Source organism: Ktedonobacter sp. SOSP1-85 (assembly GCF_016587415.1).
GTDB lineage: Bacteria > Chloroflexota > Ktedonobacteria > Ktedonobacterales > Ktedonobacteraceae > Ktedonobacter.
Map to the genome: position 1 here is coordinate 1,614,090 of NZ_BNJI01000002.1, position 57,671 is coordinate 1,671,760.

Annotated in this window: 34 protein-coding genes and 1 pseudogene (1 of these 35 only partly in view); 9 read left to right on the forward strand and 26 right to left on the reverse strand. The window is 54.3% G+C overall.

Annotation, left to right across the window (positions count from 1 at the left end; genetic code table 11):
• The first annotated feature begins 157 nt into the window (after positions 1 to 157).
• The 5 genes and pseudogenes from KTE_RS35395 to KTE_RS35415 all read left to right on the forward strand — a co-directional run bounded on the left by KTE_RS35395 (position 158) and on the right by KTE_RS35415 (position 6,110).
• Positions 158 to 946: an alpha/beta fold hydrolase gene (locus KTE_RS35395; RefSeq protein WP_201390117.1), complete on the forward strand. Its 789-nt coding sequence runs from the start codon at positions 158 to 160 to the stop codon at positions 944 to 946.
• A gap of 111 nt (positions 947 to 1,057) precedes the next feature.
• Positions 1,058 to 2,314: a thioester reductase gene (locus KTE_RS35400; protein WP_201390118.1), complete on the forward strand. Its 1,257-nt coding sequence runs from the start codon at positions 1,058 to 1,060 to the stop codon at positions 2,312 to 2,314.
• A 204-nt stretch (positions 2,315 to 2,518) separates the two neighbouring features.
• Entirely contained in the window at positions 2,519 to 3,871 is a 1,353-nt protein-coding gene (locus KTE_RS35405) for an RNA-guided endonuclease TnpB family protein (RefSeq protein WP_201391087.1), read from the forward strand.
• Between the two features lie 62 nt (positions 3,872 to 3,933).
• Entirely contained in the window at positions 3,934 to 4,896 is a 963-nt protein-coding gene (locus tag KTE_RS35410; RefSeq protein ID WP_201390119.1) for a hypothetical protein, read from the forward strand.
• 245 nt (positions 4,897 to 5,141) lie between these two features.
• A pseudogene (locus tag KTE_RS35415) lies at positions 5,142 to 6,110 on the forward strand (Na/Pi cotransporter family protein).
• Positions 6,111 to 6,250: 140 nt separating this feature from the next.
• Here the strand turns inward: KTE_RS35415 and KTE_RS35420 are convergent.
• The 23 genes from KTE_RS35420 to KTE_RS35535 form a co-directional block, all read right to left on the reverse strand.
• The gene (locus tag KTE_RS35420; RefSeq protein ID WP_201390120.1) at positions 6,251 to 8,302 is read right to left on the reverse strand and encodes a serine/threonine-protein kinase; all 2,052 of its coding nucleotides are present in this window, start codon (positions 8,300 to 8,302) and stop codon (positions 6,251 to 6,253) included.
• 538 nt (positions 8,303 to 8,840) lie between these two features.
• The gene (locus KTE_RS35425; RefSeq protein WP_201390121.1) at positions 8,841 to 12,650 is read right to left on the reverse strand and encodes a protein kinase; all 3,810 of its coding nucleotides are present in this window, start codon (positions 12,648 to 12,650) and stop codon (positions 8,841 to 8,843) included.
• Positions 12,651 to 12,665: 15 nt separating this feature from the next.
• Positions 12,666 to 13,496 (reverse strand): tetratricopeptide repeat protein, encoded by an 831-nt coding sequence (locus KTE_RS35430; RefSeq protein ID WP_201390122.1) that lies wholly within the window; start codon positions 13,494 to 13,496, stop codon positions 12,666 to 12,668.
• A 240-nt stretch (positions 13,497 to 13,736) separates the two neighbouring features.
• The gene (locus tag KTE_RS35435; RefSeq protein WP_201390123.1) at positions 13,737 to 14,492 is read right to left on the reverse strand and encodes a WD40 repeat domain-containing protein; all 756 of its coding nucleotides are present in this window, start codon (positions 14,490 to 14,492) and stop codon (positions 13,737 to 13,739) included.
• 166 nt (positions 14,493 to 14,658) lie between these two features.
• On the reverse strand, positions 14,659 to 15,972 hold the full coding sequence (locus tag KTE_RS35440) for an RNA-guided endonuclease TnpB family protein (RefSeq protein ID WP_201390124.1): 1,314 nt from the start codon (positions 15,970 to 15,972) through the stop codon (positions 14,659 to 14,661).
• 329 nt (positions 15,973 to 16,301) lie between these two features.
• The gene (locus KTE_RS35445; protein ID WP_201390125.1) at positions 16,302 to 17,243 is read right to left on the reverse strand and encodes an ADP-ribosylglycohydrolase family protein; all 942 of its coding nucleotides are present in this window, start codon (positions 17,241 to 17,243) and stop codon (positions 16,302 to 16,304) included.
• Between the two features lie 370 nt (positions 17,244 to 17,613).
• On the reverse strand, positions 17,614 to 19,260 hold the full coding sequence (locus KTE_RS35450) for a tetratricopeptide repeat protein (protein WP_201390126.1): 1,647 nt from the start codon (positions 19,258 to 19,260) through the stop codon (positions 17,614 to 17,616).
• A gap of 156 nt (positions 19,261 to 19,416) precedes the next feature.
• Positions 19,417 to 20,226, reverse strand: a complete 810-nt coding sequence (locus KTE_RS35455) for a PP2C family serine/threonine-protein phosphatase (RefSeq protein ID WP_201390127.1) — start codon at positions 20,224 to 20,226, stop codon at positions 19,417 to 19,419.
• Between the two features lie 19 nt (positions 20,227 to 20,245).
• A complete protein-coding gene (locus tag KTE_RS35460) occupies positions 20,246 to 21,613 on the reverse strand; it encodes a protein kinase (protein ID WP_201390128.1) in 1,368 nt (455 codons plus the stop codon).
• Between the two features lie 60 nt (positions 21,614 to 21,673).
• Positions 21,674 to 25,699: an ATP-dependent Clp protease proteolytic subunit gene (locus tag KTE_RS35465; protein ID WP_201390129.1), complete on the reverse strand. Its 4,026-nt coding sequence runs from the start codon at positions 25,697 to 25,699 to the stop codon at positions 21,674 to 21,676.
• Between the two features lie 297 nt (positions 25,700 to 25,996).
• On the reverse strand, positions 25,997 to 30,502 hold the full coding sequence (locus KTE_RS35470; RefSeq protein WP_201390130.1) for an ATP-dependent Clp protease proteolytic subunit: 4,506 nt from the start codon (positions 30,500 to 30,502) through the stop codon (positions 25,997 to 25,999).
• Positions 30,499 to 31,233 carry a winged helix-turn-helix domain-containing protein gene (locus KTE_RS35475; RefSeq protein WP_201390131.1) on the reverse strand — a complete coding sequence of 245 codons (735 nt, stop codon included), beginning with the start codon at positions 31,231 to 31,233 and terminating at the stop codon, positions 30,499 to 30,501. The genes KTE_RS35470 and KTE_RS35475 overlap by 4 nt, the downstream gene beginning before the upstream one ends.
• 252 nt (positions 31,234 to 31,485) lie before the next feature.
• Positions 31,486 to 32,445, reverse strand: coding sequence for a DUF3102 domain-containing protein (locus KTE_RS35480; protein ID WP_201390132.1), 960 nt, complete (start codon positions 32,443 to 32,445; stop codon positions 31,486 to 31,488).
• A gap of 3 nt (positions 32,446 to 32,448) precedes the next feature.
• Entirely contained in the window at positions 32,449 to 33,216 is a 768-nt protein-coding gene (locus KTE_RS35485; protein WP_201390133.1) for a hypothetical protein, read from the reverse strand.
• Positions 33,217 to 33,288: 72 nt separating this feature from the next.
• Positions 33,289 to 36,198, reverse strand: coding sequence for a type IV secretory system conjugative DNA transfer family protein (locus KTE_RS35490; protein WP_201390134.1), 2,910 nt, complete (start codon positions 36,196 to 36,198; stop codon positions 33,289 to 33,291).
• Positions 36,195 to 38,921 (reverse strand): VirB4 family type IV secretion system protein, encoded by a 2,727-nt coding sequence (locus KTE_RS35495; protein WP_201390144.1) that lies wholly within the window; start codon positions 38,919 to 38,921, stop codon positions 36,195 to 36,197. Before KTE_RS35495 ends, KTE_RS35490 begins: the two co-directional genes overlap by 4 nt.
• Before the next feature lie 2 nt (positions 38,922 to 38,923).
• The gene (locus tag KTE_RS35500) at positions 38,924 to 39,367 is read right to left on the reverse strand and encodes a PrgI family protein (protein ID WP_201390146.1); all 444 of its coding nucleotides are present in this window, start codon (positions 39,365 to 39,367) and stop codon (positions 38,924 to 38,926) included.
• Positions 39,368 to 39,397: 30 nt separating this feature from the next.
• Positions 39,398 to 39,787: a hypothetical protein gene (locus KTE_RS35505; RefSeq protein WP_201390148.1), complete on the reverse strand. Its 390-nt coding sequence runs from the start codon at positions 39,785 to 39,787 to the stop codon at positions 39,398 to 39,400.
• Between the two features lie 24 nt (positions 39,788 to 39,811).
• A complete protein-coding gene (locus tag KTE_RS35510; RefSeq protein ID WP_201390150.1) occupies positions 39,812 to 40,510 on the reverse strand; it encodes a CHAP domain-containing protein in 699 nt (232 codons plus the stop codon).
• Positions 40,511 to 40,535: 25 nt separating this feature from the next.
• On the reverse strand, positions 40,536 to 41,744 hold the full coding sequence (locus KTE_RS35515; protein ID WP_236600827.1) for a type IV secretion system protein: 1,209 nt from the start codon (positions 41,742 to 41,744) through the stop codon (positions 40,536 to 40,538).
• Between the two features lie 412 nt (positions 41,745 to 42,156).
• Positions 42,157 to 43,404: an RNA-guided endonuclease TnpB family protein gene (locus tag KTE_RS35525; RefSeq protein ID WP_201390152.1), complete on the reverse strand. Its 1,248-nt coding sequence runs from the start codon at positions 43,402 to 43,404 to the stop codon at positions 42,157 to 42,159.
• Between the two features lie 603 nt (positions 43,405 to 44,007).
• Positions 44,008 to 44,199, reverse strand: coding sequence for a hypothetical protein (locus KTE_RS35530; protein WP_201390154.1), 192 nt, complete (start codon positions 44,197 to 44,199; stop codon positions 44,008 to 44,010).
• A 150-nt stretch (positions 44,200 to 44,349) separates the two neighbouring features.
• Positions 44,350 to 45,252, reverse strand: coding sequence for an aldo/keto reductase (locus KTE_RS35535; RefSeq protein WP_236600828.1), 903 nt, complete (start codon positions 45,250 to 45,252; stop codon positions 44,350 to 44,352).
• Between the two features lie 260 nt (positions 45,253 to 45,512).
• Here KTE_RS35535 and KTE_RS35540 point away from each other — a divergent pair, with 260 nt between their 5' ends.
• A complete protein-coding gene (locus KTE_RS35540; RefSeq protein ID WP_201390156.1) occupies positions 45,513 to 45,749 on the forward strand; it encodes a hypothetical protein in 237 nt (78 codons plus the stop codon).
• Positions 45,750 to 46,432: 683 nt separating this feature from the next.
• On the opposite strand, the gene KTE_RS35545 is transcribed toward KTE_RS35540, so the two are convergent.
• The 3 genes from KTE_RS35545 to KTE_RS35555 form a co-directional block, all read right to left on the reverse strand.
• Positions 46,433 to 47,572 (reverse strand): phage portal protein, encoded by a 1,140-nt coding sequence (locus tag KTE_RS35545; protein ID WP_201390158.1) that lies wholly within the window; start codon positions 47,570 to 47,572, stop codon positions 46,433 to 46,435.
• Positions 47,573 to 47,826: 254 nt separating this feature from the next.
• Positions 47,827 to 53,616, reverse strand: a complete 5,790-nt coding sequence (locus KTE_RS35550; protein ID WP_201390160.1) for a hypothetical protein — start codon at positions 53,614 to 53,616, stop codon at positions 47,827 to 47,829.
• 144 nt (positions 53,617 to 53,760) lie between these two features.
• Positions 53,761 to 54,639 (reverse strand): hypothetical protein, encoded by an 879-nt coding sequence (locus tag KTE_RS35555; RefSeq protein WP_201390162.1) that lies wholly within the window; start codon positions 54,637 to 54,639, stop codon positions 53,761 to 53,763.
• A 446-nt stretch (positions 54,640 to 55,085) separates the two neighbouring features.
• Here KTE_RS35555 and KTE_RS35560 point away from each other — a divergent pair, with 446 nt between their 5' ends.
• The 3 genes from KTE_RS35560 to KTE_RS35570 all read left to right on the forward strand — a co-directional run.
• On the forward strand, positions 55,086 to 55,394 hold the full coding sequence (locus tag KTE_RS35560) for a hypothetical protein (RefSeq protein ID WP_201390164.1): 309 nt from the start codon (positions 55,086 to 55,088) through the stop codon (positions 55,392 to 55,394).
• 643 nt (positions 55,395 to 56,037) lie between these two features.
• Entirely contained in the window at positions 56,038 to 56,466 is a 429-nt protein-coding gene (locus KTE_RS35565; RefSeq protein ID WP_201390166.1) for a hypothetical protein, read from the forward strand.
• On the forward strand, positions 56,463 to 57,671 hold the 5' portion of the coding sequence (locus KTE_RS35570; RefSeq protein WP_201390175.1) for a caspase family protein. Its footprint extends 5,040 nt past the window's final position; 1,209 of the gene's 6,249 nt are visible here — the first part of the coding sequence; it begins with the start codon at positions 56,463 to 56,465; its stop codon lies off the right edge, out of view. Before KTE_RS35565 ends, KTE_RS35570 begins: the two co-directional genes overlap by 4 nt.

Below are 57,671 nucleotides of genomic sequence, written 5' to 3' on the forward strand. Positions count from 1 at the left end.
CCTGGATCTACGCTGGTGACGGTGATAATGACTGTGCGCCAGGAATCTATCCAGGACTGCTTCTCCTGACAAAGGCCGAGCATTTGTAGGTATGTCCACAGTACAACAGTATGTCCAGGTAAATTACAAAATTTTGGTAAAATGGAGGACTTTCACGATGGCAACATCTATTTCCCTTTGCTCTGATCAACATATCTCCCTTCATCCAATTGGACGGAGGTTATGGTGTCGTCTTGCGGGTACCCCGGAAAAACCACCATTGCTCTTGCTTCACGGCGAGTGGCAAAGTAGCGCGGTGTTTACGCCGTACATGGCATCGCTTGCTCGCCACTACTACGTTGTGGCGCCGGATCTCCTTGGACACGGGTTTTCTTCCAAACCAGCGGAACAATCTGCTTACTCTATTCCCGCCTGGGTTGAAGACGTGGCGATCTTATGCGATACCACCCTTCACCTGGATAGCATACATGTGGTCGCACTCGGACGCTTTGGTATGTGCGTGCTCGATGCGCTACAGTGGCATGCGACGCTCGCAGAGCGCCTGCGCGCGTTCACCATCCTTCCCTTCCCACACATGTACCCGTTTGCCCTTCTGACGCGTTTGTCTTCACCTGACGTTGATGTCTCCTACAGTGCCGCTCACGAGCTCGCCTCGCTCCTGCTCCCCCTTTTTCCGCAGGACGGCATCACTCCTGAGCGTGCACACGGAGAACTGGTGTCGCAGATCCGGTTGGTGCACCCTCGGGCCAGCGCAGAGCTCTGCCACCTGGTGGAGTATATGGAAACGGAGTATACCCGCTGGGGAAAGCCGCTCATGATCCTTCAGACGCTCAAGGATCTCTCGGGCCTTGTAACGCAGAGCGACGCATCTCTTGCCGGAGGAACCGGCTCTCAGGAGCACGAATCGAGCGCATGTACGGCGCTTGTCTCCGAGACACCTCTCTAAAGCTGGTGTGCATCCGTACTATGAGCTCTTGTATTGGCCTCATTCACTCTATAATTCGTTCGTTTATGACAATACGTCATCACGTTGTCTATAAAGAGAAAGAACATCGTTATGACTCGTACTACGTTTTCTTCTCCTGTGCACGCGCAAGCATCGTCCTCACCCGTGCATGATGAGCAGCAGGGATTGCCATCCTCCCACATGCTCCTTGAGCAGGTGCTCACAAAAAGCGAGGCCCCGCTCGATGCCGCTGTGCTCACGTGTCTTCCTCCCCTTCAAAAGGAGGAAGCTTTGCTCCTGCAGACCTGGCATCAGGGACGCCCCATACTGACGCAGATCGTCACGACGCAGCTCGGACGGGTGGGAACCTTTCTTTTGCCCGTAGAGGATACCCATGGTGATGAACAGTGGCAGCAAAAGATGATTGAGTTGGCCTGCAAAGCCGTAGCCCTCGCTCAGGCCTGCGGCGCCAGAAGCGTCTCCCTTTCAGTGCCTCTCGCACGACAGACCAGAGGTGGGCAGATGATTCGGGAGCACCAGGTGTCGTGTGCCGGTCGTCGTCCATGCCTTACCACCGCGGACGCCACCACCAGTGCCGCGGTCCTCCTGAATCTCGAATGGATCCTCACACGCGTTGGTCGTGAGCTCTGCCGTGAGCGGCTTGTGGTGGCAGTAGGACCCGACGATTTCGCCAGTACGTTTCTTCGTCTCCTGCTCGCCACGCGACCGCATCCCGCATCTCTGATGCTGTGCACGCTTCCGGGGCAGGGGACGCATGGTGAGCATCTTGAGATGGAACTGTTAGTGTCTGGCTTTCGGGGAAACGTCGTGCGCAACGAGATGCGAGAAGGGGAGATGCTGCCAGATGGCGTGTATGAGGAGGCCACCCTGCTCCTTGGGACAGGCGATTTGCTCAGAGGACTCGATGTGCAACGCCTTCGCGCCGGGACGATTCTCCTTCGGCTTCCGTCGGCTCTCTCCCCAGAGGTGTCAGAGCCCCTCTCGGCTCGGATACGCGCACACCAGGATATCCTTGCTCCTCAGGGAGATGAACTGACCTCTCCAGCACCAATGCGAGAACTGCGAGTGTTTGCAAGTGGGTCACTGCTCGATTTGCTCATACAAACGGGGGAAGGGGGTGGGCTACGTAACCCATACCAGGTCAAGAGTTTCCTGCTTGCCGGGCTGGCGGTCGCGAAACTCGATGTCCTTCCAACCTCCGGATGGGTCGACACAAAAACGGCACAAAGCTACTACTTCGCGCTGAGACGGGCAGGGTTCCGAGGGACGGCACCTGATCTGGGTGTGCATGATTCCCCATCGCTCTACCTCACGCAGTTTCGCGCCCGTTTCCGTCACTGCCTTTGACCAGGGGATCTCTCCACCGAGAGCTGTGTTCATGATACAGGCGGCGCGGATACTCCTGCGTTTCAACCAGGGGAGGAAGCGCCGCCATCTCAGGGGCTTCACAAGGAGTAGAACATTTGTTATACTGATGGGTATGGATGTACAGCACATCACACATGTCACCTACAAGCTGGCTTCCCACTTTATCACGAGAAAGCGAACGACATCAAGCAGATCATCACCGCTAAACTGAAACTTCTGCCCACGCCAGAGCAGCAGCAACGCTTACGCCAGACGCAACTGGCGTACCGCGACGCGCTCAATGCGGTGAGTCACTATGCCTTCGCGCACGGCAAAACCAGTAGTGTGACCAAACTGCACAAAGGCATGTATGCCGAGCTACGCGCGCGCTTCGGTCTTCCCTCGCAACTGGCCTGTAGCGTGGAACGGCAGGTCTCGGCAACGTACAAAGGGCTGTGGACGAAACTGGTGAAGAATATCGAGCATCGCCGAGCTAAGATCACAAAAAAGCGCTTCAAGGGATTGGACCAGCCGCCACAGTATAGCTCCCCAACCGTGCAGTACACCTACGCGCGGGACTACACCTTTCAGTGCGAGAGCCGGGTAAGCATCGGCACCCTCACCGGACGCATCAGCATCCCCTATCAGGGCTACGACAAGCAGACGGCCCTCATCCAACACGGGGCGCGCATCGGAGATGCGAAACTCTGGTACGATCAGCCAAAGAAGCAATTCTATCTGCTGGTGTCCTTAGAGATTGAGATTTCTGATCCCACTCCTGCACAACTCACCGAAGTCGTTGGGGTGGATGTGGGTATCCGCTACCTGGCGGTCACTTCCATCTCGACCGGCAAAGCGAGCTTTCACTCAGGAAAGCGAGTGAGGCACCGAGCGAACCATTACGCACGATTACGCAAACGCTTGCAGCAGAAAGGCACTCGTAGCGCGAAACGTCGTCTTAGACGCATTGAGCAACGAGAGAGACGGTTGAAACTGCACGCCAACCACATAGTCGCCAAACAGATCATCGAGCAGCACCCACACGCCCTGATTGGGCTGGAACAACTCACCGATATCCGGGAGCGGACCAGACGCAGAAAGCGCAAGCGCACGACAAAGGGGAAGGGCATCGAGGCGGTGTCTGCGAAGGCTCGCAAAGCCAATCGCGTGCACTCGCAGTGGTCCTTTGCCGAACTTCAGGCGCTTGTGAGCTACAAGGCCACGCTTGCCGGGTCGCTCGCCGTCAAGGTGGATGCGAACTACACCTCGAAGGCGTGCCCGATGTGTGGGCACACGGCTGATCAGAATCGCCCGAACAAGGGGTTGCGCTTTGGGTGTCAGCAGTGTAGGTACACGCTCCACGCTGATCTGATTGGCGCGAGGAATGTGACCTTGAGGACGCTCTTGATCCGGCAAGACTGGATCAGGACGGGGTTTGTGTCAATGGCCCCTGATGCATCGGACGGTGAAGCCAAAGCGGCGCGCCTGCGAAGGTACGCCGAGGTGCGGTGGAGTCCAGGTGTAACGAACAAGCCTCCGGTCTCTGACCGGAGGTGATTGACATGCCTCACGAGCAAGAGGTGCTGGGAACGTGCTTTCTCAGACGAGGAAGACGAAAGATGACGCAATTGTACCCTCTCGTCGCACTTGTGACCTGTGCGGACGATTTTTATCGCGATCCCGATGATCTGGTCGTGCAGCAAGCGCTGAGCCGCCTGGGTGTCCATGTCGACCTGGTCTGCTGGAATGACCCCACCTATCAGTGGGAGCGCCCATCCCTGGTGGTCGTGCGCTCCGTTCGGGACTATAACCGGCAGCGTGGTGCATTTTTGCACTGGGCGCGTCGTGTCGCCCGGCAGGCGTTGTTGCTCAACCCGCTTCCACTCCTGGAGTGGAACACCCAGCGGTGGTATCTCCGTGATCTCGCGGCCCAGGGGATCCCGGTTGTCCCGACCCATTGGGTGAAGCCAACCACTGCCGCGCCTCCGTCACTGGCACACCTCCTCGCAGAGCGCGGCTGGCAAGAGGCGATAATCAAACCGGTTATTGCCACTGGTCCCACCGGTCTTCGCCTGGTGACACGTGCACAGGAAAGCCTGAACCAGGGACAGGCACATCTCGATGCTTCCCTGGCTCACGGCGCTGCCATGATGGTCCAGCCCTTCCTTCCCGAGGGGGAGCAGAGCGTGATGGCGATTTGTGGACAGATCACGCATGCCGTCCACGCGCCTTGCCAGCTCACAGAGGAGGAAGATGAAGTGAGGAACACTGTTGCGGTCCCGCTGCAGAGGGACTACGTGGCCTTTGCTCGTGACATCCTTTCCCGCCTTCCCCCGACCCTGTTCGCGCGTGTGGATCTCCTTCGCGATACAACCGGGCGCTTGCGGCTGAGTGAACTCCATCTAGTTGCGCCACGTCTCTGCTTTCAGTGCTCTTCTGCGGCCTGTGAACGCCTGGCGAGAGCCCTCTCTCGGCTCGCTCGCCAGCCATCTCTATGGCGCCAGGGATCTGGCCTCTCGGGGGTAGAAGGTGAATTGTTGGAGAGGCATTCATCTGTCGTGTCGCATGTCGTCGTTGGCTAAGGTGTGACAACGGTGACGGACGTGCTTTCCGAGGAGCTTTGCTTGCGTATGAAACAGGTTTTCGTTGTGGCAGCATGGTTTGGGTGCGCAAAGCAAGAGAGCAACCAGATATGGGTGTCATGTGCTCATAGTATCGTTTCCAGAAATTACTCTTATATTGAACGTGATAGCTCTGAAAGACCGGTGAAAATAGTATGTTGAACGCTACTCTCTTTTTAAGGATATTCTTTTCTGTCCTGGCAGGCATGGCGCTCGTACTGTATGGGGTCCGATCGATGACAGAGATCATTGGGCAATCGGACAATCGCTATCTGCGCCACTGTTTCTTGCACGTAGTGCGTTTCCCCGCCGTAGCCTATCTTATCAGTCTCGTTATGACAGCATGCATGCAAAGCTCGAGCGCGATGTCTTCGTTGTTGATTGATCTGGTGAGTACAGATCTTTTGCCCTTTTCAACTGCTATTGTGATGATGCTCGGAGCAAATGTTGGCTCGACGCTTGCGGTGCAGCTGATTTCCTTTCATATCACCGATTATGCGCTCACTATCGTCGGTCTCTTTGCCTTGCTTGCGCTCATGACAGCACGTACTCAATGGCGACGTGTTGGGTAAATCGTGTTTCCCTGTGGCCTTATGCTCCTGGGGCTCTCTACTCTCTCTCAGGCAAGTGAGCTTCTGGCAAATAGTGCGTGGGCGGAAGCGGCACTCCAGACAGTTGCAACGACCCCGCTCTTGCTCCTTCTTCTGGGAGCAGCGCTGGCTATGCTCCTCAATTCGAGTACTGCAACTATCGGGTTGGTGCTCGCTCTGGTATCACGTCACACGTTGTCCCTGGTACCAGCACTGGCAGCCATGCTGGGAGCAAATATTGGGACGACGCTCCCAGCACTGCTCGCGGCGGTGTCACACAATGCTGCTTTGGGGCAGCGCCTGGCACTCGTCCACACAGGGACGAAGTGTTTGGGCGCATGTCTTCTCTTCTTGTTGTTGCATCCTCTTGCCGCCTTGCTTGCTGTATGCTGGCCTAACCCTACCATGCAAGTTGGCATGGCGCACCTCGGATTTAATGTCCTGTTGACCTGTTGTTGTGTGCCTCTGGCGGGTCCACTTACCTGGTTGCTCACCGCTCCGGTACCCTCAGGAGAAAAAGTGTCAGTACTCCAGATCACAGAGCCTGCTAGCTATCCCTGGTCCTCACCAGTATCAGATGTATGAGCGGTAAAAAGCGTTTGTTCGTCTATTCCGTTCAGGTTTTCCACATTGTTCTCTTTTGATGTGGAGAATGTGTGGAAAACCTGAACAGAAAAAGAAATCCATGGAGATGTGAGTAAGAATCAGGTTTTCCCAACCGGGGTTCATGACTTTACCTCCCAGATCTGCACGGTCTTATCAGCACTGCCAGAAGCAATGCGCTTGCCATCTGGAGACCATGCGACTACATTGACACTGTCAGTATGCCCACGATAGGTAACGATCATGTTCCCATTGGCAGCATCCCAGACCTGCACGGTCTTATCAGCACTACCAGAAGCGATGTGCTTGCCATCCGGTGACCATGCGACTGCGTTGATACTTCCATTATGCCCACGATATGTAAAGACAGTGCCCCCAGTAACAGTATCCCAAACTTTTACCGTGCTGTCAGAGGAGCCCGAAGCGATGTACTTGCCATCTCGGGACCATGCGACTGCATTGACCTCGCCAGCATGCCCGCTATAGGTAAAGAGAATATTCCCATTCGTAGCATTCCAAACTTGTACCATGCTGTCAGAGGAGCCCGAAGCGATGTACTTGCCATCTTGGGACCATGCCAGCGCATTGAAACTCACAGCGCGTTCACTATTGGCATACGTATAGGTATTAGCACCATTGGCAGCATTCCAGACATGCACTGTGTTATCTTCATTACCAGAAGCGAAATACTTGCTGTCTGGAGACCATGCCACTGCCTTGACCCCCAAAGAATGCCCATCACAGGTAGCTATGATGTTCCCATTTGCAGCATTCCAGACATACACTTTCCCAAACACCCCACCACTCGAAGCGATGTGCTTGCCATCTGGAGACCACGCCACCGCGCTGACCTCGTCGTGTTCATTATAGATCAAGCCATGGCTCCCATTGGCGGCATCCCACACCTGCACTGTCCAATCTGCACTACCAGAAGCGATGCGTTTGCCATCTGGAGACCATACCACTGCCCTGACATTGTCAGTATGCCCACTATATATATAAAGGAGATTGCGAGGAAGGTCAGGGTGGGTAGCTGCACTTAGCCACCAGATCCCTCCCCCCACAGTTGCAACTCCTGCCGTGGCTAACCCGATGATTACTGCTCGCCGCGAAAGTGAACGCGCAGGCGTCGAGGTCTCCGTTGGGGTGTCTACGAGTGGAGATGCGGGAACAGCCTGGGACTGGGGAGTTGGGGAGACAAGCATGGCAACTGTTGGCGGCAAGGAGGGCTCTAACGTTGAATTTGTGTCTATCACTGTTTTGACAGCAGGAACTGTCAGACCTCCTGCTGCCAAAGGCGATGAGGAGTGAGGGGAGATCGTCTCTGCAACAGGGATAGGTGTTGCTTTTTGTGCCGTCCGACTGGCTTCTTCTAGCGCCTTCGCAAAGGCTTGCACGCGATGAAAACGCTGTTTCGGGTCTTTCTCCAGAGCTGTCAAGATTACCTGCTCCACCTCAACTGGGAGTGCTGGCACCTTCTGGTGTAAGGGGGGCGGTGGCGTCATCAGATGCTTGGCAAAGATCTCGGTGTAGGTGCCCTCAAAGGGACGCTCTCCGCAGAGCCATTCATAGGCCACGATAGCAAGGGCATACTGATCGCTGGCTGCACGTGCCTGAGCCTGGATCTGCTCTGGGGCCATGTAAGGGATGGTTCCGGCTGAGGCCTGGCTGGTCATTGAGGAGGTGCTATGGGCAATGGCTGCGATGCCAAAGTCGCTAAGGACAATCTCGTTGTGTCGCCCCACCAACATGTTTTCTGGTTTGATATCTCGGTGAATGAGCCTCTGGTCATGGGCATATTGCAGGGCATCGGCCACCTGCTTGATGTAGGAAACAACTGTAGGCAGCGGCACACATTCGCCTTTGTGATGGCGCTGACGCAATGTGCCATTGGGCAGATAGTCCATGACGAGAAAAGGAACGCCGTTGTGCACATCAAAGTCAAGGATACGTACAATGTGAGGATGATCGAGCGCTGCGATAATCTGAGCCTCCCGCTGGAAGTCTTCTCTCTCTCTTTGGGAAAGGGAGGCATGGAGCACTTTAATCGCCGCAGCCCTCTGAAGTCGAATGTGCTGTCCAAGGTAGACCTCCGCAAAGCCTCCACGTCCCAACAAGCGCTCTAGCCGATAATTGCCTAACTGCTGTCCTTCTCGGCTGTCTCGTTCGGTCATTTGACTTGCTCTCCTAAATATCTATTTCATGCGTAATGTACATACAAGGTTAAGGTAAGTCAAGGGCATCTGGGGCGTAGCACAGTGTCTAGTACTTCAAGGCACTTTAAGCGAAAACATTGGCTCGTAGGGGCAAAAATGGGAGGATGAGCCTGGCAGGTTGATCTATTTGGCCATAAGAAGCGCTCTGTCAAGCTCAGCTTACAGAAAACGGCCCCGAAAGCTCCGCTCTTTTAAGTGGGGGAGTGTCAATCTCACTGAGCAGGACGTCCAGAACTGGTTTTGCCACTGTGGCTATCTTCCCCTTGAAGGAGAAGTGTCGGGGCTCAATCCTTGGGTATATCGCTGTAAGCGCTGAAACACGGCGTGTTCCTCTTGAAAGCAAGCAGAGCACTGATCTGCGTAATCCCTGCTGGTCCTGCGAGCACGATTCCCCCATTCCGGAGAACCTGATCTCAGACTTGCGGTTTGCTTAGATGACCAAAAGCCGTTGGCTCAGAGTGTTTTCTTCTCCGATCGTTTTCTTTCATCGTCCGAATCAAAGTGATGGTGGCCCTTGCCATTCTTTCACCATTTGTTCAAGTTGGTTGCGTACCCCTTCTGGGCGAAGCCAGCCGTAACCGACGTGTTGCAGGTGGGCAAGAAGTTTCTGAAAGTCTTGCTCAGTCCAGGATGGCGTTCCCTGGCGTGTAAGTGCCAGTCGAAATTCATGTTCTTTGGGAGTGCGATCCTGTGGGAGTTCGCTCACGTAGGGAGCATGTAGCGAGAGGAATGTTTGCAAGAAAGGTAGAGCTCCATCATTCCAATCCTCTGGTTCACAAGACTCTAATTCCCAGTCAAAATGCCAGACGGCTACGCTCGTCTCCCCCTCAGTGAGAGCGAACTGGCCATCAGGACTCAAGCAAATATGGTGAAGAGGATATCGCGTCGGTGATTGGAATACATGTAAGCATCGACCAGTTATGGCATCCCATAGGCGGAGCGTCTTATCACGTCCAGACGAAAGGGCGACTCGCCCATCCGCGCTCAGTCCTGCGGCGAGCACATTGGTCGTCTGACCTCTATAGGTCACGGAGTTGGTATGTCCCTCGAAGAGTTGCAACTGCTGTCCTGTCACCGTATCTCGCAAGCGCAGATGGCCGTCGATCTCTATCGAGAGGGCGACCCGGCCATCTGCACTCAGACTTGCTGAAACCACCTGACTCCACTCCGGAAACGAACGAAGCGGCTCCCACGTTGCTATTTCGCAGCACGATACCTGGTAATAACCAGCGAGCATGAAGCGCCAATCGGGACTCAGAGAAAACGGTGTCTGTATATTTTCGCTTTTTATGTACAGGCTTCTCCCCGTTCTTGTCTCCCATAAGCGTGTGTCAGAAGCAACAGAGAGCGCAAATTTCCCATCGGGACTGAGACTTAACGCCGATAGAGGGTGATAACCATGGGATGGAATGGGGTGTCCTTGCAATATACCATGGCATTGTCCGGTTGGGATTTCCCAGACCTGAATATTGCGTTCTAGCCCTCCTGAAAGGAGGAAGCGTCCATCCATGCTTACACTGAGTAAAGGATTACCCAGTAACTTTTCTGTTGCCATCTGGAATGTTTGTACACGGTGTCCAGTGGCAATATCCCAGACGTGAATATGTTGGTTGTTGTCTATTGCAATGGCAAGGCGACCATCAGGACTCATGATAAGTGCCTCGATCCCCTGTATCTCTCCTTCCAATTGCCTACTGAGCCAGGCACCTTGGAAATGGGCTCGCCTTGTCCGTGACGCAAGTCTATTCCACAGCGAGAGGCTTCGGGGTGCGTATTTCCATCCCGGTAAGGCTCGTGTGTGTCGCGTGTGTACTAGCGCTTCCGCTATGCGTTCCTCCGTGAAAGCCAGCGCGGCTCTGTCGAGAAGCGCTGTCGCTCGTGTTTCTATCGCGGTGATCTCATCGAGTGACTGCTGCTGAGAGAGACGCAAGTGATAGAAGGTTTGCGCCTCGGGAAGTTCCCACCAGCGTATTGATCCGTCAGCACTGCTTGAAATGGCTGTCGTTTCATCAAAGCTCCATAGCACCGACGTGATGCCTCCCGTATGACCCTGAAACGTCCTCCGGCAGCATCCAGTCGTTGTGTCCCAGAGACAGACTGTTCCATCAGCGCTTCCCGATAGTGCAAATCGTCCATCAGCGCTAAAGTTTGCTGTATTGACACGGAAAGTATGTCCTCGCAAGGTCCTCAGGCAGCGCATACTGGGAATCTCCCAGAGATGCAGTGTACCGTTATTCGTTCCTGTAAGGGCAAGACGCCCATCTTGACTGAAGCACAATGCCTTCTCGGCGACCTCCGGGAGGCTAGCGAGACAACGCCCTGTCCTTATTTCCCAGAGTTGTAGAGCGCATTTACTAAGATCTTCCCCATCAAAAATCGCGAAACTGCCGGATAAGGCCAGATATCCATCGGGACTTACACAGATGGAGTTTTTCCTGATGGTCTGATCGTGAAATGAGCACAAGCAGGTTCCTGTGTCTATTTCCCAGAGTTGGATAGCTCCTGCTATACTCAAGGAAACAGCCAGGTTCCCGTCTCTACTGTAAACAACATCGTTCACCTGTCCTGGCAAGCTCATCTTTATGGTACGCAGGCATCGCCCAGTATCCACATCCCATAAGCATAGAGTCCCGTGAGGGCCATGTGAAATGGCCCTATTCCCTCGGAGATGCACTTCCTCAGTGATGGTGTTCACTGCATCACGAGATTTCAAGTCATATTGCGCCTTCTCTCCCTCTTTCGGCTCATTAAGGTCTAGGCTCATCAGGTAAACATTCTTCCCAGTGGTCATATCCCATAAGAATAGCTGCCCATAGCGATTGGCGGAGAGCATGTGTTTCCCATCTGGATACATATAGCCCGCGACTATCGCCTGCCGGGCGTGGTCTTCAAAGGTTCTGATGCAGCGCCCCCATCGATGCGTTCCTGCTTGCGCCTGTGCGAGTAGCGCCTGAATCGTTTTTTTCTGCGGTGTCGATCGGGCTGCTTCTTCAAGTAGTGAAAGAGCCACCTCCACATCTCCACGCTCTAAGTGGGCTTGTGCCAGGTACTCAGTTGTGCGCTCTTTCCCCAGCGTCGATTGTACCGCATCTAATCTCTGTATCAGCTCGCTATCGTTCCATCTCCCCTCTCGCCACTGGATCATTCCATAGTTGAAGGAGGCTTCGAGATGGTACGGATCAATCTGGTGAGCTTGCTCCCATGCCTGCCGAGCCTCCTCGAATTTGCTCAGATCATACAACGAGAGCGCTCGGTTATTGAGGCTATCTGCCAGCACTTCTATGGGCCGTGGTACATGGCGCGGATAGGATTCCCCGATCTCAGATGTGTAAATCTCCTGGAGCAGTGTCGCGACCTCGAGCATGGATGTGGGACGCTGCTCTGGCTGTTGCTCAAAGCAGCGTGCAAGTAGCTTCACCAGCGCGGCAGGCATCGGAGGTATAGCCGGGTCCTGGGCCTCATGACTTGCCAGCACGGCACGTGCCGCACTTCCGCTCCTCCATGTGATTTCTCCTACAAACATCTCCAAAATCGAGACGCCCCAACTCCACATATCCGTCTTGCGATTGAGCGCCTGTCCCGCGGCCTGCTCTGGGGAGCAGTAGGCAGGTGTCATGCCTCCCCAACTGACAAGCAAACTCTGCTGTCCACTTCCCGCTGCACTGCCTTGTTCACCAGCCATCGTACGTGCTTTGGCAAGGCCAAAGTCACCGACTTTTGCTATCCCATCTGGAGTCATCATCACGTTGGCGGGTTTTACATCCTGGTGAATGACCCCTTGCTCGTGGGCATATGCCAACCCCCAGGCAAACTGGATAGCCACATCGAGCATGCGTTTGAGTGCTTGTTTGTGCCCGCCCATGTAGAGCCTGCGTGTGTGTATCCATTCAGCAAGGCTCCCACCAGCTACGTATTCGGCGAAAATACGAGGAATATCCCCCATGGTGCGCACGTAGTAACAACTGACAATATGGGGATGTAATCCCAGATTGATCCAGGTTTCTGCCTCACGAATAAAGCTCGCTTTCCCATCTTCTTTTGCAAAGATGGCTATCCTTGGACTTTTCACAGCCAGATCCATCAACCATTCGCGGTGGTGAACTTTGTAGACTTTGCCCATACCTCCTTCGCCTAGTATGGCAGTCACATCGTAGAGGTTGAGGATACAATTCCCAACGCGCCATTCCTGCAGCCCGTCGACGAAGCTTCCTGTCCCTCCTGGTCGCTGCTGTGAGGCGCGGGGCAACGGAAACGCGCTGGGACCAGATTCTGCGCTATAGGTAGGCTGGTTGTCTTGTTCTTGCATCTTTCTTCTCTCTTCCTATTGTCTTGCTGCGCGCGCGAGTGCGTAACGCCTTCGTGTCTCCACCGTTATTGGGTGATCTGGTCCGAGCGCCTCTTCCTGAAGAGACAGAATGTCTTGATAGAGGGAGGCTGCCTCATAAAGCTTGTTTTGCGCTTCCTGACAGTCGGCTACATTGCAGAGGATAGTAAGTGTAACAGGGTCTTCCTTTCCCTTTACCTTCTCCATAATACGCGCAGCACGCAGGAAAATGGGCTCAGCTCTGGCATAGTCCCCCTGCTGAGCATAAAGATCGGCCAGGTTATTGAGCGCCCAGGCGAAAGAATTATGCTCAGGCCCCATTGTCCGCTCCGCTATATGTGCGAGACGCAGATATAGCGCTTCCGCCTTCGCATATTTCCATTGGTCAGTGTAGATCATAGCCAGAGCGGCGAGTGTAGAAATAAGATGAGAACTTTCTGGACCATATATCTGCTCAAGCAGCGGGATAGCGCGTTGTAAGAGGGGCCCGGCTTTTTCGTCTTGTTCCTGCTTGTGATACAGCATCGCGAGTTCGTAGAGCGGATAGGCGACATCTGGATGTTCTGGGCCTAGAGCTTTCTCTCGAATATGCAAAGCACGTAGGAGAAGTGGTACAGCAGCTTCAGAGTGATTCTGGTCTTTGTAGAGCAGCGCTAGTCCATAAAGAGGATCGCTCACGTCGAGATGGTCCCGCCCCTCAAGCCGTTCTCGCATCTGTATAGCCTCTTGGTAGTATTGCTCAGCCTCTTCATATTTTCTCTGCTCGTGGTAGAGCCTGGCCAATCCATAGAGAGGATAAACCACCGAAGTTTCTTTTTTTGAATCCATTGCTTGCTCTTTCTTGCAAAAGTGGCTAAGGAGGGTGCCACTTCCAGGGGAACAAATCCTCATAGGCCCTTTTTAAGAAAAAATGTTTTGCCCTGATCAATAAGTTGGCAATATTCACGAGTCTATCTGACGCCTTGAAAGGCGGTCCAAAGAAGTTGTGAGTGCGGTAGAGCAGCGAAAAGGCCTGTACTACTACCCGAAATACCATCTATATACTACTCAAACCTGCTACTTTGCACTTCATAGCAGCTTATGTAGCACTGGGCCTACTTCTGGTAAGCGGGCTCTTGCACTGGCTAACTCTATCAGTTTGCGCTGCACGCCTTCTGGCCGGAGCCAGCCGTAGTCGGCATATTGTAACTGGAGAAGAAGCTCCTGGAACGCTTCATCACTCCACATCGGGACGCTGTGGTGCTCTGATTGAGGAAGTGCGTACTCCTGAGCGGTTGTCTCTCTAGAGAGGGCTCGCAGGGAGAGAAATGTCTCCAGGTGGCTTGTTGCGCCCTCATCCCAGTCCATTGCATCATGGGCTTCCAGATCCCAGTCCAACTCCCAAATGTGAGTGTGGCCGATGCTCAGTGCATTCCTTTCACTCGTATTCACACTGTAAGCAACCACCCAGCGTTTATCAATACTCAGAGATACTGAAGGTACTTCAGCGCTTTCAGGTATCCGCAATGTATGCAGACAGCGACCAGTTGTTGCCTCCCAGAGTCGTATTGTTTTGTCATAACTTCCCGAAAGTGCCCAGCGTCCATCGGCGCTGAGATGTACCGACTGCACGTAATCCGTGTGCCCTTGAAATTGACGGAGGCATAGACCTGTTGCTGTTTCCATGAGCCATACCGTATAGTCTTTGCGCTTATCTCTATATTTTCGACGGTTGCCCGCAAAGAGGAGCTTGCTACCATCAGCACTCAAGTTCACTTGTTGAATCACCCCGGTTCCCTGTATCGTACGGCTATGACCAGTTGTCGTCTCGGAAAGATAGATCATACCCCCTGGTTTGGAACTCGCATAAGCGAGCAAGCGCCCATCGGCACTGAGACTTGCAGCCTCCACAGATTCGCATTGACTGCATTTGGGGAATGTGCGCACGCAACGCCCTGTTGCCGTCTCCCAAAGATTCAACGTGTCTTGTACTTTTGTCAGTACCCTACGGCTAAAGCCGAGGGCTTGGAGTTGTGTCTGAACTCCACCGCAATTCAGCATACCTTTTCAGGCGTGCTGCTTTGGCTTCATCGTCCGACACATCAGGGCGTACTGACAAGAGGCCCGTTCCTATCCAGTCTTGCCGGATAAGAAGCGTTCGCATCGCAATGTTTCTTGCACCAACCAGATCGGCATGGAGCGTGTACTGACAATTCTGACAGACAAAGAGCAAGCCCTTGTGAGGACGATTCTCTTTGCAGGTATGCCCACATTTGGGGCAGGCCTGCGAGGTGTAGTTGGCATCCACCTTGATCGCCATACTTCCATGCAAGAGCGCTTTATAAGCGATCATACTGTGCAACTCTGCAAAGGACCATTTGGAAAAGGCACGATTGGCTTTGCGCTGTTTTGCACTGGCTCGCTTGCCTTTCCGTCGTGTGGTCTGCTCGCGAATATCTGTCAGATGCTCCAGTCCAATCAAGCTTTGAGAATAGTGGGTAACAATCCGTTTACTCACGACATGATTGGCGTTTGCTTTCAACCGTCTCTCTCGTCCACTGATGGCAACGAGCCTTCTCGTTGCAGAACGAGTGCCTTTCTTTTGCAGACGCTTTCTCAGTCGTGCAGAGTGGTGTGATTTGGCAACCGTAGAGATGTCAGCATGGAAGGTGCAATCGCCTTGCATTGTCGCCGTGACGGCAAGGTATCGCATCCCCACATCCACGCCAACGACCTGCTTGTGTGTTTCTGGGGTAGGATCAGCCATCTCCACTTCCAGGGAGACAAGGAGGTAAAATTGCTTCTTGGCTTTGTCATACCAGAGTTTCGATGCACCAATCTCCGTACCACGCTGGATCAATGCCACATGCTTATTGTAGCCAGTATAGGGCACAACGATACGTCCATCGAGCGTGAGAAGACTCACGTGCTGCTCTTTCTTGAACGTGTAGTCTTTCTTATACTGGTAGGTCAACGTGGGAGAGATAAACGTAGGAGCCTGATCAAGCCCTTTATACCGTTTCTTGGTGCTACCTGCCTTACGATGAGCAGCATTGTTCTTCACCTTTGTCCAGAGGGCTTTATACGAGGCTCCAACCTGGCGAGGAACAGAACAGGCCATTTGCGAAGGCAGATGAAAACGGAGACGGATCTCTTCGTAAGTGGCATCTTGCAAACGAATAGCATTACTCAATTTGCCATTCGCAAAGGCGTACTGGCTCACATAGTTGAGAGCATCACGATATGCCAGTTGTGTAGAGCGTAAAGCCTTGAATTGCTCGGGCGTTGTATTCAATTTGAGTTTCGCTGTTAATACCGTTTTCATAGTCTGAATTATATCATAGTTTTCATCTGCCTGTCAATACTACATGAGCAGATGAAAGCATGTCTACGGCGTATTCCGCCCAAGCCACCTCCAAAGGAACGCCGCATTCCTCCCCATGCCTGAAAGGGCAGGGGCATCCTGCGGCGTTTTCACCGAAAACGCTATGGAAAAGCCTCAGAATGCTATGCGCAGCGGAAAGCGTGGGTCTGCCGCCAATTTAGTGAAGGATGGGTCTATTTCCCTGGCAATACCCACTCTTGAGCTTAAGCGTTTCGCTCGTTAAAGTTCGTTGATTGTATTTAGGAATACGCGAGTTCCCTCAAATTGTTCTATTCCCCCAACAGCCCGCTGCTCGCCAGATGGAAGAGCTGTTCAGCCAGGTCTTCTATCAGTTGGTGCTGCGCAAGGCGCGCCCGCCACTCTTGCGGAATTCCTCTCTCCCCATAGAAGGCGCCTGCGAGCTGTCCATAGACCGCACCCGTGGTGTCAGCATCATCTCCCAGGTTGACCGCGAGCAAGCACCCCTCGCGGAAGGTCTCGCTGTGAAAAAAAGCCCACAAAGCAGCCTCCAGGGATTTTTTGACATAACCCGAACCTTTGATCGCTGGCGGGTTACGCCACTTGAAAGAGCCAGCGGCTACTTCGGCTATTTCTGGGATCAGTGGAGCATCCTTCCAGGAAGTGGGAAGAGGACTATACAGAGGGGAGAGCAGTGTTTCTTTGCTCTCCCCTTGCAGGGCTCCCACCAGAAGACCGCCGAAATAGCGGCAGGCATCCAGAGCACTCTTCGCCTGGTGGGTAGTCCGAGAACTCTCCTCTGACTTTTCAAGAGCGAGACGAGGATGGAAAGCATAGAACAAAGAAACCGGAGCCAGTCGCATAATTGACCCATTGCCTGCGGAGAACTGTCCCGAAGGCCCAGCAAGAGGATCACCTGTTTTTTGAAACGTTCGTAGGGCCGCATCGACCGTTTCCCCAATGTCAAAGCATTGCCCGTTGCTCGCCATATAACCCTGATCGCGCCAGCGGAGATAGCGCTCGATCTGGTCGCGAGCATCGAAGCCTTTGGATTCGATCAGGCTGGCAGCCAGACAAAGGGCCATGGAGGTATCGTCTGTCCATTCACCAGGCTTGAGGCGAAAGGCTCCCCCTCCGATCATGTCATCAATTGGGGTAAATGATCCTGGTTGGAGGAATTCAAGGGAGGTGCCGAGCGCATCGCCAACTGCGAGCCCTACAAGACTGCCTCGATAGCGTTCAATCAGTTCCATAAGAGGTTGCCTTTCCTTCTCACTCAGAGGTGATCTGCGCTCAATCCGCCGGAGCAGCAGGGTATTCGCGGCGCAACAGTTCGCGTGTCTTCTTGCAGACAGTGCCCTCACATCCGTCGGTTGAGACCCTCATGGCAAGGATTGCAGAGATTTTACAGTGGTTTGTGTTTTTTTGATGATCGTGGCATAACCTATAGTCGCCGTCGGCTCCTGCTGATAGGATTTGTCTCTTCCATTGTAGCTAAAGCACTCACGACTGCAATGATGAACTTGCCGGATACCATCTACACTCCTCCAGTTCCGTTTACGTTGCTCAGCACGGTCCGCTACCCGATGCTCTTCTTGTTCTTGTGGGCAACGCCGGAACGTTTCAGCTTTGTGATCGAAGCGCTCGTGCTTTTCGGAAAGCCTGTTCCGCCTCCTCCAGCTGTCTAAGTTCTTGGTGTACATTCCCCTGGTTATAATAGGCATCGGCATCATTGGGATTCAAACGGATAGCGCGCTCATAGGCTGCCAGCGCCTCCTTGAACTGCCCAAGCGCTTGGAGTACGGTGCCTTGATTATAATGGTTATAATAGGCACGGGCATTGTTAGGGCCCAGACGGATGGCCTGCTCATAGGCTGCCAGTGCCTCCTCCAGCCGTCCAAGCTCTTGGAGTACGACACCTTGATCAAGGTAGACATCGGCATTGTTAGGGCCCAGACGGATGGCCTGCTCATAGGCTGCCAGTGCCTCCTCCAGCCGCCCTAGATCTTGAAGTATAAGGCCCTGGCCGTAATAGGCAAGAGCATAATTGGGATACAGACGAATGACTTGCTCGAAGGAAACCAGCGCCTCCTCTGGTCGCCCTAGATTTCTGAGGGCAAGACCTCGATAATAATAGGCACTGGAATGGTTGGGGTTGGGATCCAGATAAATGGCCTGCTCATAGGCTGCCAGCGCCTCCTCTGGCCTCCCCAGTTCGGCAAGGAAGAGCCCTCGGTTCACCAAGATGGCCACATCTTGCTCAGCAGTTTCGGGCATTTCACGGGAATACGGGCGTCCAACCGCACGCGTATAGATCGCTTGCAACTCCGTTGCCACTTCCAGCATCGTAGCAGGGCGTCTCTCTGGTTGCATTTGGAAACACCTGGTGAGCAAATCCACGAGGTCAGCGGGCATCATGGGAATGGCTGGATCTTGTCCCTTATACTCTGCTAGTGCTTCTCGCGCTGCCGCACCAATCCTCCACGTCACCTCCCCCGTGAACATCTCGAGGACGGAGAGCCCCCAGCTCCAGATATCCGTCTTCCGGCTGAGTTTCTGCCCCGCCACCTGCTCTGGTGAGCAGTAGGCGGGAGTCATCCCGCGTGAACTGACGAGGATACTTTGATGCGCTTGTTTATCTTTTATCTCCTGCTTCCCAGTCATTGCCCTCGCTCTCGCCAATCCAAAATCGGTCACTTTCGCAATCCCCTGTGCAGTGAGCATTACATTGGCTGGTTTGACATCCTGATGGACCAGTCCCTGTTCATGGGCCGCATGCAATCCCCAGGCAAATTGGATCGCGATGTCCAGCATCTGTTCCAGGCCACCTTCGTACAATTTTCGCTGACGAATCCAATCCGCAAGGCTTCCCCCATCGATATATGCGGCAAAAATACGCGGAATGCCACCCAGGCGGCGTACAAAATAGCAACTGACCAGGTGAGGATGTGCTCGCAGCCCCATCCACGTCTCTGCTTCACGAATGAAGTTCTCTTTGCCGCCTTCTCCGGCAAAAATCTCTGGCCTGGGGCTCTTGACGATGAGATCGATGGAGAGCCAAGGGTGATAGTTGATTTTGTAGACGGTACCCATGCCGCCTTTACCTATAATGCCTGTCACATCGAACTCATTGAGGATACAGTCGCCAACCTTCCAGTCAGCAGGCACGCCATCCTCGGCAAGCACTGGTGGTGCAAGTGGCGGGGTATTGGCTTGCTTTGCGGGCTTGTGACCGAAAGGGGACTCTATCCAACTCGGCTTTTTCTCCATGATCCTGTTCTGATCCTTCCTTCGCTGATGGTACGAGGCGCAATTATCAATGGGTCGATTCTTATAATTGACGCCGATTTCCTACGTTTTAACAGCTTAAGCTTGTTAACGTGGTCCTCGACGAATCCGTTGTTTTGGGGAGGGTCAGTCCTGTCATCACGTTGCATCTCCTGGGGAGGGTCGTGAACCATGGTGATCCACGATACAATCGATGATAAGCACGGTAGTGTTGTCCTTCCCCCCTACCATATTTGCCGCATGCACCAATGCCTGGCAAGCGGCCTCGGCTTGCAGGGAGGTTCGCAAGATCTGAGCGATGTGCTGGTCGGGCACCAGAGCGGTGAGCCCATCGGTACATAGGAGGAGCCGATCTCCGGTGAGGAGCGGCAGCGTCTGGACAACTGGGGTAACCTCGCCTTCCATTCCCACATAACGGGTGAGTTGCCCACGGGCTGGATGGGTGCGTTCCTCTTCCGGGGTGATCTCTCCGCGTTGCCGCAAGAGTGTTACAACAGAGTGATCCTCTGTCAACGGCAGGAGACGATCAGCGCGGAAGAGATAGAGACGGCTATCGCCCAGGTGTGCCAGGGACACCTGCGCATCATGGAGCCAGGCCACGACGACGGTCGCGCCCAGACCGTGCAGCCCCACACGCCCGGTACTCTCCGCTTGCAGGTGCTGGCTCAGTTCTATGATGCTCTCACGCAGGACTCGTTCCCGTGCCTCTATCCCAGAGGCGTGAGCTCGTGCCAGACCGCGCTCCAGCAAGGCTGGCAGGACGGTGATCACGGCCTGTGCGGCGACGTCTCCAGCCTGGCGTCCCCCCATCCCATCGGAGACGATGAAGAGCTTGCGCTCAGGATCGAGCAGAGACCGATCTTGCTGCTGCTGCCGGCGACGGCCCACATCGCTCACACACGCTGCATGGACTGACCAGGACACGGACCCGGGTTCAGGAGATCCCATGGTTCACCTTCCTCTTGCGTTACTCACTTGCTTTTACCAGGGCTTCATACATCTCTCCGGCATGGCGGAAACGGTCTCCTTCTTTACTGGCGAGCGCCCGATCAATCACCTCGGCAAGACGAGCTGGGAGCTGAGGCGCACGCTGGTGTAGGGGCACAATCTCCCCGTGCAGGATCGCCAGCATCGGATCTTCTCCCCTTCGATGGGTCCGCGGAAAGGAGCCCGTGAGCATGGCATAGCAGGTCGCTCCCATCGCCCACACATCGCTGGTCGGCTGCACTCGTTTGAAGTTGATCACCTGCTCACGTGGCATGAAGGGGAAGGAACCAGCATAGCTGCCAGTAGCCGTCATGCCACTCAGGCCCGCCTGCTCAAAGTTCTTGGCTAGCCCCAGATCGGAAATCTTCGCCACCCACGCTCCTGCCTGACCTGCCAGGAGAAGGTTGTGGGGCTTGAGGTCTCGATGCACAAAGCCCTGCTCATGGAGGTAAGCCAGTCCTTGCAACGCCTGAAGCATGATCGGCCTGGCTTCGTCCAATGAGAGCCGACCGCCACGCCGTTTCATCAGATCGGCCACGCTGCCCCCGGCACAATACTCCAGCAGGAAATAGAAGAGGCTCCCCTCCGCGCCATGGCCGAGGAAGCGGACAATATGCGGATGGCGCAGGCTACGCGTTGTCTCGATTTCGCGCAGAAATTGCCTGCGCGCATCATCCGAGACGCGCACCCTGGCGAGCATGACTTTCACGGCGGCCTGTTCCTTCGTGCGTTTGTGCTGGGCGAGATAGACCGCTCCCATGCCACCCGCACCCAGCAGCCTGCCCATCTCGTAGTCTTCGATCTGAAGCTCTTGTTGGCCGCGTTCGCGTTGCGATGCGCGATCGAGGACGACCATCAGCAAGGCGAGGGGATCCTGCTCGACCTGCTCACGACAGCGCGCACAGACGTATTCTCCCTGCTGCGCGGCTCCTACTTCGGCGGAGACATCAGTGCCACAGCGCTGGCAACGCACTGGTTCTACCGACGTCGCTGCCGCTTCCAAACGGACGTGGAACACGGTCGCTCCCACTTTGACTTCATCGCCATTGTGCAGATCTACCTGGGGGTACTCGCGTTTCGCGCCTTCTTCGGGCGTTTCGTGCTTTTCTCGCCCCCCGTATTTCTGCCCGTTGATGTAGGTGCCATGCAGGCTACCCAGGTCGCGGATACGGGCATCGGGTGGGTTGACTTCCAGTAGAAAGTGATGGCGCGAGATCTGTCGGTCATCTGGCAGGCAGACGTGGCAGTCGCTCATGCGTCCACAGAGCAAGGTATCATGTTCATCGAAGGTAAACGCCTTGCCCTCCATCGGGCCAGCGCTGATCGTCAAGATAAGCTTCCCTGGCATACATGCCCTCTCTCTTCTACGTGTTCTCTCGGGTATATCCTTAGTTCACATGATGATCTTCTATGCATCGGAATTTGAAGGCTCTTCCAGTGAGTCAATAACCGCATCAATAAAGCCACAGGTGATCGCATCTTTTGCTGACAGCATAATCCCACGATCCATATCCTCGCGAAGCGTTGCATCGGCTTGTCCGGTCCGTTTGGCAAAGATGTCTACAAGGTGACGACGCAAGCGTAATATGTCTCGAGCGGAGATATTGATATCAACTGGACCGTAGTCGAGTCCAATTGTACTGTTTGTAATGGCAGCGCGCTTGCCTTTTGCCCCTGCAGTCAGAAGAAGCGTTGCCGAACCACTCACCTGGCTGATACAGTAGGTTGCAATTCTTGGCCCGAGAAATTGCATGGTTTCGTAGATTGCCAGTACAGAATAGATATCACCACCATGCGAATTGATATATAGGTGAATGTCTCTGGTAGCATCTTCGCTCTGAAGATAAAGCAACTGAGCAATAACGCTGTTGGCGACCCTATCCTCTATAGGCGTATTAATAAGGATGATACGATGTTTGAGTAAATGGGGGAAAAGGTATCTATTGCTGGTCTCGTGTTGATTTTTCAGGAGTGTCAGGACGTCATCATATTTCGGCATCCAATATGTGTTGTGAGGATTGTTCTCGAGTGTCCTTTTTTCTTTGGAGGGGCGATCATGCCCTACCATACACTCATCATTATTCTTTTCCTTTTCACCCAGCAATGGAGCCAGCCCCTGACGTTCGCGCTCCATGTGTTCAAGTTGTCTACGGATTCCTTCTGGTCGTAGCCAGCCATAGCCCACGTACTGTAAGTGGCGGATCAGCCCTTGAAATTCCTCCTCGGTCCATGTCGGAACCCACCGGCCCATGACCGTTCGTTTGAGTTCCTGTTTGGGAGACTCGCTGTCTTTCAAGAGCGTGCCTCCATCGAGGATCTGTTGGGTGAGAAAGATTTCCAGGTAAATGCGAGCACTTTCATCCCAATCAGCAGGATCACGAGCCTCCAGTTCCCACTCCAGTTCCCATAGATGTATGCTCTTGTCCTCGCTTCCCGAGACGAGCCAGCGTCCATCGGCACTCAGGCTCACGGAGGTTACATTGCCAGTGTGTCCCTTAAAGGTATATACACAACGCCCGCTGTTCACCTCCCATAATCGCACAGTTCGGTCATGGCTTCCTGAGACGAGCCAGTGCCCATCAGCACTCAGGCTCACGGAGGTTACACTGCCTGTATGCCCCTCAAAGCTACGTACACAGCGCCCGCTGCTCACCTCCCATAGCTGCACACTCCCATCAGCCTCTCCCGAGGCGAGCCAGTGCCCGTCGGCACTCAGGCTTTCCGAACCTACGCCTTGAAAAGTACGCATACTCCACCCACTATGCTCTTCCCACACTCGCAGGCTTCCCGTAGAGGCAAGCCAATGCCCTTCTGGACTCAGACGTACAGAAGTAGCCTTGCGATCAAGGCCCTCAAAAGTATGCACGCAGCGTCCACTGCTTACCTCCCATACCCGCACAGTTCGGTCATGGCTTCCTGAGACGAGCCAGCGTCCGTCCCCGCTCAAGCTCACGGAACTCACCTCATCCGCATGGCCTTGGAGAATCCCTTTTTGCCAGGAGGCAAGGAAGCTACCCCGTGCGCAATAGCGTGAAAGCCTCTCCCATGCCTTCCGACTCTTTGGGTGATGTTCCCAGCCTGGCAATGCTCGTAACTCTCGTAGCAGGTTGAGCGCTGTCGCAAAGCGTGTTTCTGCGCACATTTGTTTTGCCTGTTTTAGCAATTGTTCTGCGCGACTTTCTGTCTGAGCAACGGTGACAGAGGAGTGCGCGCGCGAGGGGTGCAATGAACCGTAAAGGCCCAGGCCTTCAATCCGCCATAATTGTACAGTTCCGTCGATCTGTCCTATGGCCAGCAAACGCCCATCTGAACTCAGACATGTTGCGCTGACGCCAGATGGAGCCCCCCGGAAGGTACATACACATCTCCCCGTTCTTACCTCCCACAATCGCGCAACGCGATCCCACCCATTCGAGACAAGCCAGCGTCCATCAGCACTCAAACTTACTGAGGTAACCACGCCAAAGAGCCCCCCAAAGACCCATAAACAGCGTCCACTGTTTACCTCCCACAGTCGAATTGTCGCATCTTTCAATGCGCTTCCCGAGACGAGCCAGCGCCCATCCCCACTTAAGCTCACTGACATTACGGAGTCGGTATGGCCCTCGAAGGCACGTATACAGCGCTCAGTGTCTATATCCCATACCCGGATAGTTCGATCATGACTCCCCGTTACGAGCCAATGGCCATCTCTGCTCAGACTCACTGAACCCACAGAGCTGGTATGACCCTCGAAAGTGTGTACACATTGCCCACTACTTACCTCCCACAGCCGCACCGTCGTATCATCCAATGTGCTTCCCCAGACGAGCCAGCGCCCATCGGTGCTCAAACTCACGGAGCGTACTCCATAAGTTTGGCCCTGGAAGATACGCGCACACCTTCCACTGCTCACCTCCCACAACCGCACCGTCGCATCGTTCCATCCACTTCCTGAAGCGAGCCAACGTCCATCGGCGCTCAAACTCACGGAGTGTACTCCATCGGTATGGCCCTGGAAGATACGCACACACCTTCCACTGCTCACTTCCCACAGTCGGATAGTTTGATCTTCGCTTCCTGAAGCGAGCCAGCGTCCATCGGCGCTCAAACTTAGTGAGAAAACTCCACCAGCATGGCCCTCGAGGGTGCGTATGCAGCGGTTAGTAGGCATACGACCACTTGTTATCTTTTCGAGATGCAGAGGTAACTCGCTCCCCGCTGGAGCCTGCATCGCGGCCTCCTTCAGCAGAGGGCGGGCTGTGTCTACATCTCCCCGCTCCAAATGGACCTGAGCCAGAAAATATGCAGCTTTCCAGCGCTGATCCTGCACACCCAGAAGCATTTCTAGTTGATGCACCAGATTCTCATCGGTCATTTGTCCTGCTCGCCAAAGGATCATTCCCTGATTGTAGGTGGCCTCAAGGTGATGAGGATCGGTCTGTAGTGCTTGCCTCCAGAGTTGCTTCGCATCTTCGATCTTGCCCAGGTCATATAGAGAGAGTGCCTGGTTATTGAGTGTATCGGCCAGAGCTTCTGCCAGTCGAGGTTCTTCCCGTGGATAAGCTTGCCCGATCTTATGAGCATAGATCTCCTGTAAGGTTGCAGCCACCTCCAGCATGGTCGCTGGCCGCTCCTCTGGCCGCGACGCAAAGCAGCGGGCAAGCAACGTCACTAGCTCAGCAGGGAGTGGCGGAATGGCCACATCCTGGGGTTCATAGCTTGAGAGCACCTCACGTGCCAGTACCCCGCTGCGCCAGGTCACTTCTCCCATAAACATCTCCAGGATCGAGACTCCCCAACTCCAGATGTCGGTTTTGCGGCTCAGCGCTTTGCCTGCTGCCTGTTCGGGGGAGCAGTAGGCCGGAGTCATACCACGAGAACTCACCAGAATACTTCGCCGACCATTGTCCTCTTCACTTCCTTGCTCACCCGCCATCGCCCGTGCCCTCGCCAGACCGAAATCGGTGACTTTGGTAACTCCCTCCGGCGTCATCATCACATTGGCAGGTTTGATGTCCTGGTGTACCAGACCCTGTTCATGGGCGGTGTGCAGACCCCAGGCAAACTGAATGGCAATGTCAAGCATCCGCTCCAGGGCTTGCTGATGTCCCCCCTCATAGAGGCGACGGCTGCCAATCCAGTCCCCCAGGCTCCCTCCTGCCACATATTCGGCAAAGATGCGCGGGATCTCATCGATGATGCGCACATAGTAGCAACTCACGATGTGGGGATACAGGGGCAGATTGACCCAGGTTTCCGCTTCACGGATGAAGTTCTCTTTACCGCCCGCTCTGGCAAAGATCTCGGGTTGAGGACTTTTGACAGCCAGATCAATGCTCCAGCCTCGATGGTGCACTTTGTAGACCGTGCCCATGCCCCCTTCTCCCAGGGTACCCAGCACCTCGTACTGCTCAAGCAGCACGTCCCCCTTCTGCCAATTTTGCTTGTTCATGTTCCCTCCTTTACTCTGAGTGATGAGCCGATAGCTCAACCTGCATACCGGATTGGCCATCCTTGGAGTATGTAATCAGCAGTAAGATACCAGCCGATGCAGATAAGGAACAGCAGTGTAACACCAAGACAGAAGAGAAAGGGGAAAGAAGTGGCTCATAGATCCCTCCATGAAGAAGCTGTAATAAACTCTAAAATGATTTTCTCTCGTATTCTTCTTGCTCTAGGCCTAAAATAGGCGTTAAAACTGTCTCTATCTCAAAGTATCAGGATCAGTTGTTCAAATGACGATCTGCTCTTAATCTGGCTTTGCAGGTTCTTCTAGTGAGTCAATAACCCTATCAACAAATCCATAGGTGATCGCATCTTTTGCCGATAGAGCGATCCCACGATCCATATCCTCACGAATCGTCGCGTCGTTTTGTCTGGTATGTTCGACAAAGAGATCTATCAGGAGGCGGCGCAAGCGTAATATCTCACGAGCCGTGATCTCGATATCAGCTGGATTGTCTCCAATAGAGACCTGGGTCAGACCAATTGTGCTCGTTGGCAGTGCGTATCGCTGACCCTTTTTCCCTGCAGCGAGCAGGAGTGCGGCGAAGCCACGCGCCTGACCGAGACAATAGGTGGCAACCGCTGGCTGGAGAGATTGTATGGCATCGTAGATCGCCAGTCCGGCATAGATATTGCCACCGGGTGAGTTGAGGTACAGGTGGATATCCCTGGTCGCATCTACATTTTGCAGGTAGAATAACTGAGTTATCACGCTCTGTGCCGTCGTCTCCTCGATGGGAGTGTCAATAGAGATAATGCGCTTATGCGCTAAATGAGGGGGAAGATGATTATTGTTGATCTTATAGGGATCTTCTAGCATCTGCTGGTTTTGACGTTTCAGGATCTTTTGTAATTCATCCGCTGTTGGTGTCCATTTCATATCAGGTAGCCTTTGTTCGTTTGTCTTGTTACTTTGCGAGAAAAGATCTTGCCCTACCATACGCTTATCGTTATCTCTCTTTCCTTTTTCGTTTAAAGGGTGTGATGGACTTTGCCGTTCACGTACCATAGATGTAAGCTGCTTGAGCACGCCTTCTGGTCGCAGCCAGCCATAGCCGACGTATTGCATTTGTCGGATCAACCTTTGAAAATCTTCTTCGTTCCAACTAGGTGTGCCCTGGCGGGTGAGTGCTTGCTGGATCTCCTGTTCCGTCGGCTCGCGTTCCTGTGGAAGTTCAGCTGCATAAGGCGTATGTTGAGTAAGAAAGGTCTCCAGATAGGGACGAGCGCCTTCATCCCAATCGGCGGATGCATGGGCTTCGAGTTCCCAGTCGAGTTCCCACAACTGTATGTTTTTTGCATTTCTAGAGACGAGCCAGCGCCCATCGGTACTCATGCTCATTGACAACACATGACCCTCGAAGGTGCGTACACAGCGCCCTGTGCTTACCTCCCAGAGCCTCATGGTCTTATCTATACTGCCAGAGACGAGCCAGCGCCCATCAGCACTCAGCCTTACGGTATAAATGAGACCGGTATGGCCCACAAACGTGCGTACACAGCGCCCTGTGCTTACCTCCCAGAGGTGTACAGCATGATCCCCACTGGCAGTGGCAAACCAACGACCATCGGTACTCAGACTCACAGAATCTACCAGTCCTGTCGGATCCTCAAAGGTACGTGGACAGCGTCCCGTGCTCATTTCCCAGAGGGACACAATCCCGCCCTTGCCACTCGAGATGAGCCAGCACCCATCAATACTCATGCTCACTTGAGTAAAATGTCCTTGAATGATACGCACACAGCGTCCTGTGCTTACCTCCCACAGCCGCATGGTCTTATCTCTGCTGCTCGAGACGAGCCAGCGCCCATCAGTATAGAGACTTGCGAAAATGACGTCGTCGTCGTGACCCATAAACATGCGTACACAGCGTCCGGTACTCACTTCCCACAAGCGTATCGTTTTATCAGCGCTTCCCGAGACGAGCCAGTGCCCATCGGCACTCAGACTCACAGTCTTTACTCTATCATCGTGGCCCACAAACGTGCGTACACAGCGCCCTGTACTCACTTCCCACAAGCGTATCGTTTTATCAGCGTTGCCTGCGGCGAACAGACAGGTATCCGCACTTAGATGTACAGAGTCTGTTTTCTCATTGAAGGTTCTGGTTAACCAACTTGCATGGAGGCTGCTGCGTAGGCAAACAGCTGAAAGTTTATTCCATGCTTCCTTGCTTTCAGGATGGCGTTCCCATCCAGGTAATGCTCGCAATTGACGCAAGAGGTGTAATGCTACAGAAAAATGCTTCTCTCTCAAAGCTTGCTCAGCTTGCTTTATCAGTTGGGATGCATGGTGTTCAGTCTGTGCAACATCTGTATAAGAACGTGCGAGCGATGGATAGAAAGTACAACTGAAATCAGAATCATTGAGCTTCCACAGATACACAACCTCCTGAGAGCCCGAGGCAAGCCAGTTCCCATCGGCACTCAGGCTCAGGGGGGGAAGCAAATCAGCTCTACTGGTATGCTCTTGCAAGGTACGCAGGCAACGCCCGGTGTGTACCTCCCACAAACGTACGGCACGACGATCTGTTGAGACGAGCCAGCGTCCATCGGCACTCAAACTTACTGACGTTACCGATCTTATATGGCCCTCGAAGGTGCGTATACAGCGCCCGGTGTGCACCTCCCACAAACGCACGGCACGACGATCTGCTGAGACGAGCCAGCGTCCATCGGCACTCAAACTTACTGATGTTACCTCGGTAGTATGGTCCTGAAAGACATACAAGCAGCGTCCGGTACTCACTTCCCACAAGCGTATCGTTTTATCAGTGCTCCCCGAGACGAGCCAGTGCCCATCGGCACTCAGGCTCACTGAAGTCACAGAGCCAGTATGGCCCACAACTGTGTGTACACAGCGTCCGGTACTCACTTCCCACAGACGTATCGTTTTATCAGTGCTCCCCGAGACGAGCCAGTGCCCATCGGCACTCAGACTTATGGTGTTTATTCTATCAGTGTGGCTTTGAAGGATATGTACGCAACGTCCCGTGTTCACTTCCCATAGACACACTGTTCCATGTTCACTCCCAGAGGCGAGCCAGCGTCCATCGGCGCTGAGACACGCGGTCTCTACTCTATCGCCGTAGCTCTGCAACGTATGCATGCAGCGACCTTTGCTTGCCTCCCACAAGCGCACAATGCCATTACCGCTACTAGTAGCCAGCCAGTGTCCATTGGCACTCAGGCTCAATGAAATGGCTACAAAATGAGTATCAACATGGAAAGTAAGCGGATAGGGGTAGTTGATTGCGTCTTCTATTTGTGCCTGAGCCAATGTAAAAAGCTTTTGGACTTCTTTCTCTGTAGGAGCTTGGTTTGAGGCCTCTCTGAGCAATGGAAGCGCTTTATCGACTGCTCCTTGTTCCAGGTGAACCTGGGCAAGCATCCTATCTGCTTGCCAGCGATGGCGACAGATTGCGCGTGCTGTTTCAAGCTGAAGGAGCAATCTATCGTCAGTCAATTCTCCTTGCCGCCAGAGTATGATCCCCCGATTATACGTTGTCTCCAGGTGCTGCGGGTCTATCTGCAATGCCTGCTCCCAGACCTGGAGCGCTGCTTCAACTTTCCCCAGATCATAGAGCGAGAGTGCCCGGTTATTGAGTGTATCTGCTTGCATCCTGGTTGCTTGCGGCGCTTTCCGTGGATAGGCCCGCCTAATCTCGCGAGCATAGATCTCCAGGAGTGTTGTTGCCATCTCCAACATGGTCGCTGGGCGGCTCTCTGGACGCGACTCAAAGCAGCGTGCGAGCAATGTCACTAGCCCGGCAGGTAGTGGGGGAATGGCTGCGTCCTGGGGTTTATAGCTTGCCAGTACTTCACGCGCCAGGATTCCGCTGCGCCATGTCACCTCTCCCACCCACATTTCTAACACCGAGACCCCCCAGCTCCACATGTCTGTCTTGCGGCTCAGCGCTTTGCCTGCTGCCTGTTCGGGGGAGCAGTAAGCCGGGGTCATACCACGAGAACTCACCAGGATGCTGGACTGACCATTGTCCTCTTCACTTCCTTGCTCACCCGCCATCGCTCGTGCCTTCGCCAGGCCGAAATCGGTTACTTTGACGACCCCATCCGGCGTCATCATCACATTGGCGGGTTTGATATCCTGATGCACCAATCCCTGTTCGTGGGCGGTATGCAGTCCCCAGGCAAACTGAATGGCGATGTCAAGCATCCGCTCCAGGGCTTGCTGATGTCCCCCCTCATAGAGGCGACGGCTGCCAATCCAGTCTGCCAGGTTCCCTCCTGCCACATATTCGGCAAAGATGCGTGGAACCTCATCGATGAGGCGCACGTAGTAGCAACTCACGATGTGAGGATGCAGGGGCAGATTGACCCAGGTTTCCGCTTCACGGATGAAGTTCTCTTTACCGCCCGCTCTGGCAAACAGAGCGGGCTGAGGACTTTTAACCGCCAAATCTATATTCCATCCCCGGTGATGGACCTTATAAACCATACCCATCCCACCTTCACCCAAAATGCCCATCACCTCGTATTGATTGAGCAGTTCCTCTCCGACATGCCAGGCCGCTCCCTGGGCGTCTTTTTGTACAGCAGGAGTGCCTGGTGGCGGCACGTGGTACTCTTGCGCAGCCCGCTGTTCACTGACGCTCATAGTGGAAGTTTGGTCGCCCTTGTCCGTAGACTGAGGGAATGGCATGGATGGCGATGATTGGGTAGCCTGAGTAGTTCTCTGCTGATCAGGCTTGCGACGCCGTAGACGATCTAGCCAACGCTGACTGTTCATGCTTCCTCCTTCCCTCTGGGTGAGGTGACCAGCCGATAGCCCAACCCGCGTACCGTCTCAAGAAAACGCGGCGCTTTGGGATCGGGTTCGAGCTTCTTGCGCAGTTCCCAGATCAGGTGATTGATGTCCCCCTCGGTGTGGTAGGCGTCCTCTCCCCACACGGCGGCAAGCAGTTCTTCGTAGGAGCACATCACGGAGACATGGCCATTGCTTTGGTTGCGCTGTGCCATATAGCGGATCAATTTATGCTCTTGAGGCCGTAACTCGTGAATCTCCTGCTGCTTGGAACCCTCGATACGATAGAGTCGAGCCTGGATCCAATCGTATTCCAGATACGCGACCTGCAGTGGTGGACCCGAAGGACGCGTCCCCAGCGGATCGCTGAAGGTGAGTTCCCAGTAGCCTGGCTCGCCCGTCTCGCTTAATGTCCCCAGGATGCGAATGCTGTCCCCCTCGCTGAGCAAGGCCCGGCCCTGTACCACCTGCACGTCATTTCCACGACGTACAAACGTGCGGTTGACGCTGCCATTGTCGACGACCCACCAGCCGTAGAGATTATGCTCAAGGGTACAATGCACTTTACGGGTGATCAGTTGCTGGGGATCGGGAGAGAGGGCGATATCATTGAATTGCTCGAAACGCCCAATGGTCACCATATCTTTTTCCAATTCTACCTGAAACTGCTGTCCATCGGGTCCAGATATGTCTAGAAACGGCAAAAGTACGTCCACGTCTCTTCTCCCTCATCTGTGATTGAGAAGGCTTTTCGCTTCTTTCTCTTTTTTAGTGTAGTCTATCATAGGCGTCTATGACTATGGTCACAGGATGGAAACGGGATGGAAATGCCATGAAAAAGCTTCGGGACTTTCTGACGGAAGAGCCATGTCCTCAATCGCACATTCCTTGAAGAAAGAAGAATCCCCCTGATAAAATCCAGGGGGAGTGTCACATCTTTGCCTATTCTGACGAACTGAGAACTATTATTAGCCGGCCTCAACGGTATGAGACGAAAAATGATGGGTCCGATCGACTGCCTGCAGTAGTTGCGCCAGGATCTGTTCGACCTGTTCCAGTCTGGCCCAATCTTCCGCCTCAAAGGTGTCAAGCATCAGGGCAGAAGGCATGCTTGAGAGTAACAATCCCCCGCCTCGCAGAAATTCCGTCGTGATCTCTCGCCAACGCGTTCGGGTCTGCTGCACGTGGCTCAAGGTATTGCGCTCAAGCACGCTTTCTCGTGCCTGAGAGGTCGCGCTGGCAAGATGTCGTGAGAGTGTTTCGCGTTGGGCGCTTAACTCCCTTACCTGTTGCTCTAACGCCTGTATATGTTGCTGTACCTGCGCTGGGAGAACGGGCTCCTCGCGTTCCTTTTGCTTGTGGCACTCGACTTCCTGGCTCAGTTGCAGGCGTTCCTGTTCCAGGAGCATGATCCGTTGGCGAAGCTGGAGCAATGCCGTGTCGTCTGGCATCTGCTCTGATGACGCAGTGAGGTGATGTTCTTCGACTGTTCCCTGACGGGCCTGCTCTTTGGCTGCTCGCACAGCCGGGCGTGTGAGCGGGATCTGCTGTTCTTCAATCTGTCTGAGCACATCCTCAGGTGCATCAAGCAGCTCATACAGAGCGCTGATGGGGATCGCACCGAATCGATGGATGCGTTCCCCAAAGCGCTCTGCCACGCGCATAAAGTTCTGGCAGCTTTGTCGACTGAGCCCCAGTTCGCTTTTCGCCCAGGCCATAAAGTGCCCATGGGGAAGGCAATCTTTGACGGCACGAAGATTGAGTCCAATGTGTACGACATCTTCGGCTGTTCGTTTCAGATACCCTTGTGTCTCAACTGTCTTCTGATACACAAAGTGACGTGTCTCTTCATCGAGAAGGGAGTAGTCGAACGCAAGCTGCTGATCTGCTTCTTGCGCATCCTGTTGTCGGGGCGTTTGCATAGTCATGACTCACTCCTTTCCTGAAACCGAGGACGATACCTCTGCCTCTTCTGTATGGTGGGCGATACGAGGAAGGAGTGCTTGTGGGAGAGCAACGCCTTCAGGCAGCGGGGGAAGTGGAGGCAGTGGCTGGCGCATCTGAAACGGGTTCTCTCGCAGACGGGTGGCTTGCATATCAAAAAGCTGTTCAATCATCTCTTTGGCCTGCTCGGGTTGCTTCACGATATGGTGAATGGCTTTGGCGATTTCCGCGGTCATAGCACTCAGTGCCATGAGGTTGCTCATCTCAGTGGCGCACCAGGCGTCGGCAAAGGCGTGCTCGTTTTGCTCATAGGTCCAGGCATGATGTTTGGCTTCCATTATCTTGCGTATGACAACCAGGGCAGTGACCTGTTCAAACCACTTGATTTGCGCAGGTGTGCTGAGCCAGCGATAGCGCTGTGTGTATTTGGTGATGAGCCAGGTGCGGTAGAGCCTGGCAAGCTGCTCTGTGTTCTGCGTCAGGGAGAGCAGATTCATGGGGTGTGGAAGCGAAGCAAGAAACTTATTCCAGGTTCGCTCGTTACAGAGGTCTTTCCCGTGCAAGAGAAACGATCTTCCACGTGGATCGACCAGTTCAAGGTCTGCCGGAAGCTGATGCAGTGCCAGGCACTGGGTAAAGTTTGCGCCGCGTATTGCCGAGAGGGCCTGGCGTTCGGCATACTGTTCGAGAATGCGCTCCTCGCTCTGTTCCTGTGTCCCTACTTGCGTGTGAAGAGAAGATGAAAAAAGATGCATCTGTGTGGCGTCCTTTCTATGATAATCTCGCTAATAATGGTGTTCGCCTTCCTTGTCGTGAAGAGCCTGCCGCTAATGAGGGTGCCCATCACCGGGTAGTGATGATGGCGTCATCTCCGCTTTCGGCCGGCGGATGCGGACGCGTTTCTCGCCCGGAGGTGATGCTGTGATCGTTTGTGCCACCGGGAGGAGTGTGACGTCAGGCGAGGGCGATGATGGTGGTGCCACATCCGTTTCCTGGGCACGTGTGACTGGCCCTGCCTGTGCTGCTGATGTTTGTGTCGGTTCATGGGTGTGCTCTTTCTTGCGTCCATGGGTCCCATGGCGGGCGTTGAGTGTTTCAAGCAGGGCGTCGACCTCATCGACCGGTCGGCCGTGGCGGAGGGCGGAGTGCTCGCGTAGACGCTCGGCTTGCTCTCCACTCCCGGACGGGGGGAGGTCAAGGGCAAGGGAAAAGAACGGGAGCCGCTGTCCGTTGAGCGACCAGCGCGCGTAGCAGGTGTAGTCGGGAAGGTTGGTCACGTCTTCAGGACTCAAGAGATGCCCCAGTTCGTGCCGCAGCAAGTAGGCATCTTCTCCGGCGAGTGTAAAGACAAAGAGATGGTCGGCATTGGCAAACACAGTTGGACGCAAGGCCCGGTCGACGACATCGAGTTGGGCCAGGGATTGAGTGGCCAGAACCAGAAAGGTACCCGCTTTGCGCAATTCGCTCAGGATGGTGCCATAATTGACCGGGTAATTCTTAAATTCGTCGACCAGGAGCAAAAAGGTGTTGCGTTCCGCTGGTGGGAGAGAGAGCTGCCGCGAGAGCGCCGCTGAGAAGAGTCCCAGGATGGAGGCCCCAATGAGCGAGGAGACATCCTGACCGACATGCCCGCTTGCCGTATTGACGAGTAGGATCTGGTTCTCTTCCACCACACGACGAAAATCAATGGTGGAGGTGGGTTGCCCAAGCAGCCGCCGTGAGATCGGTGCGCTGGCGTAGGCCGAGATTTTCGTGAGCACGGGCGTGGTAATCTCATCCTGCATCCTGGCATCAAGACGTTCATAATACTGGTGCCACCAGTCAAGCACGTGGACATCCTCCACCAAATCGAGGACGCGTGCGCGAAAACTCTGCTTGTTGAGCAAGACCGTGAGATCAAGCAGGGTGTATTGTTGCGCCGGACCCTGGTGGGGGTCCGTATGTACGAGCGTCCGGTTCGCCTCTAACACCGTCTTCAGCGAAAATCGCATGACATTTTCCACACGCGGTCCCCAGGCGGTGCTCCAGATGCCTTTGAAAGTCGTCAAAAGATGACTGACAATGAGGTCTGCTTCTTCCAGGGACGCGACCTGCGTGGCATCAAGGGGGTTGATCCCAGGAGGAAATCCCTGTTGATGCAAATCAAGAAGGACGACCCCCTCTTCTCGTTCGGATGGCAGTAATCCCAGAAGATCTTCAATCAAATCACCATGCGGCTCGATGACACAGAGTCCGGCGTGTGGTTGGGGGCAGGTGGAGAGGTGGGCCAGTGCCAGGTGATGAAAAAGGGTACTCTTGCCTTTGCCGGTGCGCCCAATCACGAATTTGTGCGTGAGGAGTTCCGAAGGAGGAAAGCGTACCGGTACCCTTCTGCCAGCATGGGTAGATGTGCCAAGCTGCCACCCGTTCCCAGTTGTGAGCACATGGGGAGCGAGGAGCGAGCGTTCTTGCCGTTGTTCCACATTAGTCCCTTCACTCAAGTGGTCGCCAGGTGGTAGATGCCAGAGGGTCGCTACTTCTTCTCCGGTAAGAAAGAGCGAACCCCGTTGTAGACCTCGCCACCAGGTACCTTTCTGGGTCAGGCGCTGGGCGTGATGTGTCGAGAGCTTGTGGGAGGTGAAGTAGGCTGTCGAGGTGTGGCAGTGCCTGTAGGCGGCAACGAGGGTGGCATGGATCTGTTGATGGCGTCGTTGTTGTGCTCGTTTCCACTGAAACGCTTGCCAGGAGGACGCGAGCCGCGCTCTGATGGTGTGGTTGCGCACGAGCGGTTGTGTTGAATGGGCATCCGTCTGAGGAGCCTCTTCGATGAGGTAGACACGTAAACGCGCCCGGTAGGCACTCTTGCCAATTTTCTCGGCTACCCGTTTCATGTCATAGTATCTTGTCCTCCCAAACAGACGCTCTCCCAGCCAATGTATCCCTCTGATCGTTCCCGCAAGCAGTGTAATTCCCACCACGAGCCCTATCCCAAGGATGGCTTGCTGGGAAAGGGAGAGATGGGGGAGGGTGCCATGCAGGAGACTGAGCACATCCTCTTGAAGCCACGAGGGGAAAAGATGATGCTCCTGACCATAATTCCAGATGAGCAGGAGCCCTACCGCGATGCCCAGGAGCACAATCTGTTCCCAGCCTGGTGCGCCTCGGCGCAGGCGTGATTGCGTCTCTCGACGTTGCTCTCGCTCTTCTTCAAGCGGATGCTCGACGGAGAAGCGTTGATACTTGCGTGCCCAGGTCGGCGGCAGCGGAGTGAGTGCCAGTTGGGTGACTGCGCGTATCCCGGCGGGAAGATGCTCAAGCGTGGTGAGCACCCCGAGCAACGGATCGATCCCTTGTTCATGTGGCTTTCCAGGAGACCAGGAACGCAGTGTCTCATAGGCTGCGCCCCCGGCTCGCAGTTCCATCGCGCTGACAAACGCAAATGTCTCCACCTCGAAGGGATCTTCTTCTGGGGGGACGTGGCACACGATAGCCTGGGGATAGCGCACCTGGATCTGCCGTGTCGCGGCACGTAAGGCGTCTTCAGATGGTGCACGTAGCAGAAACTGCGCGCTGCGTGCCTGCTGTGTGTCTGCAGGTGTGCTTGCGATTTCCAGAGCGAGCGCGCTTCCTTGCAGCACCAGGGATTGTATGGTGCCTTCCAGGGCGCTGCGTTCAACCAGCGTTATCCCGCGAGCAGGGATGATGCGGGCGAGAGAGGGTTTGCTTGTTGCTTGCGAAAACGGCCAGATGGATGTCATTTCTTGCCTGCTTTCTCATGGACCTGCTGGCGTTGAACTGCCAGTTCTTGCGGGTCAGTGGTGATCAGGGCATGCTCTTCAGGTGAGGCATTCATTTCAACCAGCATGCGCTTGGAGCCAACGGAGAGCAAGGCCCGGTTTTGCGGCATGGAGAGCAGCAACTGCTCTTCTTCCTGTGTCAAGCCAAAAGCCTCACGAGCGGCCTGAGCGCCAACACTATCCAGGCGTTTTAAGACTTTGATGAGCGCGTTCTGCGCGATGATGTTGCCGTACGGGTTGAGAATGAATTGCTCCGGATTCTGGGTGATGGTGACCAGGCTCAGGTAATGCTTGCGCGCCTCACGTGCCAGGCGTTCCAGAAAGCGCCCCCCTTCCTCGTGTGCGATGAGGGACCAGGCCTCATCGATGTAGCACCGCCTGGGGCGTGGATGAAAAAGGGCCTGCGACCAGATGAGTTCCGCGATCAAAAACATCCCGATGGGACGCAGTTCTCGACTGCCACGGAGTTCGCTCACATCAAAGCTGATGAGCGACGTTTCAAGCGTCACACTGGTCTGGCGATTGAAGAGGCCGGACAGGCTGCCATGGACGTAGCGCTCCAGCCGGTCGGCGAGGCCATAGTCATCCTGGCCAACGACCCCGCTTTTGAGGACATCGTAGAGATCGCGCAGGAAGGGGGCCTGTCGATCATGGGTGCGTGGGTCTGCCGTGATGCCCACCCGCCGGTAGCACTCATAGAAGGCCCGATCCAGGAAGGCCTTCTCACGCGCAGAGAGCGTGGTGGGATGAGGGATGTATTCCGCGAGCAGCAGATCCAGGAAGGCGTGCAACTGCGTCATCTTTTCCGCGAGCCGATCTCCACGCCGCTGGGTGGTGACATACCAGTCCATGTCGACGCCCTGGGGTAGCACATCAAAGGGATTGATGGCGTGCTCGGAGCCTGGAGAGAGGCGAAGGACGGTTCCCCCAAACACGTCGACCAGGCGCTCATATTCGCGCGATGGATCAAGAATGAGCACCTGGGTGTCGGGATGGCGGAAACGTTGATGCAACAGCCACAACTTGACGGCATAGGATTTTCCACTGCCAGTCACCCCACCCCAGAATTCGTGTGGGCTTTCCAGCGCCCAGGGATTGAGCAGGACGGGTTCACCACTGGTGGTCACGCCCACAAAGGTGCCGTCCTGCATGGCGAACGACTCACTCATGAAGGGAAAGGTGCAGGCGGCGATAGTGCTGGTTGTCGTGAAGGTGCGCCCCAGCGTATCCGTACAGGTCGGTTGGCACGCGCGGAAAGCTTCAGCATGTTCCAGGGTGGTTGGATGGGCGACAAAGAGATGCTGATGCAGGATCTGGCGCAGGCGCTCGGTGCGCGCGTTAAGCGTGGTGAGATCTGGCGCACGGACGAGCAGGTAGAACCCCATCTCCAGCATGCTCTCTTCCCCGGATGCCAGCGGCCCAATGAGTGCCGTCACATCGGCTTCAGCAACCTGGAGGGTAGGGTCCTGCTGCCTACCTCGATGCAGGTTCATGCGCTGGGTGGAGGCGTACTGCTCTTTGCGGAAGAGGAGCCGTTTGACGAACTCGGCAGTGTTTTGGGGCGAGAAATGGAAAGAGAGATCAAAGATCTCATCACAGGCGAGCAGCGGCGAGAGGCACCCCTCCACAATTTCGCGCGGGAACCCGACGACGGCGAGCCCACGCACATATTCCGCGCCAACCTGCAGATAGCGTGGGGTGACGCGCACGCTTTCCGGGGCCAGCAGGTCTTTGAGGGCCATAAGGTCAGCAGGGGCCAACAACCGGTCGCGGGCCGAGGGCAAGAGCAGGGCCTCCTCCATCTCGACGGCGTACGGATCGAACGCTGCCTCTTCCTCCTGGGACGAGGGCGAGAGCACGTCAAGGGCTGGACGCGCGAAGGGTTTGTCGGAGAGCGCGAAGATGCGCTCAGGCAGCGGAAAGCGCAGCACCTGCTCTCCCTGGAGCGCGCCATGCGCCAGATCGGCCAGTTCTTTGCCTGCCAGGCGGTGGCTGAGTAACCCCATCGCGGCCAGTTGATGCTGTATCGCCTGAACGCGTGTCGCGAGGATCTGTTGGGCCTCGTCCAGACGCGCCTGTCGCGTACGCTTCCGGGCTCGACGGCTGAGCAGGCGCCAGAGGGAGCTGTTCCAGGTGTTCTGTGTGTTTTCTTGATCGGCGGTGAGCAGGAGGTAAAAGCGGCGATCGATGAGGGTACGCTCAGCTCCAAGCAGACGCATAGCGCGTTCATGCGAGAGGGCGATTGCGGAGGCTTCTCCTTGCCAGAGGCCCTCGTGGGCATGAAGCTCTTCCACATAGGAGGAGAGATCCATACGCTTCGAACGAATGAGGATCTGGATGGGAAAACGCAGTGAACGCAGCAGTGCGCGAAAGGCCAGCATCATCGTCGAGCGCTCCTCTTGAGATTTCAGCGTGTAGTTGGTGGCTCGAATCTCAAGGGCTGCCAGATAGTCACGTTCCTGCGGTCCCTCTGAGAGGGGAGCACGATTGACCTGTACATCCTGAACAATGTGATCGAGCAAGACAAATTGCTGCTGCACGCTCCCATGTTTCCGTCGATGCTGGCGACGAGCACGAGGTGAACGTTGCGGGCGTGCTGACCGAATCTTTTCCGTCTGGGAACGCTCCTGCTGTGCTGCGAGGAGTGATGGGTCGTTGGTAGGCTGATCATCATGCACGATCATAACTATCCCTCCTGTTCGTGGTCATGCTGGCCCTCTCGCATATGGGCGCTGTTGTGCGTGTGAAGACGACGCTCCTCGGCTGCGTCCCATTTGGCGCTGCGCCATACAGCAGTTCCCGGGGAGAGATGCGCGCGTATCCACACCAGGACCCAGAGTTCCAGGGGGCGATCGGCAATCTGGAGAAAGGCACCAGCCAGTGTCACCAGCACCAGTGGGAGTACGGCCAGAAACGCGAGTCCTCGGCTCCAGAGAAACCCTCCTCCCCAGGCGATGGCCCAGGTCAGCACTTGCAGCCAGGTGGCATAGGCCAGGCTTGCGCCCGTGATGAGGAGCAACAACTGGCGTGCGGTGAGCCCAAAGAGCAGCTTATCAGGTTCGTTCATGTGCGTGGGCACGGTGTAGGTCTGGCGTCTGGTAGATACCTCTGTCGTGTGGGTCGATGTCATTGCAAAAAAGCTCCTTTCATATATACCCCCTCAAGGGGCGGCGTTATTGATGATGGACGAGATGGCCGTGGCGAGCAACACGAGGGCCAGCCCTCCCAGGGCGCGGTAGAGCGCGGCCTTCGCGTGATCCTGGGATCGTTCATGAGGAAACATGAGACCGATCGCTCCCCACGCAAAGAAGAAGAGGGCGACGGCATAGGCCACGGGCTTGATGCCGTTGTCGTAGAGATTTTTGAAAAACTGGGTGATGGTGGTGGCATCCCCTCCTCCTCCCCCAGCGGCTGCTATGGCGAGTGGAAAGAGGGGATGGGGAATGGGAGGGTCAGCGAGCCAGACCACAAGGTGAAGCGCAGGCAGGCCTTCCAGGACCCGCACCACGGTGGCAGCGAGCACCGGGTGCCAGTAAATCATGGTAATCATCGTGTTCTCCTTTTCATGCTGAATTTAGGAAAGGGTGAGGGGGTGGAGGTAGCCCACCACCTCAAAGGCATTCCAGTACCCATTCTGAGTATTGACAGATCCATCCGGGTTGAGAGGAAGCGTTTGAACCGGGAATTCGCCATTGGCCTGGGCAAAGGTGATGGCGGTATGGTGAGGGGCAACGCCAAGGACAATACTGACATGTCCGTAGGCCCCTCCATTCCAGGCCATAATATCGCCAGGTTGTGGGAGGTTCCCACGCGCAGGCAGGCGTTGCCAACCCGGCTCACTGGCAAAGTGCTCCCAGTACTGATTGGCATTCTGGCCCTGGACGGGGAGTGGCTGAACATAGGCATAGGCGGCGATGACGAACACCACGCACTGAAAGGTGTCTGGCTGCCAGGAAGCACATCCGGGGCAGTGCGCGTTGGCCCACGCGATGATCTCAGGCGGGAAACCCGCGTCGTAGTAGTGGTCAGCGCCACTGCCCTGGCAATCGGTAGGAAGGCGAGCAGGGGTACAATGAAGGTGGGCCGCCATCTTGAGCGCCCATTGCATCACTTCGCCACGTTTCCCCGAGCCTGAAGTGTCAATGGTTGGGAGACCGGGATATGCTGTCTGAGGGACTCCCTGAGCCTGTGCGTCCATCGCCACGGTCATGCTTGTGCCAAACATCCCAAACACAACAAGGACCATGCCGCCAAGAAGAAGGAACTTGAGCATCCTTTCTCACCTTTCTTCCTTTCGCTTAGAGGGCCGCGATGGCTCGAATGGCCATCGACTCGACCTGGGTGGTGACCTGCGATTGGGCGGTGTCTGCTTGCTGTTGCGCCTGCAAGATCGGGCGCAGGGCATAGTTCTGGATCATGGAGGGCAAGCGCGGGACCAGGTAGAACATGGCCCCACTCAGAAGAAGCGCCACAATCTGCTGGATGATCGTGTCGAGCCCCGCGACTGGGCCTGTGCTGATCTGGATGCTGGTGCTGTAGCTCACCAGGAGCCCTCCCAGGCTGAGCGCGGTGATCTGGATAAATTGGATCATGACGGTGGAGACAAAGGCAGAGAGCCAGATCTGGCCCCAGCGCTGGGTTTGTGGCAGCGCCAGACAAAGCAGTCCCAGGGGGGAGAGGGCGGTGAGCAATGCGACGACTGCCAGTCGGACGAGCATCTGCCAGGCGAGCCAGAGCATGTGCCAGAAGAGAAAAACCACAAACCAGACGCGCAGCAAGAACCCGATGGCGACCTGGTCGGGTGTTTGTCCCACGAAATTGATCATCAGGGAGAGGGTGTCTTTGAGAAAGGAATGAAGAAATAGCTCGTCGACCCCCAGGCAAAGGGCATTGTTGAAATCGATGATGAGTCGACACACATACAGGCTGATGTGGGCGGCAAGGAAGGCCACGCAGAGCCGTGGGAGCGCTTCATGCAAGGAGGGCATGGGCACGCCGATGCTGCGTCCAATGAGTACGTTGTAGGCCAGGAAGCCAACCAGGACGACCACGGCGGTATCCAGGAAGCCCAGTTCCCAGCTCACCATCTGCTGGATCTGGCTGTTGTCATAGGTGGCGAGCGCCGGGGTCTGGGACAGGAAATTGAAGGGATTCTGCATGAAGAGCTCGATGATGGGACGTACGATGTTCCAGATCTGCTCGGTCAGATTGGCCAGAAACTCATTGCTGTAGCAGGCCACATCCCCGATGCCACAGGCAAAGGCTTGCTGTGAAGAGGATGGGCTGAGAGGCATACTTCTATATTCGCTTCCACCTGCCTGTGTGACGGAGGTGGCAGAAAGCGAGGTCCCCTGAACGGCGGGAGATGTGCCATAGGGAGCAGGTACATGAGCAGTGAGCAGCATCCCCGCTATCACAAGCAGAACAATACCTCCCCAGCGTGTGAGTATGACATACGGTCTTCTTGTCATGAGTGAGAGTAAGGCGCGAGTAAACAGGCGAGACATCGAGTAGCTCCTTCTTCGTTGTTGATCTCTCTGTGTCAGGGGTAAGTGTACTCAACGAGGGTATGAAATGGGAAGAGGAAAACCACCCAATGTCGGGCGAAGTTCTTCCCAGTTTCGGGCGAAGTCAGAGCCACATGGGTGCGAGGTGTGTCTGTATATTCACTCGAGGCGCACGTTGAGGCCGATACATCGGGAGCAACTCCTTGCCAGCAGCGAAAGAGGTCTCTTCTGCTACCGGAAGTGCAGAGAGACCTTCAACTGCAGCCCTGAAGGATGGAGACTATCGACCTGATTGCTCATCAGTGCCAACCATAGCGAAATGGCTGATTTGTTTTTGTGTGAGGTGATATGTACTCACTTCACTGTCATTATTTTCATGTTTCTTTTTTGTGAAAGAGAATATATGAGATGATTAACAGATCCCCACGGTTGAAACCGGGGGATTTCCCGGAGCCGTCACCAACCCCGGTTCCTGCTTCACCGGAGCGTGCCTTCCCTGGTTGCCATTCAGGTTTGGTCTTATCGCTCCTCCACAGGCAGTGGCCGCGTGTTCCTCGGCCAACCATCGCAGCCCTTCGGCCAGGATGGATTTCGCAGCGTTTTGGTCGCGATCGTGATGTGTGCCACACATCGAGCACGTCCACTCGCGAACATCTAAGTCTAAGGAGTCAATCACATGCCTGCAACACGAGCACGTTTTGCTGGACGGGTAGAACCGATCAATTTTGATCAGCGTTCTTCCATACCAAGCAGCCTTATATTCAAGCTGCCGCACGAACTCACCCCAACCCACGTCGGCAATCGCTTTGGCAAGGGTTGGGTGCTGCATCATGTTCTTAACTGCCAGGCTCTCAACCACGATCGTTTGGTTTTCACGGATCAAGTGCGTCGAAAGCTGGTGCTGGTGGTGTCTGCGCTTGTCAGCGATGCGGGCATGGATCTTGGCCACGCGGCGTCGTTGCTTCTCGCGGTTCTTCGACCCCTTCTGTGTGCGGGAAAGCCGCCTCTGCGCTCTCGCCAGTTTCTTTTCATCGCGTGCTGCATACTTGGGGTTCGGGAAGGTCTGGCCGTCCGAGGTGGCTGCCATTGTTTTGAGGCCGAGATCGATGCCGATCAGCTTCTCTTTCTTTGGCAACGGAGTTATGTCTTCCTCGACCAAGAGCGAGACAAAATAGCGGCCCGTTTGATCTCTGGAGACTGTCACGCTGGAGGGGTTCGCACCATCTGGAAGTGGACGCGACCAGCGGATAGCAAGCGGTTCCTCCATCTTGGCAAGCGTGAGCATGCCGCCTTTGTAGGAAAACGCAGAGCGGGTATAGGTGGCCGATTGCGGTCCTTGCCGTTTCTTGAAGGTGGGGAAATCGGCGCGTCCCTCGAAGAAGTTGGTGTAGGCTCGCATGAGGTGCCGCAAGCTCTGTTGCAGTGGCACACAGGACACCTCGGAGAGAAATGCGGTCTGCTCCTGGTGTCGGAGCACGGTCATCTGTGCGTCCAGAGACGTATAGGGCAAGCCATGCCCGGTCTGCTGATACGTCTGTTGGCGTAAAGCAAGTGCCCAGTTGTAGACAAATCGGCAGCAACCAAACGTGCGGGCGAGCTGTTGTTTTTGCTCGTCCGTAGGAGAGAAGCGATAACGATAGGCGCGTTTGACGGTGCTCATACATTGCTCTTCTTTCGCAGGAGGAGGAAACCGGCAATATCTCCGCCCACCCAGCCCAAAAGGAACGCCGCCTTCCTCCCCATGTTTGAAAACAGGGGCATCCGGCGGCGGAGTTTGGTGAATTCATCACGCGCGTGCGCGCGTGTATGCGTATGGCTCTCTCGGGTCTGCGTTTGTTGCGCAGAAACGTCGACCTTTTCTTGTGCTAAAGGTCTATGATCTTCAACGATTGTAGGCTTGTTTCTAGAAGGTCGAGTATTTTCGCAAGAGTCGACGTTTTGAGCAAAGGTCTCGTATTCTCGCCAATGTTAGACTTTTTATCGGAAGGAAGATCGACCTTCTCCAGAAGGGTCGACGTTTCGAGCAGAGGTCTATGATCTTCCACAATCGTAGACCTGTTCTCAGAAGATCGACCTTTTTGTTGTAGTGTTGTTTATTCCTGCACCAGCACATCACTGGAGAAGCGTAGGGAAAAGTATGGGCAGTCGTGAATTTTCTCCTGGGTGAGGCTGTACACGCCGTCTCATTCTTCTATACCGAGCATTGGGAGTACGAGACGCCGTTGACCTCAGCAAACCTATTCCGCATCGACTTGCCAGATGATCACTGAATGATCGGCGAGGCAGAGCCCAGGACGACCGTCAGGCGACCAGGAAAGATCGAAGATATCGTGTGTCCATTGTTTTTGCCAAAGGATAGGTCGGGCAACTTGAAACCGTTGCTGGTCTTTTGAGGGCGTGAGTTCGCGAGATCCCAGATGTAGATCTGGTTACTACTAAGGTAGAAGTCTGCCACATAGCGGCCATTGGAGGACCAGGCACGCTTGCTAACCTTGAGTAACCCTCGTTGATTATAAAGATGAGAGGGAAGGCAATTCAGTCGCCAACTGAGTTGCCTTTCTTCTTACTGCTGTTATCTGCGTTGGTAACCACAAGAGAGTACGTCCTACGCGTGAGCAATGCGGCGAATCTCCTCGAACTCGTCCTGACTCAGTCTGATCTTGGCAGCTTCGACGTTCTCTTCAAGGTGCTTGATCGAAGTGGTGCCGGGAATGGGCAAGATCGTTGGTGAGCGTTTCAGCAGCCATGCCAGGGCAATCTGGCCGAATTGTGCGTTGTAGCGCCTGGCAATCTGATCCAGGACACTCCCTGGATGTGCCAAGTCGCCGACCGATCGAGGATGCCAGGGGATAAAGCCGATGTTCTCGCGTGCGCACAGATCGATCAAAGCTGCGGTCTGCCGAGCGTCTATCCCCACGGCCTGCGGTTGCGCCAGATTGTAGTGGTTTTGCACCGTCACAATGGGCACAATCTTCTGCGCCACCATAAGCTGATCAATGGTCACATTGGAGAGGCCGACATGGCGGATCTTACCCTCCGCTTTCATCTTGGCGATCTCACCTACTGAATCTTCAAACGGTACGTTGGGATCAGGATAATGCAATTGATACACGTCGATCTGATCAACGCGCAGACGTCGCAAGCTGCCTTCCAGATCCTGGCGCAGGCGCTGTGGGCGTCCGTCCGGTCGAAACTGGTTGGGACCAGTACGTAGTAAACCTCCCTTGGTGGCAATAACCAGGCCCTTTGGATAGGGGTAGAGAGCTTCGGCAATCAAGGACTCACTGATCTCGGGTCCATACGCTTCGGCGGTATCAATCAGGGTGATCCCTAGGTCCAGTGCGCGCTTCAAGACAGCGATTGCGGCATCCTTCTCCTTTGGCGGGCCCCAGATACCGTCGCCAGTGAGGCGCATTGCCCCAAAGCTGAGGCGAGAGACCGGCAAATCACCACCAATCGCAAATGTACCGCTTGCTGCCGCGCTCCGCTCGTTTCTGTTCTCCATCATATCCTTTTTTCCTTTCTGAAGGCACAATCACACCACAAAACGTGCAGAAAGATCGACAAAAGCAAACCAGATATGCATCTGTCACACAACAGACGACGCATCTGACTGGCTGCGTATCTCCTCCACGTATTCATAGATCGAAGCCTACACCTTAGAGCGCGCTCTCAGTCAAGGCCCCCTTCTCCGTTGCTTCAGCCAGTGCAATGATTCTCTTTAAGCTTTGGTGTTTTTATCTGGTTTCTCTTGTGCGGGCTAATGGTATGAGCGATGATGCAGAGTGGAACGACATCGTGGGTATGATCAAGGTGCAAAGAGTGAACCTCGGTGTGGAACTTCTGGCAGGATGGGCTCGGGCGCTGGATGTAGCGGAAACGTGGCGGCAGGCCCTGAAAGTTGCAGGACGCGACGAGACTTCGAGAGCGTGGCATGGTCTTCAAAACAACCGGATATTTGCAGCAGGGCATAGGTATTGGCTTTTAATCAAAAAACCTTTGTAGTAGAAGAGCTTCACCTAAAGTGCGCAGCCTGTTGAAAAAGTCATTCATGGATGAGCATAGCGGTTAACAACACTGTCTTTTACGCTCAAGATTTGTGCTCAAAAGACCAAATGATGAGATTATTCGGACTTTTTCAACAGGCTGGTGCGATTAGTTGCAATTAGGCCTGGTGCTCACGTGTATCTACTTTGCGCTGGATGCTAGCGAGGAAGCCCAGATTTCTTCTTTGGTGGTCTGGTTGCCTGGATGGTTGGAGGGTATTGCGGAGTGGAGGCAGGCGTGAGGAAGCTTACCAAACGTTTGACTCGGCAGCAAGAACTTCCAACCAATGCATGATTGAAGAGGTCGGGAAAGGCCGGCCATCTCCGGTTGGCTTTTCTTGTTGTTTAGTAAACGATGTGACAGGATTCGAACTCCATCCCTATCGGCATAGGCAGCGCCTTAATGCCAGATGGCAGGCTAGAATAAGACTATAGCAGTATGCAGTAGCATTGAGCCGTGGAGGGACGACGCTGCTGAAGCACGCGTCGGACGGAGCACGAAATCAACCTTTCTGTACATTGCTCTAAAGGGCGGACATCCTTTTCTCACCTGCACGGGCGGCGGGCCTGTCGCATGATGATGGCAGGCCCCTCCTGCATGAGCGGCGGCCCTTTCCGTGCCATTATATGAAGACGCGTGCTTTAGCAGCGTCGCTCTACCGGACCAGGCGCTTGCTCGCCGCGTATGCGGGCCAGTTCGTCGTGGACGCTGATGTCTTCGCCGGCGAACTTGAAGAGCAGGCGCATGGCGGTCTCATCGCTGAGCCAGCCCTGGGTCTTGGCGGCGGTGAGGGCTTGCGTGAGGGCGTTAGCGGCCCCGGCCAGTTGCTTGTTGTCGTCGAGGTCGATCTCGGGGAAGATCAGGTCATAGCTGAGATTGACGTTCTCGCCGAGGCGACCGGCGCTCTGGGCCTCGGCGAGCACGCGGTCAAGGACGCAGCGCAGGGTTACATCCCAGATGAAGGCCCCTTTATATTTATTGATGCGCACGCGGTCGGTCAGCCAGTCTTTGTAGCGACGCAGCCAGGGGAGCATCGTCGCCAGGTCGGAGTTGCCACGCTTGGCGTTGGAGACCTTATTGATGGCAAACTGCTGCATCTGGCGGTCGGCCTCGAACCACTCGCCCTCGGTCTCGCGCTTGCCCGGGCGGAAGGTCAGCTTTAAGCTGCCAGTTGTCGAGGAGGGCGTGCTGGCGCTCTCGCCCACCGGGCGGCGATGGAAGCGTAGCGGTGTCTCGATATCCTCGGGATCGGTCTCGATCTGGTCGATAAGCGAGGGGGCGGTCAGGCGCACCTTGACGCTGCCATCGAAGCGATTGACGAAGTAGCGCACAAAGATCTCGCCATACAGGGCCAGCTCATTGCAGATGGTGTAGACGCGCTCATCCATGGCGTTGGCTTGCCAGAACTCATCCAGCACCTTCTTGACGCGCTTATTGCTGGCATCCAGCTTGACGCCGCGCCCCAGGACAAAGCTGGTCGTCATCTCGATGATGGCGAAGGCCAGAGGGTTGGCGTGATAGGCCTCATAGACCTGGTTATGCATCTCCAGGTAGGCCGAGGGCACGAGATCCTTCAGGTAGAAGTTGTCCGAGAGGCGCCGCCAGTAGTAGTCCTCCTCCGTGCCGCTGACGTAGCCCCAGCGCCGCTCCTCCTCCACGCCCGTCCCCGAGGAGAAAAAGCCGGGATTCACCTGCTCACTCACACGCGCACCCAGCGTGGCGCCGCTCACCGCCTGGCGTATGCGTCCAAACCACGATAACTGCTGCTGCTTCTGTTCCACACTTCACCCATCCCTTCCCAAACGCGCAAGTCCATAGAACAGTTTACGAGGATATATCGAAGTGTATTTAATTGAGGGATTAACATGAGGATATAGTTATAGCGTAAATATATAAAAAATGCAAATAGGTAGTATTCTATTCTACGAAAAGGTTTAGCGCTATTCTGTGTGTCCTGGTCGAAGGTCAGCATCCGACCAGGACACACAGAATAGCGCTTCTTTTCCTCAAACACGCACGCTGTTAGCAATGAGCGCTAGCCGAGCGGGAGGAGCTTATTTGCCAGTGATTGCACCGCAACGTCCGGGTGATAGAAGTCGAAGTCGATCTGCTGTGGCAAGGTGCGTCCCGTATACGTGAGGTTGACATTCATCGATACGCGACCATCGCTGATCGCTCTGTACTGAGCGGTGAATGATGCTGAGTTGATGATCAACAAACCTGACAGAGTGTAGTTAGCGATGTACTGCAAAGCATCTACTTCTGCTTTGTGAAACTGTTCAAAGCTTAACAATCCCTGTTGAGCAGCTTCCAGCCCTTGTTGGGCAAATGACAGCACATCTTCCGCGGGCTTCAGGATGTCCCTTATAGCATTATCGCGTACTCCCTGTAAGGCGCGTTCCGCTTCTTGTAGTGCCTTCTCATACGTATCTAACTCCTTTTCGAGAAAGTATTTGGTAATCAGATCGATACCGCTCCGGTTGAGTGCTTGCCGTGTTAGCTGTACCGCTTGACTTTGATTTGCTACGTCCTGCTGTGCTCCGGCTATTTTTTGCTGAAACTGCGCGTTGGCAACTTCAAGACCGCTTTTTGCGTTTATTACGTTTTGCTCTCCAAGCTGTATCTGCTGGCGCAGAGGTTCCAGTTGCCTGTTGACTGTTTGCAACTGATTATCGAGGAACGTGGTCGTGCTTTGCTCAAGGTATTGCACCAGGTTGTTGTCCATAGAGGCGCCGATGATAAAGGTAGCTGCATTCTGTATATCTGTACCCGTTACCGACATGGCAGCCCCAAAGTTGCTCCCAAAGAGTTTTCCTGTAATCCCGAAAGTGAAGCCCTCCCTGATTATCCGGAACAGGCCTGCTCCCCGGCTCTGAATCAGGGGTAATTCGATGGTGCCGTCCAGCGAGACATATGGGATGCTGCCCTCTTTCAGACCGAGCGTAGCAGCGGGACCTCCCTGCGGCGATGATCCTGTAATTGTGATGACATTGCTCACGGTGAGGAGCGCTAACTCAGCCTGGAAGAGCAGCAGATCATTGACCTTGTGTGCCGAGAAGACCATGGATTGCTTGAGCCAGGTGCCCGTTACTGTGAGTCCGGTATGGGTAATGGCAAGCACTGCTCCCGCCAGGGTAAAGGTGCCAACGTCAATGCTGGCGCTCCCGCTCAGCGCCAGCGCTGTGTCGCTCAGATGGCCACTCAGATCAACTGACCCGAAGATTCCTGTCCAACCGAAAGGCAGATGCAGCGTGCCCGCGATGGCGAAGCGCTTATCCTCCAGTGAGAGGGAGCCAGTGAGCACCTGTTGATTCAGGATGCTGAGCACACTCTTCCCTTGCAGACTGACAACGGAGGTGCCCGGTCGCACCTGCGTATGGATACTCACGAGACCGCTCAGGTCCAGGGCAATCAGGTCAGTGACGTTGCCGGCGACGCGCATGGAGGTGCCGAAACCACTGTTTGCGTTGACCAGGCCGAAGTACGCCATGAGCGAAGCTGTGCTGGCTATCTGCCAGTTCCCCTTGAGGAAAATGACCAAGCCTCGCTCCTGGTCTGCCGCGTTTTGTGCCTGCACCTGTTTTCCAGAAGAAACAAAGGTGGAGAGATCGGCTGCCAGCATCTGAGCCTGGATGGCTGGCAACAGTTGGAGCAAGATTTCAATCTCGCTGGCGGTCAGCCTCGCCACTACCTTTTGTTCTGGCGTCAGCGTCTGCAATTCGGAGGGCCTGGTTACGAGCCAGTCCGCGTCCATTTCCAGGGAACCGAAGGAGATATGCTGCTGTCCGACGCGGTTCTCCAGCGGAATGGATTGGATAATCTCATTCAGGTTCAGGGTCTTCAGAAAGTTCAACAGGTGGGGCACGCTCTCATTTGCGTCAAGCGTCAGATTGTATCTGGGATCGGTGGGATCAACCAGTGTCCTACCGCCCAGGTATGGAGGTAATTGAATCGTGTTGGGGCCCAGGGTGAAAACAGGCAGCAGGTGCGGTAAGGTTGTGGCATCAAGCAGATAATCTGAATCTGTGATGAACTTTCCCAGCGCCTTGAGGAGCTTCACGAAGTCGCTCAGGCCAAGGTTTTTCAGGGGATTGGGGAACGCGCCATGTACCTGGAAGTTCAGATTCTCGATCCCGTGGTATTCGATGCCCAGTTGATCGAAGAAAAGCGGTACTGGCAGAGGGATGCCCGTTTCAGTGATGATGACCATAAACAGGTTGTGGATGGCAAGGTGGTTGGTGAGGTCCTGTGGTCTGGGCAGGCCATCCAGCGGTTTGAGCAGTGCGGCAGCCAGGGGAAGCAAAGGGAACTGGTGCAGGTCCATATCCAGAGCCAGGGGAAGCAGGGCGCCATCAAACAACTCGCCCAGGGAAAAGCTTCTCAAGGTGAGACCATTCAACTGCGGGCCAAGCGGGCTAATCGTCGGATAGAGAATCTTGATGGCGGGGTTTGCCGAGACGCTGCATTGGAGGCTGCCGCTCTCGGTAAAGTTGAGATCGAAACTGAACTCCTTCGGTATCTCAATATGCAGGTAGTCTATCAGGCTATCGGGCAGTTGATCGAGAAGGTTGCCAGCCTCGTGCAGTCCGCCCGCGATAATTTCGCCGAGGGTGAGCGTGGAGCCTGTCAACTGCTTGATCAGTTCATTGAGTTTTGTGAGCGCGCTGGGATCACTGATGCTCTTCAGCAGATTGTCGAAAGCTGCACTATCGAATGCCCCGCTGTTGTTTAACTGGCCCTTGCGGTAAATCTGAATATCCTGTAATGGGAGTCCGGCAGGCAGTTTTTTAGCGAGCTCATCCAGTTTGCAGGCCTCAAACAGCAGTTTGAAGGGGGTCAGCGGTATTTTGAGAGGACGCGGCTCGCCAGTTTTGGGGTCTTTACCCTGCTTAAAACTTGCGTGGCTACTGCGGAACGTCCCTCCGTTGTAGCTAAAGGTTGGCAGGCTAAACTCAAGGTAGCCGAATTCTCCCAGGTCGGCGGTGTACAGCGGGTTGCCCTGCCTGTCCTGGATGAAGTGAATGGCTTGCAGCGGCGAGGTGCGAATCTGGAGTTGCAGGCCCGAACTGCTGTCAAGACCCAGGGTGAAACGGGTCAGGCTTGCCTCATTACCTTTTTCATAGGTGTTGAAGAAGTGCAGTTTCGGGGTTCCGTCTTCGTTTGTGCCGAAGAGAGCATTCATCTTCTCCGGGATGCCAATCCCAAACTCCCCTGAGAGCGAGAAGTTTTTGCCCAGTTGCAGATCCAGGCGAGGAACCGCGATGACGGCCGTGCCGAGATCAAGCGCCGGGAGATTGCCCAGCGCGGAGGTCGACCATTCGATCTCCTTGTGCGCGACCAGGGGGACGACAGAGACGGTGGCTCCCTGCTTGTCTATCTTCAGTTGAGCATCCACAGAGTTCGTCGGAATGACGGCCAGCAGTTTCGCGGGTAGCCCATTGAGACGGGCTGTAATAGCAGTGTTTATCGACCAGGAGGCCTGGCCATTGTCCTCGCTTGTCCTGGCTAAGGAGAGGTATTTTAAACCCAGACCTATGGTCCAGTCTGGCAATGGCTCTGGGAGGGAGAACGTCGCGGTTGCTCGTGTCGGCTCAAAGACCAGTTCCACGCGCCTGTCCTGCTTGCTCAAGGTGAGCGTTCCGCCGCCTGTGAGTTCGTCAACCCCAGCTACCGTCAATGCTCCCGTCGCGCTGACCGCCCAGCTATACGCGCTCGCTGCATTGAGCTGGATAGCTTTGCCAGTGTCTCCAACGGTTGGGGAGAGCGTTTTGCTGATGAGAATGGATAGCCTATTGCCAGTGAGCGTAGAGCCGGCTCCCAGGTCGAGTTCAATGCCTTGAGCAGATTCCGCCAGGAGCTTGATGATCCGTGCGGTACTGCTCGTCTCCAGGCTGGCCCCAAGCATAAAGGGGCAGTCAAAGAGCGTGCCGCCGACCGAACCGCTCAAGATCCAATCCTTTTTCACCTGGTCCAGGGCGAAGGTAAAATCCAGGCTCTCGAACACAAGCCCGTCAACGATGGGAAAGGTTCCCTGAGTGTGCAGAGCGAGCGAGCAGGTAAGCTGGCCGCTCTCACCATTGCCGGGTCCAGGCAGGCGCGCCAGTGTGAGGTCTACCTTGCTCACGGTGAGATTGGGAACGCCGAAGGGCAGTTCCCACTTCGTCGTGCAGGTTCCCTTGACACTAAATACCCTGGTGCCTGGCGTGAACTGGATGGTGATGTCCGAGAATTCGAGATCGGACATCTCATCAGGCATACTCGTGTCGCGCAGCAGATCTTTGATGACGCGTGACAGGTGAATGGGCTGTTTTTTCGCCGCGTCCGCCGTAAACGTCCAGGCCGCAGCGGTACCCGCGTTGCTTGCCGTGAGTGTAAAGTCCACCCCAGCCAACGTCAGGCTGCCAGAAAGCGTCGCCTGGACACCCGTCTCTTGATTGTATAAGATCAGCGATTTTACCTCTGTCAGGCGCAAATCCACCACATCCAGCGGAATCGGCCAATCTCCCTGCACGTCGGCATGAAGCGTATATTGCTTCCCTACCTGAGCCGAAAAATCAAACGCTGTGATCTCTAATGCCGGAATGCCGCTGTCGCCGACTTCCTCGATGAAGTACTCGATCACTTCCCTGAGCTTGACGCTCTGGCCCGGCGCCAGACCACCGACAACCGTAAAATCAGGCGCGAAGAGAGAAAGCACAAAGAGACCCTGCGCGCCCAGCCCGATCGTTCCGGTGATGGCAAGCGAGGGGAGAGAAGGGGTAGCCAGGGGAACAGTAATCCCCAAGGTAAAGCCATCTAAAGTAATGGCTTTACCAGTTGCTTGATCTTCAAACAACGTCCAGGGACGCGCGTTTTGAACACTGGCGCCCAGGGAAACCAGTTTGGAGCTGGCGGCAGGGTTGACGCGAGCAAAGATGTTTTTGAGAGTAACCAGGTCAGCGAGATGGAAATTGGGGAGGGAAGGAAGATGTTTTGCGAAGTCTACTCCCTGGGCCAGGCTGGAAAGCTCGTCAAGTCCCGTCAAAATCGTTCCGCTCACCCGTTCGAGATCAAGGCTTAGCACAATATCACTTTCAGGTTGGTAGAGCGTAGCAACGAGGGGTAGCGAAGCATCCTTGCCCTGTACGTTAAGCGGGAGCTCTGTGCGAAAGCGTAAAAAGGACAGGGTATCGGGTATCTCGTCGCCATCATCGCGAAATGGAATGCTGCATGCCTCAAAGGTCAGCGTGGGGCGTGTTGAAAGCCCGATATCGATGGGTTCCTGGATGGTCGCAGCTAAGGCCATGTTCGGCAGACCGTATTGTATCTCAATCGGTCCGGCAAGCCTGGGACCTTGCAGACCAAACAGGGAGCCGAGATTCTTCAGAATGGAAGTCAGGCGTAGCGTCCCTGCAAAAAACAGCCTGCCCTGCTTAATCTCATTGGAAACATTATATGAAGCAAGATGAAGTTGAGGTGCGGGGGCAAACGCTACGCTCGCTAGTGGAGAGTACTGCAAGTCTGGAAAGCTCTGACTCAAATTCCATCCATCCGCTCCACTTGCTTGCAACATCAGTTGGACTTCATCACCCTGAAGCTGAAACATCGCTTCAACCCTCATGCCTGTGAAGGGAAGCGTTGTCCCTGTGCCAGTGACGATAATTCGAGCGTGTTCATCTGGTGCCTTGATCTCATAGTGCTCAAGGGTAATCTGCTCATCCTGCAAATATGTCGCGGAGAGCGCATCAATAGGAGCGGAGCCCAGGAGCCTGGTAGAGAGGGCGTACTGTGTAACGCTCACCTTCCCACTGAGGAGAATATTCTGGAGTTGTTGTAGAGTCTTCATGCTGGGCCTTTCTTTTAAAAGAAGCTGGGCGCAAACAGCCCGGCCACTGAGAAGGAGAGGAAAAAGAAGCCTGGCGACAATCCGAGCCGCTGTTTTCCTGGTCGCGTCATAGCTATACATCAGAAAAACAGTCAGAGGCATTCATCATGGAAACTGTACCTCTAGCTCCACTGGCAAATGATCGCTAATTTTTGTAAAGTAGAAAGTGCATAAATTGTGTATGGATTTATATATATTCTTGTCGTTTAAAAACGGTACAGGGGTTCCATCCGCTTCCCAAATTGATTGAAGGAGCGATATAACAGAGCCGGTGCATGTTATATCATTGCGCACGACAAAGTTATCGTAGAGGTTGCTTGTCAGGCGGTCTTGGATGGTATCAAAGGTTCCTAAATCGAGAGGTACCAGGGTAGTACTACCATTCTCAATTTTCGCGTCGTATTTAGGGGGAAGGGTAAGCCTGCTCTTATGAAAATCAGCGTTAAAATCTCCCATGATAATTGCTGTTTGGCCGCCTTGGGAAGATGTTTTCAGATTCTTCTTGATATTCTGCCATTCTTGTGAAATGAGTAACGCCTCCTCAGGCTTGGGAGCATGCCAAGCACAGAACTCCCAGGCGGGGCCTTTAGGGTCAGGCTTGTCAGATCCGTCAGGAATTATCTGTACATTCATGTACATAGGACGACGCCCTCCGCTAGAGTAGACCGAGCGGCGTTTGCGTGTGGTATCGCTTATAGCGACCTTCTTTTTATCATAAATCACTCCTATCCGGTCATCGTCCTTGGCTGGTCCATCTGTCGTCTGCCAGAGATATGTATACTTTTTTGTTGCATCCTGTGCATTTAGCTCTTTTATAATTTTGTCTAATGCTTTGGTTCCGTTATCACTAAGAGGGATCTCGTAGATAGCTATTATATCGTAATCGATCATGAGTGATTTCAGGACGGTCAAACCGTCAACATAGTAAGCAACACAACTGGAAAAACTTTTGATATTCCAGCTCAGTATTTTTATATCCGTCACCCGGTGCTCCTCTCATATACAGTGGTGAAACGCAGGCGGCCAATCCAGCCACTTTTTACACACTCTTGAAACGTTATGTGCTGCAAGTACAACATCAATATCTCAACGCGAGATTATGCTCAGAAGGTTGCTTTACCGGATAAACGTCTATGTGGTGCAGAATTACAACATTGATTTCTTGTTCCTAGAGAGGGGCACAAAAAGGTTGATCTCGTACTCTCGACCGACGCTGCTGAAGCACGCGTCTTCTCTACTCTCGACCGACGCTGCTGAAGCACGCGTCTTCTCTACTCTCGACCGACGCTGCTGAAGCACGCGTCTTCTCTACTCTCGACCGACGCTGCTCAATGCTACTGCATACTGCTATAGTTTTAAATTTATGCATACGAAACGTTCTTTAATAAAAGATGTGTTTGTGGTGCTAATGCTTTCAGGTAGGGGACAGAATGCAAAAAGATTGGAAACGTGACCCAATATGGCAATTAATAGGCGTCTTGTTTGGTATTACTAGTTTAATCATCGCTGTGCTTGCTCTGACGGATAATGCGAAGATTAGCGCTTTTATAGCTTTGGCCTTATCTTTTATAGTTGCATCAGTAGTATTAATTCCTCAGAGAAAAAAGAAACAACGTATAAGCAGCTACTCCGACCAAAAGAGCGTACATACAAACTCTCCTTCGTATGTGGTGAAAGAAATTATGAAAAATTTTCAAGTCTTTATGCCTGTGCTATATTTAGTAGTAGTTTGTTTGTAGTTTATGCAGGCTATATAATTTGGTATGTCTTTTTTAAGAATCATGAAAGTTTGATAGACGATAGAGGTGATTTGATAATAATTGCTGTATTATCTATCATCTGGTCACTAGTATTGTTTTATGTTATAAATAAAGCATATAAAGTATACAAGGAACTCAGCGATTTATTTGATCAATATGACGAGAAAAATAACAGATCTTAAATCTGCTACCTATTCTTTGTCAATTGAAGCAATTTTGTCGCTCTTGGTATTGGAGCTATCCGAAGTGCGCTTCAGAGTGTGAGCGATATGTTGAAATTTCGAAAAAGACTTCCAAGCGCTGATTGAGCATGGGGCTTGGGTAAATATTTCTCAACGGGGCCTCGATATAAGGTAGGCCCTTTTGTCAAGACACAAAGAGAAGGGATTCGAAGGTGTCTCTGTGTTGGGTTCTTCTGAGCTTGCCTCACTCAGACAGACGGAGCTTTCTAATGCTTCTGCCGGGGCACCCCTATGAAAATGTAGGTAAATTTGCAATCCCCCGTTGGGCCTCATATGCGTGAAATGTTTGACGTAAGAGATATAGGCGAAGTAAAATGCAGTGATATAACTCAATTGCACGTTCGTTAATCATTTGATCGTCGACAGAAGAGGAAATGCCTGTGTCTTCTGAAATTATGGTCATCTTGGATCTCTCTTACGAGGCACAAATGCTTCTTGATCAGCAAGGCGTAGACCTCTATCAAGAACTTCGGCAGGAAGTGCCGTCAATCCGCCTGATGCATGTAGCAGACCCAGAAGCATCTCCCGGAAGCCGGGATATCGTGACTGTCATTTCTGTAACAACCGGTCTGGTTGGTGCGCTCACCCCAATTATTCTGCGCATTCTTCAGATGATTACTCCGCCAAATCGGTCGCAGACCTGGATCGTTGAGGAAACAGAAACGGTTTTACCGGATGGCAGTAGAACCATCCAGCGCAAGAGAATTCTGTCAAAGCAGGAACAGCATCTTCCCCAACCACATGATGAGCAGCCTCGAAAAGCTGAATCAGAGACATCTATGCAAGATCAGGCAAGGAAGAATGGATGAGTTATTCACGCTATGCTTTTTGCCTGGGGGCGAATGGCCCCCAACTCCCTGGATATCGGTCGTTAGCCTATGCTGAAAGAGATGCTGAGCGCCTGGCACAGGCACTGAGAACTGCGCCATGTAGCTTTACAGAGACGTCCTGGGACATTGCGAGCGAGCCGAGAAAGACATTGGCAAAGCTCAATCAGTTCGTGAAGCGTCAGCAGTCTCTTGACTTGCTGCTCGTTCATTTTTCTGGACATGCCATCTTTGATGAAGAGCTGTATCTCCTCTGCAATGAAACTGACTGTGATGATCTTATTTCTTCTGCTATTGGAATTGACACCATCAAAAAGATGCTGAGTCGTTCTCCTGCCCGTCACAAAGTACTCGTTTTGGATTGCTGTCACGCGGGAGGGGCTCTTCGAGAGCCCTTCAAAGGGATGCAAGAGATTCGAGAATCCCTTGATCGCACATTTCAGGGGAGTACGAGCGCTATTCTCTGCGCCTGCGCGAAGCGTGAGCGCACACGAGAATTAGAGACGCTGGATGGGGGAGCTGGCTTCCTTTCGTGGGTCCTGACCTCAGCCTGCACTACACGTTTTGAGGAGGTGTCGCCTGACGCTGATTCGCTCTCGCTGAAGCATATTCTCAGTTGGTTGCCGAGGGCGCTTGAAGAAGTGAATCACTCGTTAAGCGAAAAAGAGCAGCTTGCCCCTCCGGAAATTATGATCCATACGCGCGGTGGAGACGGAGATATCTGGCTCACAGAGCCAAAGAAGCTGTCACAACCGGAGAAGGAACGTGTCGAGCAGTACGCCAGAGAAGATCGTTTGCAAGCGATGCTGGCGGATCATAGCGGATTTATCCATGATCGTCTGAGTAGCTTTGTAGGGCGTTCTCAGGAATTGAGCAGCATTCGTCAATGCATTGATGAGATGCTGACGACTGGTGGCTATATCACCATCACCGGCCAAGCTGGTCAGGGAAAGAGCAGCATCATCGCTCGGCTGGTGGATGAGTATGGAGCTGAGCTGAGCGCTTTTCATTTTATCCCTCTCAACCCCGGTCCTGACCATCAAATCAACTTGCTGCGCAATCTTATGGCCCGGCTTATTCTGAAATATCACCTATCCGACCTGTATGTCACTGGTGAAAGCCGCTCAACCCTGGGGGATTATTTTTCTAAAGTGCTGGTTGAAGTCGTCGCTAGAGGTGGGCGGGAG

Bases quoted from the DNA above. Each gene is read 5' to 3' on its own strand.
- KTE_RS35540 (WP_201390156.1), top strand. From the start codon at position 45,513: ATGAGCGATGATGCAGAGTGGAACGACATCGTGGGTATGATCAAGGTG.
- KTE_RS35460 (WP_201390128.1), bottom strand. From the start codon at position 21,613: ATGCCAGGGAAGCTTATCTTGACGATCAGCGCTGGCCCGATGGAGGGC.
- KTE_RS35410 (WP_201390119.1), top strand. From the start codon at position 3,934: ATGACGCAATTGTACCCTCTCGTCGCACTTGTGACCTGTGCGGACGAT.
- KTE_RS35440 (WP_201390124.1), bottom strand. From the start codon at position 15,972: ATGAAAACGGTATTAACAGCGAAACTCAAATTGAATACAACGCCCGAG.
- KTE_RS35455 (WP_201390127.1), bottom strand. From the start codon at position 20,226: ATGGGATCTCCTGAACCCGGGTCCGTGTCCTGGTCAGTCCATGCAGCG.
- KTE_RS35525 (WP_201390152.1), bottom strand. From the start codon at position 43,404: ATGAGCACCGTCAAACGCGCCTATCGTTATCGCTTCTCTCCTACGGAC.
- KTE_RS35535 (WP_236600828.1), bottom strand. From the start codon at position 45,252: ATGATGGAGAACAGAAACGAGCGGAGCGCGGCAGCAAGCGGTACATTT.
- KTE_RS35470 (WP_201390130.1), bottom strand. From the start codon at position 30,502: ATGAACAGTCAGCGTTGGCTAGATCGTCTACGGCGTCGCAAGCCTGAT.
- KTE_RS35435 (WP_201390123.1), bottom strand. From the start codon at position 14,492: ATGATCTATCTTTCCGAGACGACAACTGGTCATAGCCGTACGATACAG.
- KTE_RS35560 (WP_201390164.1), top strand. From the start codon at position 55,086: ATGCAAAAAGATTGGAAACGTGACCCAATATGGCAATTAATAGGCGTC.
- KTE_RS35550 (WP_201390160.1), bottom strand. From the start codon at position 53,616: ATGAAGACTCTACAACAACTCCAGAATATTCTCCTCAGTGGGAAGGTG.
- KTE_RS35515 (WP_236600827.1), bottom strand. From the start codon at position 41,744: ATGTCTCGCCTGTTTACTCGCGCCTTACTCTCACTCATGACAAGAAGA.
- KTE_RS35495 (WP_201390144.1), bottom strand. From the start codon at position 38,921: ATGATCGTGCATGATGATCAGCCTACCAACGACCCATCACTCCTCGCA.
- KTE_RS35400 (WP_201390118.1), top strand. From the start codon at position 1,058: ATGACTCGTACTACGTTTTCTTCTCCTGTGCACGCGCAAGCATCGTCC.
- KTE_RS35450 (WP_201390126.1), bottom strand. From the start codon at position 19,260: ATGGAGAAAAAGCCGAGTTGGATAGAGTCCCCTTTCGGTCACAAGCCC.
- KTE_RS35420 (WP_201390120.1), bottom strand. From the start codon at position 8,302: ATGACCGAACGAGACAGCCGAGAAGGACAGCAGTTAGGCAATTATCGG.
- KTE_RS35500 (WP_201390146.1), bottom strand. From the start codon at position 39,367: ATGACATCGACCCACACGACAGAGGTATCTACCAGACGCCAGACCTAC.
- KTE_RS35445 (WP_201390125.1), bottom strand. From the start codon at position 17,243: ATGGAACTGATTGAACGCTATCGAGGCAGTCTTGTAGGGCTCGCAGTT.
- KTE_RS35480 (WP_201390132.1), bottom strand. From the start codon at position 32,445: ATGACTATGCAAACGCCCCGACAACAGGATGCGCAAGAAGCAGATCAG.
- KTE_RS35395 (WP_201390117.1), top strand. From the start codon at position 158: ATGGCAACATCTATTTCCCTTTGCTCTGATCAACATATCTCCCTTCAT.
- KTE_RS35465 (WP_201390129.1), bottom strand. From the start codon at position 25,699: ATGAACAAGCAAAATTGGCAGAAGGGGGACGTGCTGCTTGAGCAGTAC.
- KTE_RS35510 (WP_201390150.1), bottom strand. From the start codon at position 40,510: ATGCTCAAGTTCCTTCTTCTTGGCGGCATGGTCCTTGTTGTGTTTGGG.
- KTE_RS35505 (WP_201390148.1), bottom strand. From the start codon at position 39,787: ATGATTACCATGATTTACTGGCACCCGGTGCTCGCTGCCACCGTGGTG.
- KTE_RS35425 (WP_201390121.1), bottom strand. From the start codon at position 12,650: ATGCAAGAACAAGACAACCAGCCTACCTATAGCGCAGAATCTGGTCCC.
- KTE_RS35490 (WP_201390134.1), bottom strand. From the start codon at position 36,198: ATGACATCCATCTGGCCGTTTTCGCAAGCAACAAGCAAACCCTCTCTC.
- KTE_RS35485 (WP_201390133.1), bottom strand. From the start codon at position 33,216: ATGCATCTTTTTTCATCTTCTCTTCACACGCAAGTAGGGACACAGGAA.
- KTE_RS35430 (WP_201390122.1), bottom strand. From the start codon at position 13,496: ATGGATTCAAAAAAAGAAACTTCGGTGGTTTATCCTCTCTATGGATTG.